50 protein-coding genes (2 of these 50 only partly in view) are annotated in these 57,671 nt (G+C 62.1%); 18 read left to right on the top strand and 32 right to left on the bottom strand.

Going from position 1 to position 57,671, the window contains the following annotated elements; genetic code table 11:
• The 4 genes in view from G4Y73_RS05355 to G4Y73_RS05340 are tightly spaced (at most 21 nt apart) and all read left to right on the top strand, a layout consistent with a single transcriptional unit that may run on beyond the window.
• A protein-coding gene (locus G4Y73_RS05355; protein WP_164230203.1) for a thiamine pyrophosphate-binding protein crosses the window boundary here: on the top strand, window positions 1-1,432 show its 3' portion. The gene continues 317 nt to the left of window position 1, outside the view; only the last 1,432 of its 1,749 coding nucleotides appear in the window; the start codon falls outside the window, past its left edge; it ends in the stop codon at window positions 1,430-1,432.
• A gap of 21 nt (window positions 1,433-1,453) precedes the next feature.
• Entirely contained in the window at window positions 1,454-2,359 is a 906-nt protein-coding gene (locus tag G4Y73_RS05350) for a bile acid:sodium symporter family protein (RefSeq protein WP_205596485.1), read from the top strand.
• The gene (locus tag G4Y73_RS05345) at window positions 2,356-3,288 is read left to right on the top strand and encodes an SDR family oxidoreductase (protein ID WP_164230201.1); all 933 of its coding nucleotides are present in this window, start codon (window positions 2,356-2,358) and stop codon (window positions 3,286-3,288) included. Before G4Y73_RS05350 ends, G4Y73_RS05345 begins: the two co-directional genes overlap by 4 nt.
• On the top strand, window positions 3,288-4,013 hold the full coding sequence (locus tag G4Y73_RS05340) for a sulfite exporter TauE/SafE family protein (RefSeq protein ID WP_205596484.1): 726 nt from the start codon (window positions 3,288-3,290) through the stop codon (window positions 4,011-4,013). Before G4Y73_RS05345 ends, G4Y73_RS05340 begins: the two co-directional genes overlap by 1 nt.
• Window positions 4,014-4,164: 151 nt before the next feature.
• Here G4Y73_RS05340 and G4Y73_RS05335 read toward each other — a convergent pair whose 3' ends face one another.
• Both G4Y73_RS05335 and G4Y73_RS05330 read right to left on the bottom strand, forming a co-directional pair.
• The gene (locus G4Y73_RS05335) at window positions 4,165-4,545 is read right to left on the bottom strand and encodes a hypothetical protein (protein ID WP_164230199.1); all 381 of its coding nucleotides are present in this window, start codon (window positions 4,543-4,545) and stop codon (window positions 4,165-4,167) included.
• A complete protein-coding gene (locus tag G4Y73_RS05330) occupies window positions 4,542-5,567 on the bottom strand; it encodes a nitroreductase family protein (RefSeq protein ID WP_164230197.1) in 1,026 nt (341 codons plus the stop codon). Before G4Y73_RS05330 ends, G4Y73_RS05335 begins: the two co-directional genes overlap by 4 nt.
• Before the next feature lie 178 nt (window positions 5,568-5,745).
• Here G4Y73_RS05330 and G4Y73_RS05325 point away from each other — a divergent pair, with 178 nt between their 5' ends.
• Window positions 5,746-6,348, top strand: coding sequence for an SCO family protein (locus tag G4Y73_RS05325; protein WP_164230195.1), 603 nt, complete (start codon window positions 5,746-5,748; stop codon window positions 6,346-6,348).
• A gap of 23 nt (window positions 6,349-6,371) precedes the next feature.
• Here the strand turns inward: G4Y73_RS05325 and G4Y73_RS05320 are convergent, their stop codons facing one another.
• The 6 genes from G4Y73_RS05320 to G4Y73_RS05295 all read right to left on the bottom strand — a co-directional run bounded on the left by G4Y73_RS05320 (window position 6,372) and on the right by G4Y73_RS05295 (window position 10,947).
• Window positions 6,372-8,096 carry a tetratricopeptide repeat protein gene (locus tag G4Y73_RS05320; protein ID WP_164230193.1) on the bottom strand — a complete coding sequence of 575 codons (1,725 nt, stop codon included), beginning with the start codon at window positions 8,094-8,096 and terminating at the stop codon, window positions 6,372-6,374.
• A 128-nt stretch (window positions 8,097-8,224) separates the two neighbouring features.
• Window positions 8,225-8,962: a di-trans,poly-cis-decaprenylcistransferase gene (locus tag G4Y73_RS05315; RefSeq protein WP_164230191.1), complete on the bottom strand. Its 738-nt coding sequence runs from the start codon at window positions 8,960-8,962 to the stop codon at window positions 8,225-8,227.
• 45 nt (window positions 8,963-9,007) lie between these two features.
• The gene (locus tag G4Y73_RS05310; protein WP_164230189.1) at window positions 9,008-9,406 is read right to left on the bottom strand and encodes a transcriptional regulator; all 399 of its coding nucleotides are present in this window, start codon (window positions 9,404-9,406) and stop codon (window positions 9,008-9,010) included.
• Window positions 9,396-10,007: a hypothetical protein gene (locus G4Y73_RS05305; protein ID WP_205596483.1), complete on the bottom strand. Its 612-nt coding sequence runs from the start codon at window positions 10,005-10,007 to the stop codon at window positions 9,396-9,398. The genes G4Y73_RS05310 and G4Y73_RS05305 overlap by 11 nt, the downstream gene beginning before the upstream one ends.
• A 45-nt stretch (window positions 10,008-10,052) precedes the next feature.
• Window positions 10,053-10,538, bottom strand: coding sequence for a GNAT family N-acetyltransferase (locus tag G4Y73_RS05300; protein WP_164230187.1), 486 nt, complete (start codon window positions 10,536-10,538; stop codon window positions 10,053-10,055).
• Between the two features lie 7 nt (window positions 10,539-10,545).
• Window positions 10,546-10,947, bottom strand: coding sequence for a hypothetical protein (locus G4Y73_RS05295; protein ID WP_164230185.1), 402 nt, complete (start codon window positions 10,945-10,947; stop codon window positions 10,546-10,548).
• A 241-nt stretch (window positions 10,948-11,188) separates the two neighbouring features.
• Between G4Y73_RS05295 and arfB the strand changes: the two genes are divergently transcribed.
• The 3 genes from arfB to G4Y73_RS05280 all read left to right on the top strand — a co-directional run bounded on the left by arfB (window position 11,189) and on the right by G4Y73_RS05280 (window position 14,955).
• Window positions 11,189-11,605, top strand: coding sequence for an alternative ribosome rescue aminoacyl-tRNA hydrolase ArfB (gene arfB / locus G4Y73_RS05290; protein ID WP_164230183.1), 417 nt, complete (start codon window positions 11,189-11,191; stop codon window positions 11,603-11,605).
• An 834-nt stretch (window positions 11,606-12,439) separates the two neighbouring features.
• Complete coding sequence (locus G4Y73_RS05285; RefSeq protein ID WP_164231212.1) at window positions 12,440-13,741, top strand: amidohydrolase family protein; 1,302 nt, start codon at window positions 12,440-12,442, stop codon at window positions 13,739-13,741.
• Entirely contained in the window at window positions 13,738-14,955 is a 1,218-nt protein-coding gene (locus tag G4Y73_RS05280) for an amidohydrolase family protein (protein ID WP_164230181.1), read from the top strand. The genes G4Y73_RS05285 and G4Y73_RS05280 overlap by 4 nt, the downstream gene beginning before the upstream one ends.
• Window positions 14,956-14,993: 38 nt before the next feature.
• On the opposite strand, the gene G4Y73_RS05275 is transcribed toward G4Y73_RS05280, so the two are convergent.
• Together G4Y73_RS05275 and G4Y73_RS05270 are read right to left on the bottom strand one after the other, a co-directional pair.
• Complete coding sequence (locus G4Y73_RS05275; RefSeq protein ID WP_164230179.1) at window positions 14,994-17,741, bottom strand: diguanylate cyclase; 2,748 nt, start codon at window positions 17,739-17,741, stop codon at window positions 14,994-14,996.
• Window positions 17,742-17,985: 244 nt separating this feature from the next.
• Window positions 17,986-18,777, bottom strand: a complete 792-nt coding sequence (locus tag G4Y73_RS05270) for a PhzF family phenazine biosynthesis protein (RefSeq protein ID WP_164230177.1) — start codon at window positions 18,775-18,777, stop codon at window positions 17,986-17,988.
• Between the two features lie 79 nt (window positions 18,778-18,856).
• Between G4Y73_RS05270 and G4Y73_RS05265 the strand changes: the two genes are divergently transcribed.
• The 5 genes from G4Y73_RS05265 to G4Y73_RS05245 all read left to right on the top strand — a co-directional run bounded on the left by G4Y73_RS05265 (window position 18,857) and on the right by G4Y73_RS05245 (window position 25,743).
• Entirely contained in the window at window positions 18,857-20,104 is a 1,248-nt protein-coding gene (locus G4Y73_RS05265; RefSeq protein ID WP_164230175.1) for a threonine/serine exporter family protein, read from the top strand.
• 85 nt (window positions 20,105-20,189) lie between these two features.
• Entirely contained in the window at window positions 20,190-22,340 is a 2,151-nt protein-coding gene (locus G4Y73_RS05260; RefSeq protein WP_164230173.1) for an ATP-binding protein, read from the top strand.
• A complete protein-coding gene (locus G4Y73_RS05255) occupies window positions 22,337-22,711 on the top strand; it encodes a response regulator (protein WP_164230171.1) in 375 nt (124 codons plus the stop codon). Before G4Y73_RS05260 ends, G4Y73_RS05255 begins: the two co-directional genes overlap by 4 nt.
• Window positions 22,708-25,461 carry an EAL domain-containing protein gene (locus G4Y73_RS05250; protein ID WP_164230169.1) on the top strand — a complete coding sequence of 918 codons (2,754 nt, stop codon included), beginning with the start codon at window positions 22,708-22,710 and terminating at the stop codon, window positions 25,459-25,461. The genes G4Y73_RS05255 and G4Y73_RS05250 overlap by 4 nt, the downstream gene beginning before the upstream one ends.
• 9 nt (window positions 25,462-25,470) lie before the next feature.
• Window positions 25,471-25,743 (top strand): polyhydroxyalkanoic acid system family protein, encoded by a 273-nt coding sequence (locus tag G4Y73_RS05245; RefSeq protein WP_164230167.1) that lies wholly within the window; start codon window positions 25,471-25,473, stop codon window positions 25,741-25,743.
• 880 nt (window positions 25,744-26,623) lie between these two features.
• On the opposite strand, the gene G4Y73_RS05240 is transcribed toward G4Y73_RS05245, so the two are convergent.
• The gene (locus G4Y73_RS05240) at window positions 26,624-27,733 is read right to left on the bottom strand and encodes a prephenate dehydrogenase/arogenate dehydrogenase family protein (RefSeq protein ID WP_164230166.1); all 1,110 of its coding nucleotides are present in this window, start codon (window positions 27,731-27,733) and stop codon (window positions 26,624-26,626) included.
• Window positions 27,734-27,736: 3 nt separating this feature from the next.
• Entirely contained in the window at window positions 27,737-28,303 is a 567-nt protein-coding gene (gene yeiP, locus G4Y73_RS05235) for an elongation factor P-like protein YeiP (RefSeq protein ID WP_164230164.1), read from the bottom strand.
• A 190-nt stretch (window positions 28,304-28,493) separates the two neighbouring features.
• Here yeiP and G4Y73_RS05230 point away from each other — a divergent pair, with 190 nt between their 5' ends.
• Window positions 28,494-30,077 (top strand): FMN-binding glutamate synthase family protein, encoded by a 1,584-nt coding sequence (locus tag G4Y73_RS05230; RefSeq protein WP_164230162.1) that lies wholly within the window; start codon window positions 28,494-28,496, stop codon window positions 30,075-30,077.
• 796 nt (window positions 30,078-30,873) lie between these two features.
• Window positions 30,874-31,926, top strand: a complete 1,053-nt coding sequence (locus G4Y73_RS05225; protein ID WP_164230160.1) for an NAD(P)-dependent alcohol dehydrogenase — start codon at window positions 30,874-30,876, stop codon at window positions 31,924-31,926.
• Between the two features lie 821 nt (window positions 31,927-32,747).
• Here G4Y73_RS05225 and G4Y73_RS05220 read toward each other — a convergent pair.
• Genes G4Y73_RS05220 through nadA form a run of 3 tightly spaced genes read right to left on the bottom strand, consistent with a single transcriptional unit; the run spans window position 32,748 to window position 35,992 of the window.
• Window positions 32,748-33,986 carry a saccharopine dehydrogenase NADP-binding domain-containing protein gene (locus tag G4Y73_RS05220; protein WP_164230158.1) on the bottom strand — a complete coding sequence of 413 codons (1,239 nt, stop codon included), beginning with the start codon at window positions 33,984-33,986 and terminating at the stop codon, window positions 32,748-32,750.
• A 51-nt stretch (window positions 33,987-34,037) separates the two neighbouring features.
• A complete protein-coding gene (nadC, locus tag G4Y73_RS05215) occupies window positions 34,038-34,889 on the bottom strand; it encodes a carboxylating nicotinate-nucleotide diphosphorylase (RefSeq protein WP_164230157.1) in 852 nt (283 codons plus the stop codon).
• Window positions 34,886-35,992, bottom strand: coding sequence for a quinolinate synthase NadA (nadA, locus tag G4Y73_RS05210; RefSeq protein ID WP_164230155.1), 1,107 nt, complete (start codon window positions 35,990-35,992; stop codon window positions 34,886-34,888). The genes nadC and nadA overlap by 4 nt, the downstream gene beginning before the upstream one ends.
• A gap of 225 nt (window positions 35,993-36,217) precedes the next feature.
• Between nadA and G4Y73_RS05205 the strand changes: the two genes are divergently transcribed.
• The 3 genes from G4Y73_RS05205 to purT all read left to right on the top strand — a co-directional run bounded on the left by G4Y73_RS05205 (window position 36,218) and on the right by purT (window position 40,549).
• Window positions 36,218-36,973 carry a hypothetical protein gene (locus G4Y73_RS05205; RefSeq protein WP_164230153.1) on the top strand — a complete coding sequence of 252 codons (756 nt, stop codon included), beginning with the start codon at window positions 36,218-36,220 and terminating at the stop codon, window positions 36,971-36,973.
• A 151-nt stretch (window positions 36,974-37,124) separates the two neighbouring features.
• Window positions 37,125-39,371: a S9 family peptidase gene (locus tag G4Y73_RS05200; RefSeq protein WP_164230151.1), complete on the top strand. Its 2,247-nt coding sequence runs from the start codon at window positions 37,125-37,127 to the stop codon at window positions 39,369-39,371.
• Complete coding sequence (purT, locus tag G4Y73_RS05195; protein WP_164230149.1) at window positions 39,368-40,549, top strand: formate-dependent phosphoribosylglycinamide formyltransferase; 1,182 nt, start codon at window positions 39,368-39,370, stop codon at window positions 40,547-40,549. The genes G4Y73_RS05200 and purT overlap by 4 nt, the downstream gene beginning before the upstream one ends.
• Window positions 40,550-41,475: 926 nt before the next feature.
• Here the strand turns inward: purT and aceK are convergent.
• The 17 genes from aceK to sucD all read right to left on the bottom strand — a co-directional run.
• Complete coding sequence (gene aceK / locus G4Y73_RS05190; protein ID WP_164230147.1) at window positions 41,476-43,215, bottom strand: bifunctional isocitrate dehydrogenase kinase/phosphatase; 1,740 nt, start codon at window positions 43,213-43,215, stop codon at window positions 41,476-41,478.
• A gap of 107 nt (window positions 43,216-43,322) precedes the next feature.
• Complete coding sequence (locus G4Y73_RS05185) at window positions 43,323-44,372, bottom strand: SMP-30/gluconolactonase/LRE family protein (protein ID WP_164230146.1); 1,050 nt, start codon at window positions 44,370-44,372, stop codon at window positions 43,323-43,325.
• A 44-nt stretch (window positions 44,373-44,416) separates the two neighbouring features.
• Window positions 44,417-45,187: a glucose 1-dehydrogenase gene (locus G4Y73_RS05180; protein ID WP_205596481.1), complete on the bottom strand. Its 771-nt coding sequence runs from the start codon at window positions 45,185-45,187 to the stop codon at window positions 44,417-44,419.
• A gap of 133 nt (window positions 45,188-45,320) precedes the next feature.
• A complete protein-coding gene (locus G4Y73_RS05175; RefSeq protein ID WP_164228388.1) occupies window positions 45,321-46,103 on the bottom strand; it encodes a hypothetical protein in 783 nt (260 codons plus the stop codon).
• A complete protein-coding gene (locus G4Y73_RS05170) occupies window positions 46,100-46,867 on the bottom strand; it encodes a hypothetical protein (protein WP_164230144.1) in 768 nt (255 codons plus the stop codon). Before G4Y73_RS05170 ends, G4Y73_RS05175 begins: the two co-directional genes overlap by 4 nt.
• Window positions 46,864-47,001 (bottom strand): hypothetical protein, encoded by a 138-nt coding sequence (locus tag G4Y73_RS05165; protein WP_164230142.1) that lies wholly within the window; start codon window positions 46,999-47,001, stop codon window positions 46,864-46,866. Before G4Y73_RS05165 ends, G4Y73_RS05170 begins: the two co-directional genes overlap by 4 nt.
• 74 nt (window positions 47,002-47,075) lie before the next feature.
• A complete protein-coding gene (locus tag G4Y73_RS05160; RefSeq protein ID WP_164230140.1) occupies window positions 47,076-47,954 on the bottom strand; it encodes a nuclear transport factor 2 family protein in 879 nt (292 codons plus the stop codon).
• A gap of 69 nt (window positions 47,955-48,023) precedes the next feature.
• Entirely contained in the window at window positions 48,024-48,401 is a 378-nt protein-coding gene (locus G4Y73_RS05155; RefSeq protein ID WP_205596480.1) for a nuclear transport factor 2 family protein, read from the bottom strand.
• 14 nt (window positions 48,402-48,415) lie between these two features.
• The gene (locus tag G4Y73_RS05150) at window positions 48,416-49,675 is read right to left on the bottom strand and encodes a DUF418 domain-containing protein (RefSeq protein ID WP_164230138.1); all 1,260 of its coding nucleotides are present in this window, start codon (window positions 49,673-49,675) and stop codon (window positions 48,416-48,418) included.
• A 39-nt stretch (window positions 49,676-49,714) separates the two neighbouring features.
• Window positions 49,715-50,296: a VOC family protein gene (locus tag G4Y73_RS05145; protein WP_164230136.1), complete on the bottom strand. Its 582-nt coding sequence runs from the start codon at window positions 50,294-50,296 to the stop codon at window positions 49,715-49,717.
• A gap of 10 nt (window positions 50,297-50,306) precedes the next feature.
• Window positions 50,307-50,681 (bottom strand): nuclear transport factor 2 family protein, encoded by a 375-nt coding sequence (locus tag G4Y73_RS05140; protein ID WP_164230134.1) that lies wholly within the window; start codon window positions 50,679-50,681, stop codon window positions 50,307-50,309.
• A 76-nt stretch (window positions 50,682-50,757) separates the two neighbouring features.
• A complete protein-coding gene (locus G4Y73_RS05135) occupies window positions 50,758-51,576 on the bottom strand; it encodes a hypothetical protein (protein ID WP_205596479.1) in 819 nt (272 codons plus the stop codon).
• Between the two features lie 170 nt (window positions 51,577-51,746).
• Window positions 51,747-52,220, bottom strand: a complete 474-nt coding sequence (locus tag G4Y73_RS05130; protein WP_164230132.1) for a hypothetical protein — start codon at window positions 52,218-52,220, stop codon at window positions 51,747-51,749.
• A 203-nt stretch (window positions 52,221-52,423) separates the two neighbouring features.
• Entirely contained in the window at window positions 52,424-53,323 is a 900-nt protein-coding gene (locus G4Y73_RS05125) for an SDR family oxidoreductase (RefSeq protein ID WP_164230130.1), read from the bottom strand.
• A 192-nt stretch (window positions 53,324-53,515) separates the two neighbouring features.
• Window positions 53,516-55,600 carry a hypothetical protein gene (locus tag G4Y73_RS05120; protein WP_164230128.1) on the bottom strand — a complete coding sequence of 695 codons (2,085 nt, stop codon included), beginning with the start codon at window positions 55,598-55,600 and terminating at the stop codon, window positions 53,516-53,518.
• 240 nt (window positions 55,601-55,840) lie between these two features.
• Entirely contained in the window at window positions 55,841-57,460 is a 1,620-nt protein-coding gene (locus G4Y73_RS05115; protein ID WP_164230127.1) for an NAD+ synthase, read from the bottom strand.
• Window positions 57,461-57,615: 155 nt separating this feature from the next.
• Window positions 57,616-57,671: the end of a succinate--CoA ligase subunit alpha gene (gene sucD, locus G4Y73_RS05110; protein ID WP_164230126.1), read on the bottom strand. Its footprint extends 817 nt past the window's final position; only the last 56 of its 873 coding nucleotides appear in the window; the start codon falls outside the window, past its right edge; the stop codon is at window positions 57,616-57,618.

Raw genomic sequence — 57,671 nt, 5'->3', positions numbered from 1 at the left:
CATGTATCCCGACCGTGGCGGCGCCTACCAGTGCTTCAACCAGGCCGGCGTGATCGGCGAGATCGGCAAGTTCTCACAGGCGGTCTCTTCCTGGGAGCGCGTTCCGGAACAGATGCGGAAGGCCTTCCGCGCCTGCTGGGACGGAAGGCCTGGCGTGGTCCACGTCGACGTGCCCGAAACGATCATGAACGGCAAGTTCAAGTCCCTGCCTGCCCTGTGGGAACCCCGCCAGTACCGCAACTCCGAGCCGACCGCACCCACGCCCGAGCAGGTCGAACAAGCCGCCGAGCTCCTGACCCGCGCCGAAGCGCCAATGATTCACGCCGGCAGCGGCGTGATCCATGCGCAAGCCTTCGACGCACTCGAGCGCGTGGCCGAGCAGCTTCACGCGCCAGTGACCACCAGCTGGGCCGCACGTGGCGTCATCGGCGAAGACTCACCACTGGCCATGCCCATGCCGCACGTCAAGCTCAACCACCAGGTGCGCAACGAAGCCGATACCGTACTGATCCTGGGCTCGCGCGTGGGCGAGACTGATTGGTGGGGCAAGCCGCCCTACTGGCGCAAGCCGGCCGAGCAGACCACCATCCAGGTTGACCTGGATGCCCGCATGCTGGGCCTCAACAAGCCCACTGACCTGGCCATCCAGGCCGATATTGGCAAGTTCCTGGATGCCCTGGCACGGGCACTGACCGATCGCAAGTCCGCGAACATGGAAGCCCGTCGCAAGCGGGTCGCCGGCTACGGCAAATCACTCGAATCCGACCGGGCCGACTGGAATAAGGCGCTGGATGACGACTCGGTGCCGATGCACCCGGCGCACGTGGCCGCCACCTGCAACGAAGTTTTCGATGCTGACTCACCCATCGTCGCCGACGGCGGCAACACCGCCATCTGGGCGATGTTCTATCACCGTGCCCGGATACCCAATCGCGTGCTGTCGACCTTCAAGTTCGGCATGCTCGGCGCCGGCGTCGCACAAGCCCTCGGTGCGGCTGTTGCCCTAACCGACAAACCGGTTTGCTGCATTATCGGCGATGGCGCCTTCGGCTTTCATCCGCAGGAAATCGAAACCGCGGTGCGCAACAAGCTGAAAGTGGTCTACGTCGTGCTCTGCGACAAGCAGTGGGGCATGGTGAAAATGAATCAGCAATTTGCACTCAAGCCGCTGAAAACCCTCATGTTCAAGTCACTCAAGCCGGAAGAAACCATCAAGGCCGACCTGGGCGAGATCGCTTTCGACAAGGTGGCCGAGGCGATGGGCGCCCACGGCGAACGGGTGGCCGACCCGGCCGATCTGAAAGGCGCACTACTCCGGGCGATCGAGTGCGACGGCTGCGCCGTTGTCCACGTCGATGTCGACCCCGTCAAGCACATGTGGGCGCCGGGACTGATGCACTTCAAGAAGATGCACGAAGAACCGAAAGGCTAGGTAAAAGGGGACCAGAACTCGGTGCGCTTCGATCCTGACAGCCTGATCCTGCTCAACGCCATCCTCGCACTGATGATGTTTGGCGTGGCGCTGAGCCTGCGCCCAGCAGACTTTAGCCGTGTGATCCGTACACCGGTCGCGCCGGCTGCCGGCCTGGTCGCGCAGTTCCTGCTGCTGCCCGCGGCGACCTGTGCGGTCACCTGGCTATTGCGACTCGAACCCGAGATCGCCCTGGGCATGATCCTGATCGCGGCCTGCCCGGGCGGCAATTTCTCCAACATCATGACCTTCATGGCGCGCGGCTCGGTGGCCGTGTCGGTGTCGATGACGGCGGTTTCAAGTGTCGCCGCCATCGTGCTGACACCGCTCAATTTTGCCTTCTACGGCTGGCTCAATCCCTACACCCGCGAGTACCTCACCCAAATCAGCATCGATCCCGGCAATATCCTGCTACTGGTCGTTCTGGTGCTGGGTATTCCACTGGTGCTGGGGATACTCACCGGCCAACACTGGCCAAAGCTCGCCGACAAGAGCGAGAAGCCACTGCGGGTGTTCTCACTTGTGGTTCTGCTGGCTTTCGCCGGAATCGCTTTCGGTATGAATTTCAATACGTTCCTGGAGGAATTTCAGACTTTTGTCTGGCTGGTGATCGGCCATAACCTGCTCGCCTTCTTCCTCGGCTTCGGCATGGCCAGCCTGTTCAAGCTCCCCGACGCGGACCGGCGCGCGGTGACCATGGAAGTCGGCATCCAGAACTCTGGCCTGGGCCTGGTCATCCTGTTTACTTTCTTCCCTACGGCCGGCGGCATGCTTCTGATCGCGGGGTTCTGGGGTGTCTGGCACCTCATAGCGGGCATCGCCCTGTCGCAGTTCTGGGCCCGACGCCCGCCGGACGAAACGCCACAACCGGTTGTCGGCATGTCATGAGCAAGCGCATTCTCATCACCGGTGCCGCCGGCTACATCGGACACCAGCTCGGCAATCGCCTGGCCCACGACTTCGAGGTTTTTGGGACCGATATACGGAAGCGCGAGGACTTGAGCTTTCCGCTGCAAGTACTTGATATCCGCTCACGTAGCCTGGCCGAAGTCATGCACACCCACGCCATAACGCACGTCGTCCACCTGGCTTCCGTGTTGCAGGGCTCCAACGACCGTCAGCACGATTTCGACATCGACGTCGGCGGTACACGCAACGTAGTCCAGGCTTGCATTCAGACGGGCGTAGTGCACCTGACCGTCACCAGCTCGGGCGCGGCCTATGGCTACCACGCCGACAATCCCGACTGGATCGACGAGGACGATCCCTTGAGGGGCAACGAAACATTCGCCTACGCCGACCACAAGCGTCGCATCGAGGAAACGCTGGCGCGCTACCGCAAGCTCCATCCCGAACTCAAGCAGCTCGTCTTGCGCCCAGGCACCGTACTGGGCAATGACACCCGTAACCAGATCACCGCCCTGTTCACCGCCCGCCGTATCCTGGTCTTGAAAGGTCATGACTCGCCCTTCGTCTTTATCTGGGACGAAGACGTGCTGAACATCCTGGAGAAAGGCATCCGCGAAAATGCCGAAGGCATCTACAACCTGGCCGGCGACGGCGCGCTGGACATGCGCGAAATCGCCCGCCGCCTGCGAAAGCCCGCGCTCACCCTGCCCGTCGGCGTCGTCAAGACCGGGCTGCGAATCGCCAAGTGGCTGGGCAAGCCAACCGGACCGGAGCAAATCGACTTCCTGCGCTACCGTCCAGTGCTGTCCAACCGCCGCCTAAAGGAAGAGTTCGGTTACACCCCGCAGAAGACCTCGGCCGAGGCCTTCGACTACTTCGCCCGGCACCTCGGGAGAGACCGTCGCTGATGCTGCCGGTGATCTGGCTGGGTATCTGCATTCTGGTTTCGTCGACTATCGAGGCCATCACCGGCTTCGGTTCAATCGTCATCGCCCTGGCCCTGGGCGCCCTCCTGCTGCCGATCTCGGCCATGTTGCCGATCCTGGTGCCACTCAATATCTTCATGACCGGCACCATCGCCTGGAAGAACCGCCACCACATCGACAAGACATTACTGCTGAAACTCGTCCTGCCCCTGATGGCCGCCGGCACCGTCGCCGGCTACCTGCTGCGCCCCTGGCTGGGTGAGAACCTGCTAAAAATGCTGCTCGGCAGCCTGATCGTGTGGTTCGCCCTGCGAGAACTCTGGCGTCTGTGGCGCCACGTCGCCAGCCATCCCCATTCGAAATGGCTCAGCCGCGTTCTCACCTTCGCCGCCGGCATCACCCACGGTTTGTTCGCGTCCGGCGGCCCGCTGCTGGTTTATGCAATGGCTGGGACGAAGCTCGACAAGGGCAGCCTCCGGGCTACGCTGGTGACCGTGTGGTTCAGTCTGAATGCCGGACTGACGCTGGTGTTCTTGTTGGACGGCACGCTGATTCCCGTGTTGCCCCGAGTGGCGATCTACCTGCCCGTCCTCGGCGTCGGCTACTTACTGGGGGACTTCCTGCACCACCGCCTGGACGAACGACGGTTTCGGCAGTTGGTGTACATGCTGCTGGTAGCTACCGGATTTGCGCTGATCGCGCGATAGGCAATAAAACACATGGCCCGATGACGCTATTACGCTTTCGCGCACGCCCCACTCGTAAGGGCTACAAAGTCGCAGGACGTTGGCAACTTTCTGAGATTTTAAGTGCCTGGTAGACCATTCGGGCTGCGACATGCTCGAGTGGATTCAGAAATCACATCCAGACATGAAAAATGGCTGGCATGACCAGAATCCAGACCAGGACCAGCAGCCACAAACGCCCTTTGAAAACGTTGTAGTCGCGGAGGAGCTTGTTCCAGGAATGGCCGACCGCGTAGTGCCCGAAGCCGAACTCGAAGGCGACGGTCGCGGTCAACCAGACCACACCCACCCACCAAGCCTGCGCCAGCGATTCCAGGGGCCACAGCCGACTCACGCCCCACACGAGCAGGCCGGTGAAGATGATGGCCGTGACCGTCGAGACCTGATGGGCAACGAGTTCGGGCAAGCGGCGGCCATAGGTGTACTGCCGAAGCATCCCGTTTGCAACGCCCACCGCGGCGAGCAGGAACCAGCAAAGAAGGTACTGGATCACCGGCTATCGCCCCCTCGAACAATGACGTCATCAACCGGCCGTCTCGGGGATCTTGGCATTTCCGGACCACGGCCGATACGGACGACCAGGTCGGGCCGGCGCTCGCCGAGACCCAGGAACTGCGCAAACTCCGATCGCAAGGCCGCGACTTCGACCGGCTGGTTGATGAAGGCGTTGCGCAGGCCGAGCGCCGTCGCCTGCAGTGCCAGGCGCTGGTAGCAGCGGCCCGCTTCGATCCAGTGTTTCTTGTCGTTCGACTCGGAGTGAATCACGGCTATGGCAGACGAACTCATGATGTGCTTGTGATCCTTGGCGTTCTGCTTGTCGGCGGAAAAACCGAAGTGCATCGCAATCCGGCCCAGCCATCGGGGCACGCTCGGGCTGCCCATCACCGGCCCGTACAGACCGTCCCCCGAGCTGGCGGCCTCGCGGCTGTTGAAGCGAATCCAGGTCACGAGCTCCCGCTTCCATTCGGAATCGTCGAACTGCGTCTTGTTACCCCGGGCGACAAATTCCGCGATTGTCTCCATTCGATCGCGATCGGTAATCAGCATGACTGACACACCCTCGCCCTGCCCGGCCTCGACGAGCTTGCTCAGCTCGTCGTCGCTCAGTGCCGATCCGTCGTACCCGGTGCGGCTACACTGACGTTCCGGAATCGCCGCAAACAAATCGGATCGCAGGGGTGCGGTTGCTTCGAACTCGAGTCTGACGCCCGATGAAGCCGCATCGTAGCTGCACCGCCCCGACAGTCCCGCAGCCCGCCCCGCGATCAAAAGATTCTCGGCGGCACAGCCGAGGCTGGCATAGAGGTGGTGATCGTCAGGATCGACCGCGGGGCAGCGCCGGTTCAGATCCGGAAGAATGCAGATGGCGTCTTCCTCTCGCTTGAACAGCCACGGCTGCGTGTTGTGACTGGATGCCGCAAGCGTTGCATAGCCGATGAGCGTCTTATCGTCTCTGGCCGCTTCACCGATGGCGCGGTGGTGCGAGGTTTCATCGGCCCGCGTGGTGTAGTTCATGTCACCCTCCCATGATGAATCAATAGCAACTTCAGTATGCGCCCGGAGAACGACAACTCGTTGACGGGAGTCAATCCGGACTTCAGCATGCCGAGCACGACAAATGCGCTACGCCGAGGCGGACAGAGCGTCAAAACACGTACAATCTACGCAGTCACAACTGCGCCAAGGTATCGCCGTGAAAACTCAACGCGCCCTGCTCTACCTTGCCGCGGCTTGCCTGCTGGTCGGTGGCTGTTCCGGGAGCGGCGAGCCGCCTACAAAGCTATTGCACGCCACCATGTTCGACGAACCGCGCGCCGTAGCCCCGTTCCACATGAGCGACCAGCACGGCCGCGACTTCACGAACGTTGAGCTGCGGGGTAATTGGAATGTTCTCTTCGTCGGCTTCACGCACTGCCCGGACGTCTGCCCCAGCACCCTGGCCTTGCTGGACTCGGTGCAGAAGCGCGCGGGTATCTCGCCTGAGCGGCTGCGCACCGTTTTCGTCAGCGTTGATCCCGAACGCGACACGCCTGAAGTCCTGGCCGAGTACCTGGCCCATTTCAATTCCGAGTGGACTGCTCTGACCGGGAAGAAAACAGAACTGGACCGCCTTTTGGACAGCCTCGAACTAGCCTACGTGCGTGTACCAACCGGGAAGGGCGAATACACCATGGATCACTCTACTGCGCTGGTGCTGATCGATCCCGGCGGCCACATGCGCGGCTATTTCACCGCACCGCTGGATGCCGATGCGCTGGCCGAAGATCTCGGCAGGGTTGCCCGGGCCGGGCGCTGAGGGCGCCGCGGCCCGAGACTGGTTCAGAAGCGCGAACTCGTCAGGTTCACGTCGGCCTGGGCCCATGCGGCCTCGAAGCGGGCTTCCACTTCTTCAGCTTCGCTGTCCCGGCCCTGGGCCCGCAATGACTCGGCCAGACCGTAGAGCGACCAGCCGTTTTCCGGATTGCGCCTGAGCTCGGCACGATAGGCTTCTTCTGCATCCTCCGCGCGCCCTGCGTCCAGCAGCACGGCACCCAGGGTATGGCGCACCGGCGCATGCCAGCCCGGCGGCTCGTCATAAGGCAGGTCGTCCTCGATATCGCGGGCCGTCTCCAGCGCGGCCACTGCCGTATCCAGGTCGCCACTGCCATAGGCGAGTTCGGCGGCCAGCGTGCGCTCGGCCACGCGCACACCGTGGATCAGCGAGTATCGCTCCCACATCATGAGGCGCTCGATGGCAGGGTCGGTGCTTGCTGCGACCAGCGCCTCGTGATGGGTACGCGCGTCGTCCTCACGGCCGCTTCGCACCGCCGCCATGCCCTGTGCGTAGTGCCACATGGCCTGCATGTACGGCAGGTCGTCGGCCGGTTTCGGTTCCGCCGCGATCTCGTCCCACAGGCCGAACCGCACCTTGGCAAGCAATGGCGTTAGCGCAAAGTTCTGCATACCCTCGAACCCCGGCGCACGCATCAGGTCCGGATCACTGGTACGCGCGTGAGTTTCCTCTGCGGCAGCCAGGGCAACCTCGCTTGCGCCTTCCATGCTGGCGGCGAACCACAGAAAGTGGTGGTTGTGCGGCACATAGCCCAGCGGATAAACACCGGGGCCAGGTCGGCAGGCGGCCAGGTAGGCGTTGTCCGCTTCCACCGCCTTCTGGTTGGCGATCACTGCATCGTGATAGCGCCCGACCCGGGCGTAGATATGCGCCGGCATGTGGACCAGATGACCCGAGCCGGGGATGAGCGTTCGCAGACGATCGGCGGCAACCACACCGCGTTCGGGCTCTTCGGACGCTTCAACGGCGTGAATGTAAAGATGCAGCGCACCGGCGTGGTTCGCATCCCGCTCGATCACGCCTTCCAGCACGGACACGATCTCGGTGATGCGACCGCGGGGCTGGCCGTCCATGGACCAGTAATCCCAGGGTTGCAGGTTCATCAGCGATTCTGCGTAGAGCGTGGCGGCATCCAGGTCGTCCGGACGCGCGGCCACCAGTTCGGCCATCGCATCAGCGTAGGCCTGGTCGAGCCCGCTGCGGTCTTCCGGCGGGTTCTCGGCATAGCGTGCCGACAAGGCCCGAATGTAGGCCTGCTGCCATTCCGGCGCATCACCGGCCACGGCCTGTGCCGCCTGCAGTCGCTCCCAGGCGGCCTCGTTGTTGGCCGGGTCCATACCCGCATTGACATGCGGCCCGAGCACCAGCGCCGAACCCCACCAGCACATGGCGCACTGCGGATCCAGTTCGGCGGCCTTCAGGAAAGAGCGTTCGGCGGCCTGGTGGTTGAAGCCGTAGGTCAGCATCAAGGCCTGGTCGAACCACTGCTGGACTTCGGGATTTGAAGCGCCGATCGACCGACTGTAATCACCCAGGCCGTCGAGCAGCGTGGCGCCGACCGGTGCCAGTTCAGGCAGATAGGCAGTGGATTCTTCGGTGTCAGTAGCTGGTGGATCGTCGGCAGGCGCGTCGGAAGGCGAGTCGGAAGGTGAACAGCTCGCGATCAGGAAAACGAGAAATGCAGCAAGGGGGAACCTTAAATACTTTTTCATGACGGCAATACTCCCTTCCCCCCAAAAGCTTTTATATACGCCTGCTTCCGGGAACTGTCAATCGCGCGTCCTGGCGTTGCAGCCCAGCCAACGTAGGAAATTCCAACCAGATTGCCAGCCGACCGAGGTCATCGAACTTGGGACGACAGCAGTGCCGAGGTCCGTGCGATATGCTCGACGTCACCAAAGCGACGCTGGCGCCGGCTGAATTCGGCGACCGCGGCGGCAAGCGAATCGCCATTGAAGTCCGGCCACGCCACCTCGGTGAAGTAAAGCTCGGCGTAGGCACTCTCCCAAAGCAGGAAGTCGCTCAGCCGCTGCTCGCCGCCGGTACGAATCATCAAATCCACGTCCGGCACGTGCCGGTTAGCGTCAGGTGCCAGCCGCCGCGCCAATTCGGCACGTGTGCCAGGGCCGTGCGCGGCCGCCCGCGCGATCGATTCCCGCGAAGAGTAGTCGATGGCCAGGCGGAGACGCAGTGCATTGCCCCCGACAGTCGCCCGCTCAGCCGACTTGATGGCGTCGCACACACGTGCAGGCAGACGGTCACGCCTGCCCAGAATCTCGACGGACACATCGTTCTCAATACAGGAGTCCAGCTCCTTGCGCAGATATTTCTCCAGCAGCCGTAGCAGTGCACGCACTTCCGGTGCCGGCCGCTTCCAGTTGTCGGAAGAGAACGCATAAAGTGTCAGCGTGTCGATTCCGTGCGCCGGGGCCGCCTCGACTACGCGCCGGACCGCCGTCGCCCCGGCACGGTGGCCGGCACTGCGCGGCAGCCCGCGCCTCTGTGCCCAGCGACCGTTGCCATCCATGATGATCGCAACGTGCAATCTGCCGGATTCACTCCTTCCACTTTGTGACATAAAGTTGCTCTCCGCAGTGGTTCGCAGCCGGTCTGGCGCGTGGGTTCAGCCCTTACGCACCCGACTGATCAACGATTCCATATGGTCGAGATATTCGTTCAGCGCTTTGCGTCCGGCCTTCGTGAGCCGGTACTCGGTATGCGGCACGCGGCCGACAAACGATTTTTCGCAGGTAACGAAGCCCGCCTCTTCGAGACGCCGGGCGTGTACGCTCAGATTGCCGTCGGTGATGTCGAGGAGGCGCTTGAGGTCGTTGAAACTCATCGATTCCGCGCCGGCCAGCACACTGACGATGGCCAGCCGCACTCGCTCGTGAATGACGCGGTTGAACTGCACCGGAATGCTCCGAGCTATGCCCTTGCTGCGCCGCGCTGGCGTCGCGCAGGTGTCGCCTTCTTGCTCGTGCACTGCTGTGTGTTTGGCTGACTGGCCCTTAGCCACCATGCCGCCTCGCAATCAACAGCCCAAACCCGATATGCAGTCCCCCGAACCCGGCCGCCAGCCAGCCGTTGGCCCACGCCGCCGGGGTCGCCAGCGCAAGCGCGCCCAGCACCATGAAACCGATGCCCATCAGCGGCACCGCACGGACCGAGAAGGTCCCGGCAGTGGTCACCGCAGCGCCGTAGGACAGCAGCCATAGACCCGGTAGCAGCTCGAGCGTGCCGTGAGCATATAACGCCGCCGTCAGGGCCACGGCCGCAGCCACCGGCGGAAGGAAACTAAGCAGAAATTTGCGTCCCGGCCCCGTGCGCAAAGGCACACCGGCTCGCTTCGCCTTCCAATACAGCGTGCCCGCCGCGATCAGGCTGGCGAAGGCCGCAGTCACCAGCCAGACAGACAGCCAGCGCTCAGGCGTCGTCTGCCAGGAAGCCAACAGCGCCGCAACCCCGCCTGTCACGCCGATTGCGACCCCACCCCAACCCGGCACCGCCGTGAACGCCCCCGCCCGCTCCATGGTGTCTCGGATGAAGCGCAAGTCGTCCATGGCGCGATCGTGCAGCGCAACGGGCGACTTTGTCGAATCACGGCGAAGTGACATGTTCATGGGCACTATATAGCCGGGGCTTAGAGTTATGTCAAGTACTTTATACTATAAAGTCTGCCTTTGGAGCCGGTAGCAAACTTCAGTCTCACTCTTCATACCATCCCTTTCCCATCCTTGAGCAGCATAGAACCGGTCCGCCCGCGTATTCACCATGGTCAGCAATGACACCTCCTCATTCCCCAAGGAGAACAACCAATTGGTTGCGAGATTTAGGAGCCCCCTTCCTATACCCTGGCCCTCGAATGCCGGCAGCACGAATAGCGCCCATATGGAAGAATCCATCTTCGCCGCGTAAGAAAAGCCCACCACCTGCCCTTGCACCTCACAGACCCAGCCGCGCCCCAGGGGGCCATGATATTGCTCGCACATCTCGGCGGTCACCTTCGAAGGATCCGAGAGTTCATTCTCCGTCACCAGAAATCGAATCTCCATAATCCTGGGAATATCGGATAGCAGCGCCTCTCTGAACACCAATCCACGTGACACAACGACTCCCTCTGCAAGCCATAACGCCGACGGCGAGTCGCTCATCACAGAGCTAAATCGCCGCAATGACCCCGAAAAGCACAATTCCAGTACCGATAAGCACGAAGGGCGTTCCTATCGATGACACCTTGTTACCAAGCGACTTCTCTGAAAAAGCATCTTCCACGCCCTGTAGCCAGTTTATGACCATACCGAGGTCGAACAAAACAATGCCACTCAACAAAAGAGTCGCCGCTACTGTCTCGACACCAGGCGACAAGTCCGAAAAACCAATTGCGACCGTCATCGCCAACAGTAACGCGCCCTGTATTATCGCTGCCAGATGTGCCGCAAACAGGTACCGGGGCGCCCTCGGAGACCGGCTGCGCGTCACGGCCATTGGAATGCCCAGCAGGAAACCGAATGACAGAACAATCATTCCGCCCACAATGAAAATTTGAGTTGCGTTATCCATGTTGCCTCCCTCCTGACAAAGTCACTCTTGCGTGCAGGATTACAGCTTCAGTTCATTCCTTCGTGAGATGCTACCAACCCAAGACTCTCAGCAAAAGCCTACCGCCCCTGGCCTTGATGTGCCCGTTGCCAGCTGCACGAGGATGCCTCCTGGCAGCTTCGATAGAGCGACATTCGCTTCCGCCATTGGCGAGATTCCGGCTCGGGGCCGCGACGACAAACTGGGGAGTTACCATGGCGACATGAGCGAACTGCGACACCTGCCTCCGGAGAATGAACTGGAGGAAAAATTCATACTGGCCGGCGGCCCGGGAGGACAACACGTCAACCGGACCGAGACGGCCGTACAGTTACGCTACAACGTGGTTGCCTCCGGCTTCCTTCCCGAACCGGTAAAGCTTCGCCTGCTGGAACTGGCCGGCCACCGCGCCGACAACGAAGGCGTAATCACGATCGAGGCCAAGAGCCATCGCAGCCAGCACCGCAACCGCGAGGAAGCGCGCGAGCGGTTAGCCGAACTGGTCGAGAAGGCATATCACAAGCCGAAGAAGCGCATTCCTACGCGGCCGAGTCGTTCAGCGAAGAAGCGCTGGAAGAAGAAGAAGCAGCGCCACAAGGAGATCAAGCGGGCGCGGAAGCCGCCTCGTATTGATGAGTAGCCTCGTGGTTTTGCTGTCACTGGGTTGTGTATTGCTAACCGCTAGGTTGGCGGCTTCGACAAGTCAAAGGCGGTTTCGCCCGGCTTGCTTCGCAAGCTCTTTGGGCGAGTAACTTTTGTCAGTCGCGACAAAAGTCACCAAAAACGCTCTTAGAAGACGCGGTTGTGCCGCAGGACCTGGTAACTTCAGGGCTTAACGGAGATACCGCTTCTGCCTTCGCGATCACTCGGTCGTCAAGCATGGTGTTTTCGATAAAGTCCGGGCGTAGCCCACACCCACACAGCACGACCTCGATCGGGGTCGGCTTCGATAAATGATGGAACAGAGACCGGAGGTGGTACGCCACTCGAAGTCGTGGTGCCAGATGCGGGCCGCTGCAGGCGTCATCGCAAGCCAGCATGTTCCGCAGCCGGGCCCAAGCAAAGCCCCAGTCACAGTCCGTGAAGCCACTCCGCTCAAAGAATCTTGAGACGTAACCGCCTGCTTTTAAGCGCGCTTTTTGGTTACTTTTTTCGCGCGGGAAAAAAGTTACCCGCCATCAGCCTGCGTAGCAGGCGGGCGGAACAGAAGTTGACTTGTCGAGGCTCGCACAGCGACCCGTGGCAACAGCCAATCCAGTGTAGACGCAGCACTTGCGAAGCAAGCCGGGCGAAACCGCCTTTGAAGTGTCGAAGCCACCACAGCGACCCGTGGCATCAGCCAACCTGGCGGCAATAACGCACAACCCAGCGGCAGCAAAGAAATGAACCCATTTGGCAGTGCCAATTGCATTGGCGCCTTGCTTCTGCCATTTTGTAGAACTTCCCCAGCGATCTGAAGGAGACAATCTTGAGGATGCTTTCACACGGGCTGGCGGCAACATTGCTGCTGGTCTCAATATCGTCTGCCGCCCTGGCCGACACGCGCGCCTTTGTCGGCGCGAAGATCATTCCTATCGATGCCGATCCGATCGACAACGGCGCCCTGGTCGTCGTCGACGGCCGAATCGATGCCGTCGGAAGTCGGGACGATATCCGCATTCCGGATGACGCCGAAGTGATTGAATTCGAATCCGATACGGTCATCATGCCCGGCATCGTCGACACCCACAGCCACGTCGGCGAAGTGTCCGGCGGCGACCGCTCGGGGCCGATCCAGCCCGAGGCACGGGCACTCGACTCGATCAACGTACGCAGCTCCGGCCTCAAGCGCGCGCTGGCCGGTGGCATTACCTCGGTCAATGTCATGCCCGGCTCCGGCCACCTCATCAGCGGCCAGACGATCTATCTCAAGCTGCGCGAGGGCCAGGCCGTCACCGACCTGGCCTACCGCCGCGACGACGGCGAGGTGCTCGGCGGCCTGAAGATGGCCAACGGCACCAATTCCATGCGCGAGCCGCCGTTTCCCGGCACGCGCGCCAAGTCGGCCGCGCTGGTGCGGGCCCAGTACATCAAGGCGCAGGAGTACGCCGAAAAGCGCGCCAGCGCCGAAGATGACAACGGCCCGGCACGCGACCTCGGCCTGGACGCATTGGTCGAAGTGCTCGAAGGAAAGCGCATGGTGCATTTTCATTCGCACCGCCACGACGACCTCATGACCGCCCTGCGCCTGAAAGAGGAATTCGGCTTCCGCATGGTGCTGCACCACACCTCCGAGGCCTACCGCGTGGCCGACGAGATTGCGGCCGCCGATGTGCCGGTCTCACTGATTCTCGTCGACAGCCCGGGCGGCAAGCTCGAGGCGAGGAACCTGCTGGCCCGATCCGCTCCGGCGTTGGAACAAGCCGGTGCGAAAGTCGCCCTGCACACCGATGACTGGGTGACCGACTCGCGCTATTTCCTGCGCATGGCGGCCATGGCCGTGCGCGCCGGCATGTCGCGTGAGGCCGCGTTGCGATCCCTGACCCAGGCGGGTGCCGACATGCTCGACATCGGCGACCGTGCCGGGTCCCTTACGCCCGGCAAGGACGCAGACTTCGTCATTCTTTCCGGCGACCCCTTGAGCGTCTACACACGCGTTCTCGAAACCTGGGTCGAAGGCGAGCGCCGCTTCGACCTCGACGACGAGGATGACCGTCGAGTGGCCGAAGGCGGCTTCAATGCCCTGAGTGACGACGATGGACACGGCCATATCCACGGCCACGGAGGTGAACAATGAAGAACCTCATCGCAACGTTGGCCCTGCTGGCCTTCAGCCTGCCGGCCGCAGCACAAGACATCGCTGTACGCGCCGGCACTCTGCATATCGCGCCGGGTGAATCCGTGACAGATGGCGTGGTCGTGATTGTCGACGGCAAGATCAGCGCCGTCGGGCCAGTCGCCGAAACCGACATTCCCGAAGACCTGATGACCATTGAGGTGCCTGTGGTCACCCCGGGCCTGATCGACGCACGCTCGACCGTCGGCCTGTCGGGCTATCTCAATCAGCCTCATGATCAGGACCAACTGGAACGCTCGGACGCTATCCAGCCGGAACTGCGTGCCATCGATGCCTACAACCCGCACGAGAAGCTGGTCGAATGGCTGCGCGAGCACGGCATCACCACCGTCCAGACCGGGCACGGGCCCGGCGAGGTCGTGGCCGGGCAGCTTCTGATTGCCCGCACCACCGGAGATACCGTCGACGAGGCAATGATAGAGCCGGTTTCAGCCCTGGCGGCTACGCTCGGCGAGGGCGCCACGCGTCACGACCGCAAGTCCCCCGGCAACCGCTCCAAGGCGGTCGCACTGTTACGCGCCAAGCTTTACCAGGCCATGGAATATCGCGACAAGCGCGAGTCAGCCGAAGAAGACAAGCAGCCGCCGCGCGATCTCGGGCTCGACGCCCTAGTCGACGTTCTCGAAGGTGAGATTCCACTGATCATCGAGGCCCACCGTCACAGCGACATCATGACCGCCATCCGCCTGGCCGATGAGTTCGGATTCCGACTGATTCTGGCCGGCGCCAGTGATGCCCACCTGCTGGTCGACGAGATTCTCGAAGCCGACGTGCCGGTCATCATCCATCCGACCATGTACCGCTCGCGCGGCAGCAGTGATTACCAGCACATCTCGTTTACCACCGCGGCGAAGCTGATGGATGCGGGTATCGAGGTAGCAATGCAGTCCGGCTTCGAGGGCTACGTCCCGAAGACGCGTGTGGTGCTGTTCGAGGCGGCTATGACCCTGCCCTACGGCGCCAGCTTCGACCAGGCGCTGGAGCTGGTCACCACCGCCCCGGCGCGCATCCTGGGGATCGATGAACGGGTCGGCAGCCTGGAAGTCGGCAAGGACGGCAACCTGGCCCTCTTCGACGGCGACCCGTTCGAGTACACCACCCACGTGCTGGGCACGGTCATCGAGGGCCGGCGGGTGAGCGAAAGACGGCGCTGAGCCACCGCCCGGCGCCGCGCTTCAGTCCGGGTGAATGATCAGGCCATTTCCTCGGCGGTCACGATGCGGCCGCGACCGCCGCGTTTGGCCTTGTACAAGGCGGCATCGGCACGGCGGATCAGTTCATCGATGCCGTAGGGGACCGAGTCGCGGCTGATTTCCGCCGACACCGTGCCGATACTGGCCGAGATGTCGACGGTCCGCTGCCGGTCGACCTCCACCGGCCGCTGGGCCAGGATGTCGAGCATGCGCCGGGCCGCCTGGAGCGCGCCCTGGCGATCGGTGAACGGCAGCACCATGGCGAACTCCTCGCCGCCGTAACGGGCCAGCGTATCGGCCTTGCGCGCGGTGGTCAGCAACCGACGCGCCGTCTCGGCCAGTACCCGGTCCCCGGCCTGATGCCCGAACCGGTCGTTGACCTCCTTGAAGTAATCCAGATCGAGAATGATCAGGGACAAGGGCGTCGGGTTCGGCGAGCGCAGCAGCAGCTCCCATTCATGCCGCAGGCGGGTCAGGAAATGACGGCGATTGAATAAGCCGGTCAGCTCGTCCGTGATGGCCAGTTGCTTGAGCTGGCGATTCTTGTCTTCCAGTTCACGGGTGCGCTGGGCCACCAGCGCCTTGAGCTGGCGGCGCTGACGGTCGATGCGCCACAGGCTCAGGCGAATACCGCCCCAACCGGTCAAGGCCAGCAGCAATACGCCACTGCTCCAGGCCAGCGGATGCCCCCACCACGGTCGTGCCGTTTCAAACCGGAAGGATGCCGGCGACTCCGACCAAACCCCGTCGTCGTTGGCGGCGATGACCTGGAACTCGTAGCGGCCGGCACTCAAGCTGCCGTAACTCACACTTTCATCCTCGGTAGGCGCCGACCAGTCCTGATCGTGCCCCAGCAGGCGGTATCGATAGCGCACGCGTTGCTCGTCTCGAAAGCTGTTGGCTGCGAAGTGAAATTGAACACCCTGATCGGCATGAGGCCGTACCTCGTCCCGGGCAAGAGGCTCCCCGTTACCGCGCCGAGTGGCGGTCACGACGACTTTGGGTGCGAGCGTATTGCTGAATTCGTCCTGTGGGTCGAAGCGGACCAGGCCCCGACTGCTGCCGAACCATAGTTTGCCGCCGGCTGCCGCGGCAGCCGTGGCGCTGCCTTCCAGATCCGGCAGTCCATCCCGATCGGTATACAGGCGCCTTTCCCCACCCTGCGGATAAAAGCGGAGCAGGCCACGATTACCGTACAACCACACGCGATCACGCTCGTCGACCAGCAGATTCCAGATGAAGTCGTCGTGGATACCCTCCGGACTCCGCAGGAACTGCTCGGCAGACAGGTCGGTACCGATCCTGAACGCGCCGTCGCCGTTGCTGGCCGCCCAGACCCGGCCGTCCGAATCAAGGCCGAGATCCCACACCGTCTGATCGGTCAACCCGGCCTCGGCGTCAAGATGGACCAGGCCACCATCGGGTTGCCTGACGACCACGCCGCCGTCGCGCAGCGCGAACCAGATGCGCCCGTCGCCATCCTCGATCATTCGCAGCACAAAGGCCTGATGCAGCTGCGCGGCTTTCGGCCGTTGCAGGCGTTCACCGTCGAATGTCCGCACGCCCCCCGCCGTTCCGATCCACAGTGTCCCATCCCGGGCCAACAGCAGGGAAGGCACGTAGGCCTTCGGCAAACCGCGGGCCCCGTCAAGCCGCCGATCAACGCGGCCACGGTCGTAGAAGAAAAGGCCGTCGTCGGTCCCGATCCAGGCCTGATCCCTGGCTAACGGGGCCAGCGAATAGATGCGCTGGCCGGACATTGCAGGATTCTCGGCCGGGTGCACCAGCCACTCTGCCGCGTGCGGATCACGCACCGCCAAGCCGGCACGCGTCCCCACCCACAAAGTGCCGTCCGGTGCTGTTGCCAGCGCCCGCACGAAAGGATGCGGCAGACCGTGACGCTCGTCGAAGCTGGCAATCGGGCCCGGCGCGAGTTTGCTCAGTCCCCCCTGGTTGCCGAACCAGACGTTGCCTTCGTGATCCACGACAATGGTATGGACAACCCCGTCCAGCAACCCGGCACGCTCATCGACCACCCTGAAGCGACCGTCGCGTTCCTCGAGTGCGCCGCGCTGCGTCCCGTACCAGATCGTCCCATCCGTGCCGCGTTCGATCGCGCTGAAGGGTGCGGCCACGAAGGCCTCGGGCACACCCGGGTATCGCTCGGTCCGACCGCCAGCCATTCGATACAAGCCACGATCGGTGGCCACGCGCAAGCCGTCTTCGCCGGCCAGCAAGGCGGTGACCTGCCGGCCGGGCAAATGTACCGGCCCGAAACCGTCCTCGGCCAGCCGGACCAGCCCCGATTCGGTTCCAACCCAGATTCGGCCTGCACGGTCGGTCGCCACACTCAGCGCCTGATCCACGGGCAGACCGTGGCCGGAAGCGAACTGTCGAACGTCACGACCGTCGAGGCGCACCAGTCCGCGCTCGGTCGCCGCCCACAGGATGTCATCACCATCGACCAGCAATTGATTGACGTAGCCGCTGGCCAGTGGTCCTTCGCGGAACGGACAATCGAAGCGCGATGTCTCGATTTCGAAATAGCACAGCCCGCGACCGGTAGCCGCCACCAGCCGATTCCCGCCGTCGACAACCAGGTCGAGGATGGTGTTGGAATTCAGGCCTTCGCGGGTGGTAAAGGTGGTGAATTCGCGGCCATCAAAGCGGCTTGCACCACCGAAAGTACCCAGCCACATGAAACCCTGCGGTCCCCGTGCCACGGCCAGCACTTGTCGTTGGGGCACGCCGTCGACCGTAGAATAGTGATGGAAATTACGCTCCTGTGCCGGCGCACTGACCAGCCACAAGCATAGACAGGAAGCGACCCACCGCAACGCTGCGGCAGCGCTCTCCCGCCTGGAACATGTCCCCATGGTCGATTCCCTTCCCATAAAACAGGGCGTTGACCCTTGCGTGCAGCATAGCGGCTTACGTCCCGGAACGCACATCACACGGATATCACGATGCCGAAACCGGCGCCATGAATCCTCACAACCGGTCGGGAATCAGGATTTCTCCCTTCAGGTAATCCACCGCTCGGCCGGAGAGCACCACCCGACCATGGCCGACCTCGCAGCCCAGGCAACCGCCTCGACGTGAAAGCTGCCTGGCGCTCAGGCACTGCTTGCCGAGACGGGCCGCCCAGTACGGTGCCAGTTCGCAATGCGCTGACCCGGTAACCGGATCCTCATTGACCGCCAGTGCGGGAAAGAAGCAGCGGCTGACGAAATCGGCCTCGTTGCCCGGTGCCGTAGCCAGCACACCACGACGATCGAGCCCGGCCAGGCGGGAAAAGTCCGGCACAAGTTCACGGATATCCGACTCGCGCTCGAACACGGCGACGTAGTCCGCGGCCGCCAGCACCTCTGCCGGAACCGCACCGAGACCCGAAAGCAGCTCATCAGGCGCATCGACGGCTTCGGGAAGACTCGCCGGAAAATCCATACGCAGGCTGCCCTCGCTTCGCCTTACCCGCAGTTCACCGCTACGGGTGTCGAAAACGATTTCCTCGCCGTCGTACCCGAGATGCTTGTACAAGACGTGGGCGCTGGCCAGGGTGGCGTGGCCGCACAGATCCACTTCCGCCGCGGGCGTGAACCAGCGCAATCGGTAGCCATCGCCCTCGGGCACGAAAAAGGCGGTTTCCGACAGATTGTTCTCATTGGCGATAGCGCACAGCAGATCATCGTCGAGCCATTCGGCCAGCGGTACGACGGCGGCCGGATTGCCCTCGAACAGCTTTTCGGCAAAGGCATCGACCTGGTAGAGCTCGAGTCTCATTGTCGGGATTCCGGGTGGGCGCCTGCCACGCATTATGCGACACTTGTTCCGGGATTCCAGCACGCCGGACAACGACGCCTTGACTGACCAGCCGGACGATATCCTGGGCGACGAGCAGCCCTACGCCTCCGACCGCTACGCCCGCCTGGTGCTCAACCTGGGCCGGGCCCTGTTGCATGTCGGCTCGCCGGCCCACCGGCTTGAGTCATCCATGCAGATCATGGCCGAACGCCTCGGCCTGCAGGCCGAGTTCTTCTCCACCCCGACTTCGCTGATCGTCTCGCTTGGGGACGGCGAGAAGCAGCAAACCTTCCTGGCGCGTTCCGATCCGGGCTCGGCCAACCTGAGCAAGCTTGCCGACCTGACGGAGGTGATGGAAGAACTGGCCGAGGGCCGGATCGATCCGGAAACGGCCGACGAACGTGTGCGCGCCATCGATGCTGCGCCACCGCTCTACAATCGCTGGCTGCAGCTGGCCGCTTTCGTGCTGATTGCCGGCGGCGTGGTGCCTCTACTCGGCGGTGGATGGCGTGAAGCCCTGCTGGCCGTACCGCTCGGTCTGGTCACCGGCCTGACCGTGGTGTGGATGAGCCGCCATGTCGAGCGTGCCCGCCTGATCAATCCCATGGTGGCGACGATCATCACCTTCCTGGGCACGCTCTGGTGCGGCTACGACGCCCAGACCGCATTGATGCCGGCCATTCTCGCCGCCATGATCCCCCTTCTGCCCGGTATGGACCTGACCACTGCGGCTCGTGAACTCTCCACCGGCCATCTGGTTTCCGGGTCGTCGCGGCTGGCCTTTGCCGTAACCATCTTCGCGCTGCTCACCTTTGGCCTGGTGCTGGGCTCGATCAGCGCCCGGGCAATCGTGGGCGAGGTCGGCCTGATCGATCCGGCACCGCAGCCGATATGGCTGCCGCTCGTCGGCGTGCCGATTGCAGCGATGGGCCTGATGATGCTGATCCAGGCGCATCTGCGCGATTGGATCTGGATTCTCGGTGTGACCTGGGTGGCCTGGATGGGGGCTGGCTTCGGCGATTGGCTCGAAGCGCCCGTGATCGGCGCTTTCATCGGGGGCCTGGCTGTGGGCCTGGCCGGCAACCTGTATGTGCAGCTCACCAGCCGGCCTTCGTCGATCCTGCACATCCCGGGGATGATCCTGCTGGTGCCCGGCTCGATCGGGCTGAGAAGTCTGGCTGTGCTGCTCGGCGACGACGTCGTCGCCGGCCTCGAAACCGCCATTCTCGCCGGGGTGATCGCCGTTGCCCTGACCACCGGAATGATCCTGGCCAGTGTCCTGATTCCGCCCAGAAATACCTTGTAGGGCAGTCAATTGCATTCATGGCGGCCACAGACCAATTGCCGTATGCTGGTCATCCGCTTCCGCTCTGGCGCAGGAGGGCGCCCAGGTGGACGATAACAAGCAGGCACGGTATCGCCGGCCCCACGTTGAAGCGGGCCGAAGGCTGCGACAGGGGGTGGTGGTCGCCCTCTCGCTACTGCTTTGCCTGCCATTCCCCGCACTGGCAGACCAATCACCGGCACTTTCGGTCACCAAGCAGTCGGTTCAAGTCGGCATCTACGCCAACAGCCCCAAGGTGGGCCTCGGCGAGGACGGCCGACCAGAAGGCATTTTCGTCGATATCATCGAAGCCATTGCCGAACGTGAAGGCTGGCAGCTGGAATACGTACCCGGCAGCTGGCAGGAGGGCCTCAATAGACTGAGCACGGGGCAAATCGACCTGATGCCCGATGTCGCGCGAACGGCCGATCGCACTCAGCTCTTTGCCTTCCATGACGAACCGGCCCTGTCGAGTTGGCACCAGGTCTACGCGTCGCCGAACAGCGGCATCCGTTCGATCATCGATCTCAATGGCCGTTCGGTCGCAGTGCTCGACGGATCAGTCCAGCAATCACAACTCGAGAACATGGTCGAGGGCTTTGGTATTGCGGTGAAATTACTGCCCTTCCGCGATTTCGGATCGGCCTTTGCCGCTGTTCATTCGGGCCAGGCAGATGCCGTGGTCACCAATCGGTTTTACGGCGAGCATCACGCCGATGACTTCGGCCTGGAAGACACGGCCGTGATCTTTGCGCCCTCGCGCCTGTTCTTTGCCGCACCCCTGACCGGACGGGTGCACCTGCTCGAGGCCATCGACCATCACCTGATCGCATTCAAACAGGACCCGGACTCACCCTACTATGCATCGCTCGAGCGCTGGACCGACAACCCGCCCTTGACCACCTGGCCGAACTGGCTGCCCGCCGCCGCGGCAGCCATCGCCATCATGCTTGGTGGCGGTTTGGCGCTGGTTTTGGTTCTGCGAAATCAGGTCCGGGCGAAAACGCACCAGGTTTACACTCAGGCGCGCGAACATACCCGGCAGCTCGAGCGGCGTGTGCACGACCGAACGCGTGAACTCAGCGAGACCTCGACATTCTTCCAGGCCCTGATCGACCAGATTCCGAGCCTGATCTACTACAAGAACAACCAACTGCACTTCACGGGCTGCAACAAGGCCTACGAGCAGGCATTCGGCATCAGGCGCGAGGAAATCGTCGGCAAGACCGTCCATGACCTGGAGTTCGTCTCAACATCTGACGGTCGAAAATTCGAACTGGAACAGAAGCGGCTGCTTGAAAGTGGTGGTCAGATTCGGCGCGAGGTCACACTGGATTTCGCCGACAGCACGCGCCACGAGATGCTCTACTCCGCAGCGCGTATTATCGGCCCCGAGGAGCAGCCACTGGGTATCGTCGGCCTGCTGGTCGACATCACCCACCAGAAGCGGGTCGAGGATCAATTGGCCGTGGCCCGGGACAAGGCCGAGGCGGCCGATCGCCTCAAGTCGGCATTTCTTGCCACCATGAGTCACGAACTCAGAACCCCACTCAATTCCATCATCGGGTTCACCGGCATTCTCCTGCAGGAATTGGCGGGCCCCCTCAACGCGGAACAAAGCAAGCAGCTCACAATGGTGCGCAACAGTTCCGAACACCTGCTGACCCTGATCAACGACATTCTCGATATCTCACGCATCGAGGCCGGGGAGATGACGCTCTCCAGCGAACCCTTCAGCTTGCTGGAGTCGGTCGACAAGGTTATCGAAATCATTCGGCCACTGGCTGAGCGAAAGAACATCACTCTCGAGATCGATCGGAGAACCGACCCGGGCGATCGTATGGGCGATCTGCGCCGGGTCGAGCAGATCCTGTTCAACCTCATCGGCAATGCGGTCAAGTTCACGGACTCGGGATCGGTGAAGATCACGATCGATACCGACGACAGCGAAGGCGAGGAATCGGTGATCATCGCCGTCCAGGACTCGGGTATCGGTATTCGGGAGCAGGACTTGCAGAGCCTGTTCCTACCTTTCCGCCAGATCGACTCGACGCTTTCAAGGAAACATGAAGGCACCGGTCTGGGCCTGGTGATCTGCAAGCGGCTGACCAGTATGATGGATGGTGAGATCCGGGTTTCCAGTCGTTGGGGTGTAGGTACCACATTCACGGTCGAACTGCCGCTCGCAGCCGCGGCTGCAACCGGGGAAGAGGCATGAAAGGGAAGATCCTGCTGATCGAAGACAACGAGCAGAACGCCTACCTGGCGTCTTACCTGTTGAGCGCGCGCGACTGGCAAATGGTCTGCGCCAGCGACGGTCAAACCGGCATCGAAATGGCTGCCAGCGAGCAACCGGACCTTATCCTGCTCGATATCCAGCTCCCCGGCATGGACGGCTACGAGGTCGCGCGCGAGTTGCGCCGGATGCCCGAAATGGCGGAGACTCCCATTGTGGCCGTGACATCCTATGCCATGCCCGGCGATCGTGAGAATTGTCTCGCCGCCGGCTGCACGGGATATATCGAAAAGCCCATCGACCCCGGCAATTTCGCCGACCGGGTCGAAGCGTACTTGGAGACCAGCGGATGAAGCGGATACTGGTCGTTGACGATCACGACGAAAACCGCTACCTGCTGCGGTCGTTGCTGAGCGCCAACGATTTCGAGGTCGAAGAGGCCGAGAATGGTGCCGTGGCGCTGGATCTCGCGCGCAAACACCCGCCAGACCTGGTTATCAGCGACCTGCTGATGCCCACGATGGACGGTTATACATTGCTGCGCGAGTGGAAAGCCGACCACCGGCTCTCGACAATTCCCTTCGTCGTCTACACGGCCACCTACACCCAGTCCGAGGACGAACGTCTGGCGCGCGATCTCGGTGCCGATGCCTTCCTGATCAAGCCAACCGAACCGGTCGTATTCCTCAAGCGCCTGGACAAGGTGCTCACTACAGCCGACAAGCGCGAGCAACAGCCGCGCAAGCCAGTCACGCAGGGTGCCGAGGCGGACCGGCGCTACAGCCAGGCCCTGGTGCGCAAGCTCGAGGAACGCAGCGCTGAGCTGGCCCAGCGTTTCGAGGAACTGCAGCTGGCCAAGGTACAGATCGAGCGGCTCAATCGGCTTTACTCAGCCCTGAGTGCCATCAATCAGCTCATCGTCCACACCAGTTCGCAACAGGAATTGCTGGACGGCGCCTGCCGGATTGTCGTCGAACGAGGCGGTTTCACGCTTGCCTGGGTCGGCCTGTTGGAAGAAGACGGCAAGACCGTGCGGCTTGCTGCCCGGCACGGCGGCGACGACGAGATCTTCAACCGGGCGGGCCCGTTCGTGGCCGAGCCGCCGTTCAGGACTCCAGGAGAAATCGCCATCGGCGAGGCCCGGAATTTCCTGAGTAACGACCTTTCTGCCGAACCCTCTATCAGCTCTATTCAGCCACTGCTCAAGGAGTACCAACTCCGTTCGGCAGCTGCGTGTCCGCTTTATGCCAATGGCCGAATCATCGGTGCGCTCTGTCTGTACGCGAGTGAAACCGGCTTTTTCGACTCGTCGCTGACCGGGCTGGTCGAGGAAGTGGTCAGCGATCTTTCCTATGCACTCGAGAACTATCACCGTGAGTCCATGCGCCAGGAGGCAGAAGCCAGCCTCAAGTCGGCCGAAGAATTCAACCGCCTGAGCCGGCGTGCCATTGAAGCATCTCCAAACGGCGTGATGATCACCTCCGCCGATCCATCCGACGATGCGCCCCTCGTCTACGTCAACAGTGCTTTTGAGCGGATCACGGGATTCAGCCGCGACGAAGTCATGGGCCGCAACCCCCGGTTTCTGTATGGCAATGATCGTGACCAGCGAGGCCTGATCACGATTCGCAATGCCATCAATAATCAGCACGAAGGTGAAGCGGTGTTGCGCTACTACCGCAAGGATGGGACGCTGTTCTGGAACGAACTGACCATCGCGCCGGTGTTCGACGACGAGGGCGTGGCGACGCACTTCGTCGGCATCATCAACGACATCACCGAACGCAAGCAATACGAAGAACAGCTCGAGCGCCAGTACAGCCAGGACACCCTTACCGGGGTGGCCAGCCGCAACCTGCTTCAGGACCGTGTCGAACAGGCAATTACCGCCGCCCGAGAAACGCAGCATCACCTCGCCCTGCTGTTCATCGATCTCGATCAGTTCAAGCGCATCAACGACAGCCTCGGCCGCAGCGCCGGCGATAGCGTACTGCGCGAGGTCGCTGAACGACTGCGCGGTACGGTTCGCGCGCGTGACACCGTGGCCCGGATCAGTGGTGACGAATTCGTAATCCTGATCAACGATATCGAGGAACGCAGCGACCTCCCGGGACGCGCCACCGCCATCCTGAGAGTGCTGGAGGCACCATTCCAGGTGGCAGGTCGCGAGATGAATATCACCGCCAGCCTGGGCATTGCCATCCACCCGGGTAACGGCGACGACTACAACACCCTTCTCAGAAATGCCGATATCGCCATGTATCGCGCCAAGCAGCTCGGCGCAAACAACTTCCGCTTCTATACAGAGGACATGAACGAGGCAGCGCTGCAGCGTGTGGATATGGAATCGACCCTGCGGCGGGCAGTCGAAGACAAGAGAATGAGGCTGCATTACCAGCCGGTAATCGAGCTTGCCACCGGCCGCGTGGTCGGCGCCGAAGCACTCCTGCGCTGGGAGCACGAAGGCAGGATGATCCCGCCCGACGAGTTCATTCCGCTGGCCGAGGAAACCGGGCTGATCATTCCGCTCGGTCGCTGGGTGCTTGACGAAGCAGCCCGCCAGTCGCGAGCGTGGCATGATGCCGGTCTCAATCTGGTCGTGGCGCTCAATCTTTCGGCGCGCCAGTTTCGTGACCCCGGCCTGAGTGAATACATCCATTCGTCACTCAAGAAGGCCGCGCTTCCTGCCTCGGCTCTGCGTCTGGAGATTACCGAGAGCGTAGTCATGGACAATGCCGAAGAAGCCGCATCTATCCTGCGTGAACTCAAGTTGCTAGGTCTGGGAATTTCCATCGACGACTTTGGCACCGGCTATTCTTCGCTGGCCTATTTGCGCCGCTTCCCGATTGACCAATTCAAGATCGACCGCAGCTTCATCCATGACCTGCACGACCACAGCGAAGCAGAGGCCATCGTGGTAGCCATCATCCGTCTGGCCCGTAGTCTCGGCCTGGGAACCGTGGGCGAGGGTGTTGAAACCCGTGCCCAACGAGACTATCTTGCCGAAGCCGGCTGCGACCTGGCACAGGGCTTTCTCTACAGCCCGGCGCTTCCGGCCGATGAGTTCGCACCCTGGATCGAGAAATTCGAAGCGGATGACTGAGCCGGTCACATGAGTATCGACATTCGAAAGACCCATAGCATGAGCCTCGAAGATGCGCAGCAAGTCGCCGATGAACTGGCTGCCGACCTGGCCGAGAAATTCAGCATCGAATATGGCTGGGATGAAGACACGATCGTTTTCGAGCGGCCCGGCGTTCACGGCGAAATCGACGTTGACGAAGAATGCGTTCACGTACGGGCCCGGCTCAACTTTCTGTTTACCTACCTGCAGCCAGCCGTCGAGAAGGAAATCAATCGTTATTTGGATGAGCACTTTCAGTAGGTCGGGTAGCATCTCTGACGGCCGAGATTGCGCCCGGCATACTTGGCAGGTGCTTGCGCTTAGACTTGTTGGCCGGGTGGCCCTTGCACAATTGTTGCCGCCGGGCGCGGTGGTGTCCTCGACAAGTCAAAGGCGGATTCGCCGCCTGCTGTGCAGGCACGGCGCTGGCTATTGCCACGGGTTGTCGTGGGGGGCCCGACAAATCAAAAGCGATTTCGCCCGCGTGCTTCGCAGGCTGATGGCGAGTAACTTTTGTCAGTCGCGACAAAAGTCACCAAAAACGCTCTTAGAAGACGCGGGTGGTCCGCAGGACCAGAAGTCTCGGAGGCTTAACGGAGATACCGCTTTTGCCTTCGCTAATGCTCGGTCGTGAAACATGGCGTTTTCGGTAAAGCTCGGGCGTAGCCCGCACCCACACAGCACGGCCTCGATCGGGGTCGGCTTCGATTAAGGTTGGGACAGATCTCAGGGCTGGAACGCCACTCGAAGTCGCAGTGCCAGATGCGGGCCGCGCCAGGCGGTATCGCAAGCCAGCATGTTCGGCAGCCGGGCCCAAGCAAAGCCCCAGTCACAGTCCGTGAAGCCACTCCGCTCAGATATTCCTGAGACGTAACCGTCATCTTTTAAGCGCATTTTTTGGGTACTTTTTTGGCGCGACAAAAAAGCACCTCGCCGCAAGAGCGCGCGAAGCGCGCCGGGCGAAACCGCCTTTGACTTGTCGAGACCACCGACCGCGGCGGTAGCATCACACTAGCTAGCATCAGCGAGTTGACGAACCAATCTGCGAAGCAGACGGGCGTAATCGCCTTTGAAGTGTCGAGTACACCACTGCGACCAGTGGCAACAGTCAATCTAGCGGCAACGAACTTGTAACCTCAACCTACTTCAAATCGGAAAGATACGCTTTGCCCCGCGCCATCAACTGCCGAAATGCCTCGGAATCATCGTTCTCGATACTCTCGATCAACAACTGAACGGCCGCGAGCAACGCCTGGCGCATGGTACCGCCATGGCGGTTGAGGGACTGGATTTCAAAGTAGAGATCGGGGTTTTCGCAGGCCACGGCCCGCGCAATGGACAATTGCCGATCGAAGGTGGTGCTCGACAGCTGCGACAGGCCCGTGGCCGACACCCCGCAATCTGCCAGGGCGGTGAAGAAGACGATGCTCAACGCGTGGGATAAACCCAGCACCGGCGCCATAAGCCGGTCGTGTTCTTCGAGCCCGATTGTGACCAGTTCAGCCAGGGTGTCGGCAAAAAGGGACTTCGCGGCAACGACAGCCTCGGCGTTGCCGACGTCCATCAGGAGAACATGCTTTTCCGAAAGCAGCTGCGTGTCGGGACCGAACATGGGGTGCACCGAACACACCCGCAGCCCGGCATCGGCAGCAGCGCGCAGGGCCGGACCCAACGGCGATTTGAGTGATCCGATATCGAAGACCAGCGCATCCGTCGATTGCTGTGCGAGCTCGGCCAGCACCTCGGCCGATATCGCAAGGGGTGCGGCGATGGCGATGACGTCCACGTCGGCCGGGGCATCGCGCCAATCGGTGAAGCGCGAACTTCCATCCGATGTCGTGGCAGGATCGGCAATCAGCACATCGAAACCCTGGCCGTCGAGGAAAGCGGCCAACCAACGGCCCATGCGACCAGAGCCACCGATCACCAATGCTCGTCGACCATCACCGTGACGCCCAAGGCGCAGCCGCTCCTGCTCCTGGCGAGTCAAAGAAGCCTCAATCAGGCGCTGGAACAGATCCTCGGCCAGTTCGGGATCCAGACCCCGGGACTCGGCCGCGCGGCGTACGCCATCGAGCACTTCGCGTTCGCGCCGGAAGTCACGCAACTGCTCGCCGTACCGCTTCTTGATGCGTCCGATATCGGAAACCAGCTGCTGGCGCCGTGTTGCCAGCTCGATCAGCGCCGTATCGACACCATCAAGCTCGTCCCGCAACGCCTTGAGTCGTGCCTTCCATTCACCTTGTTCCATGGCTCAGGCGCGGCCCATGAATTCGCCGGTTTCGGTGTTGACGCGTACGGTCTCGCCGGGCGTGATGTAGTCGGGAACCAGGATCTCCAACCCGGTCTCCAGGCTCGCCGGCTTATTCGATTTTGTGGCCGTCGCGCCCTTCATCACCGGGGCGGTATCGCTGACCTCCAGCACCACCGATTGCGGCAACTGGATGGCAACGGGCGTGTCGTCGATGATCATCACGTAGATGCCCTGCAGGCCATCTGTGATGTACCCGGCACCGTCACCGATGACATCGGCATCGATCAGATACTGGCTGAAGTCCTCGCTGTCCATGAAAACGAACTGGTTGCCGTCGCGATAGGAGAACTCGCACTGGCGTCGTACCAGGTCGGCATCCTTGAGCATGTCGTCGCCCTTGAGCGTAACCTCCTTGCGGTCCCCGCCCGGAATGGATTCCAGTTTGAAGCGGTAGAGCGTGCCGCCACCTCGGGCGGTCGGCGCCGAACGATCGATCTGCCGAACGCCAAACACCTTGCCGTCGTGCTCGATCACCTGGCCGCGCTTGATTTCACTAACCCTGGGCATGCTGTCTCCATCGCGATTGAATCGGCGCAAAGCATACTGCATCTGCCACCGGTCGGCGCGCACTTTGGTTCCCTGGGTCGACTCGATCAGTCCAATCGGCATCAACGGTCGTTTCGTTCACGCCCGGATCGAGGCGAGCTTCTGAAACCGGGGACTTCAAATCACCCCTGATTCGGGCTAGGCTTCGCCCATGGCAAGACAATCGGTATTCGTATTCCTGCTGATCGGCTTCGCGGTTGTCGGCCTGGTCGGCATGGCCTGGTCACCGGCCTGGTACCTGCAACTGATCATCGTTCCGCTGCTGGCGCTGGGGCTTCGCGACGCCATGCAGACCAAGCACACCGTGTTGCGGAATTTTCCCATCATCGGACATTTCCGCTACTTGATCGAACACTTCCGACCGGAAATCCAGCAGTACCTGATCGAAAGCAATCTCGATGCCTATCCGGTCGAACGCGAATACCGGGCGCTGATCTATCAACGCGCCAAGGGCGAACTCGAAACCAAGCCCTTCGGTACCCAGCGCGATGTCTACCGACCCGGCTATGAGTGGGCCGCCCATGTGACCACGCCGGCTCCCTTGCTGGAGGAGGAACCGCGCATCGACATCGGCGGCAAGGACTGTGGCAAGCCCTATTCATCATCACTGCTCAACGTCTCGGCGATGAGCTTCGGCTCGCTGTCGAAGAACGCCATCATGGCGCTTAACCGGGGGGCGGCCGAAGGCGGCTTCGCACACAACACCGGGGAAGGGGGTGTTTCGCGCTACCACCTCGAAGGCGGCGGTGACCTGATCTGGCAAATCGGATCGGGCTACTTCGGATGCCGCACGCCCGAGGGCCGATTCAATCCCGAACGGTTCGGCGAAACGGCAACCGGCGAGACCGTCCGGATGATCGAACTGAAACTCTCGCAAGGCGCCAAGCCCGGCGCCGGCGGCATTCTGCCCGGCCCCAAGGTGAGCCGGGAGATCGCCGAGGCGCGTGAAGTTCCAGCGGGCGAGGCCTGTATTTCTCCGGCAGCCCACAGCGCCTTTTCCACGCCCAGTGAGCTGATGGAATTTATCGGTCAGCTGCGTGATCTGTCCGGCGGCAAGCCGGTCGGCATCAAGTTCTGCATGGGTCGTATCAGCGACTTCATGGCCATGTGTCGCGCGATGCTCGATACCGGAATCCGCCCCGATTTCATCACCGTTGACGGCGGCGAGGGCGGCACCGGTGCCGCACCGCTGGAATTCACCAACTCCCTTGGCATGCCCAAGCGCGACGCGATCGTGACCGTACATGACATTCTCACGGGCACCGGCTTGCGCGACGATATCAAGATCTTCTGCAGCGGCAAGATCCTGAGTGCCTTTCACATGATCCGCGCCCTCGCACTCGGTGCCGACGGCTGCAACAGTGCGCGCGGGATGATGTTCGCCCTGGGCTGCATCCAGTCGCTGAGTTGCAACAACAACACCTGCCCGACCGGTGTCACCACCCAGAACCCGTCCCTGGTGCGTGGACTGGTGGTCGACGACAAGGCACCGCGCGTGGCCCGCTACCACCGCAAGACCATCGAGAGCCTGATCAAGATGCTCTCGGCCATGGGCCTGAGTCACACCGACGAGATCCGACCGCACCATATCTACCGCCGAGCCACCGAACTGAACGTTTCAACCTTCGCCGATCTCTACAATTTCCTCGAGCCAGGCCAGTTGCTCGATGAAACCAACGGCCAGGGGCCATTTGGTGATTCGTGGCGAACTGCCCGGTCCGATCGATGGGATTGATTCGCCCGGCCTGTTTCGCAGACACGGGATTGGCTGACGCCACGGGTCGCGGCGCGGGCCTCGACACTTCAAAGGCGGTTTCGCCCGGCTTGCTTCGCGAGCACAGGATTGGCTGATGCCACGGGTCGCTGTGGGGGCCTCGACAAGTCAACTTCTGTTTCGCCCGGCTTGCTTCGCAAGCTCTTTGGGCGAGTAACTTTTGTCAATCGCGACAAAAGTCACCAAAAACGCTCTTAGAAGACGCGGTTGTTCCGCAGGACCAGAAGGCTTCAGGGCTTAACGGAGATACTGCTCTTGCCATCGCTAACGCTCGGTCGTGAAACATGGCGTTTTCGATAAAAGCTTGGTGTAGCCCGCACCAGAACAGCACGACCTCGATCGGGGTCAGCTTCGATTAAGGGTGGGACGAGCCCCTGGCGTGGGACGACACTCGAAGTCGTTGAGCCAGATGCGGGCCGCGCCAAGCATAGTCGTGAGCCAGCATGTTCGGCAGCCGGGCAACATCAAAGCCCCAGTCACAGTTCGTGAAGCCACTCCGACCAGGTATTACTGAGACGCAACCGTCATCTTCTAAGCGCATTTTTTGGGTACTTTTTTTGGCGCGACAAAAAAGTACCTCGCCGCAAGAGCGCGCGAAGCGCGCCGGGCGAAACCGCCTTTGACGTGTCGAGGCTCGTACAGCGGCCGGTGGCATCAGCCAATCCAATGGCACAGGAATTGATACACCAGCCTGCACAGCAGGCTCACCATTTCAGCGTTATGATCAACATCCTAGTCAAATAATCGGGACCCCACCATGTCAACACGAGCCTACGGCGCAGAATCGGACACATCCGGCGTGGCCCCGCTCGAAATCGAGCGCCGCGACCTCCGTCCGGACGACGTCCGGATCGAAATCGACTACTGCGGGATCTGTCACACTGACCTGCACTTCGTGCACAACGACTGGGGGATGACCGACTACCCGGTGGTGCCCGGCCACGAAATTATCGGTCGGGTCACGGCTGTGGGCGAAGACGTGAAGCAATTCGCGGTGGGCGACCGGGTCGGCGTCGGTTGCCTGGTCGACTCATGTCGCAAGTGCCATGCTTGCGAGGAAGGCCTGGAACAGTACTGCACCGGCGGCAATGTGCTGACATACAACGGACAGGACCTTCACGATGGAAGCAAGACCTACGGCGGCTACTCCGAAGCTATCGTCGTCAGCGACCGCTTCGTTGTCCAAGTTCCAGATGCGCTGGACCCGGCCGCTGCTGCGCCACTGCTTTGCGCCGGAATTACCACCTATTCGCCGCTCAAGCACTTCGGCGTCGGCGAGGGACACCGCGTTGGTGTGATCGGCATGGGCGGGCTCGGGCACATGGGCGTGAAGCTCGCCCGGGCGCTGGGCGCGGAAGTCACCCTCTTCACCCGCTCCAGCGACAAGGCAGCAGAAGGGAAGCGCCAGGGCGCCCACCAGGTCATCGTCTCGACCGACGACGAACAGATGGCGGCCGCAGTCGGACACTTTGACTTCCTGCTCGATACCGTTCCGGTGGCACACGACCTCAACCCCTATATCGCTACCCTCAAGCACGACGGCATCCATATCCTCGTAGGCATGCCCGAACCGATTGACCCGCCGCTCGATGCCGGCCCATTGATCTTCGGACGCCGAGCCCTGGCCGGATCGCTGATCGGCGGCCTGCCCGAAACGCAGGAATGCCTGGACTTCTGTGCCGAACACGGCATCGAGTGCGATATCGAGATGCTCGACATCAAGAACATCAACGAAGCCTACGAGCGCATGCAGCGGGGCGACGTACGTTACCGGTTTGTTATCGACATGAAGAGTTTGAAGGAAGGCTGACCGGCCCAATCTGAGGCGGGGCCGCCCGCCTGCTGCGCAGGCTGTTTCATCAACTGCTCTGCCGCTGGGAAGTGTGTGGCTACCGCCGGGTTGGCGGGCCCCGACAAGTCAATGGCGGTTTCGCCCGGCGCGCTTCGCGCGCTCTTGCGGCGAGGTACTTTTTTGTCGCGCCAAAAAAGTACCCAAAAAATGCGCTTAAAAGATGACGGTTACGTCTCAGGAATATCTGAGCGGAGTGGCTTCACGGACTGTGACTGGGGCTTTGCTTGGGCCCGGCTGCCGAACATGCTGGCTTGCGACAACACTTGGTGCGGCCCGCATCTGGCACCGCGACTTCGAGTGGCGTACCACCCTGAGCGCTTGTCCCCCCTCAATCGAAGCCGGCCCCGATCGAGGTCGTCCTTTCTGGGTGCGGGCTACGCCAGGCGTTTATCGAAAACGCCATGTTTCACGACCGAGCATTAGCGAAGGCAGAAGCGGTATCTCCGTTAAGCCCTGAAGCCAACTGGTCTTGCGGCACAACCGCGTCTTGTAAGCGCACTTTTGGGTACTTTTGTTGCAAGCGACAAAAGTACCTCGCCCAAAGAGCTTGCGAAGCAAGCCGGGCGAAACAGAAGTTGACTTGTCGAGGCCCGCGCCGCGACGAGCGGCGTCAGCCAATCCAGCGCCTGCGAAGCAGCCGGGCGAAACCGCCTTTGACTTGTCGAAGCCGCCGAACCCGGTGGTAGCAACGCACAAGCCCGCGGCAGAGCAATTGATGAACCGCCTTTGAAGTGTCGAAGCCGCCACTGCGTCCAGTGCCAACAACCAAACCACCACCCTCAGGCGTCGACTACCTCAAACTTCAGACCAGCGTGTTGCTGCAGCCGATCAAGCAACCGCTCACCGAGCGCCGTCGAAGGCGTCCAGATCCCACCTGGACAATCCTCGGGGGACAAATCGCGCGCCAGGGCGACGGCCGTTTCGCCGATCATCTTCGAAGTCGAGCCGTAGCCGGGATCTCGGTCGCCGCTGACCGACACACGCAGCGACCGGTCGTCGCCCTCATTGCGCCCGTCGATCACGATCTTGAAGAATCCGGCCTCGCGCTGTTCGGGCGAAGGCCCCTCGCCCGGCTTCGGCAGCGCGATCTTCTTCAGTAGTGCCCGGGTCGGACCCAACGCCGAGCCCAGGGCGAAAGCGCCCATGGCCAGGGAAACGGAAATGGCCTTCATGCGACCGGAGAAGCCGCGACCGGTCATAACGGCCTCGTCGTAACGAAACTCCCGGCCATAGGCGAACCCGGACAACGCGTTGGCCTTCAGCACCACGCGCGTATTGATGGCAGCCATGATGAACGGCGCAGTCCACACCCCGAAGACCGCGTCGTAATCAGCCGATGACACGTAGGGCTGGCGCTCGCCCTTGCGCGCGTCGGGTGGGCACAGGGCATAGGGGTTCTTGAGGATACGAGCGATATCCTTGTCGCGACGCGCCTGCTCGACGATATTGAGCATCGAGGCATAAGTGCCGCCGCTCAGGCCGCCCTTGGCCGCCTTGACCCGCATCCGTACGCGCTCCAGCGGACCGCCAAAACGCTCCCGGGCCTGCTTCTGCAGAAACCACACGCCCATGTCCGAGGGAATTGAGTCGAAACCGCAGCAATGCACGATGCGCGCGCCGCTTTCGTGTGCGGCCTCGGCATGTTCGTCGAGCATCCGGCGCATCCAGGGCACTTCGCCGGAGAGATCGCAGTAGTCGGTACCCGATGCGGCGCAGGCCGCCACCAGGTCCGATCCGTGCAGGGCATAAGGTCCGACCGTGGTGCAGACCACTCGGGTTCGCTTCACCATGGCGTCGAGCGACTCCCGATCATGACTGTCGGCGACGATCAGCGGCAGGTCGGCGGCCGACTCGCCCAGGCCGTGGCGGATCTGTTCGAGCCGTTCCCGGCTGCGCCCGGCCAGGGCCCAGCGCAAGCCACCATTCGCGCCGTGCCGACGCAGCAGATGTTCAGCCACGAGACGCCCGGTAAAGCCGGTAGCTCCCATCAGGACAACATCGAATTCGCGCTCGCTCATGTTCTGCCCGTCATCATGAATTCAGGGACGAAGATAGCACGCCGCCTTGTTTCAGACGTGTTCGTCAAGACCCAGATCGAGACAGGGCGCCGAATGGGTCAGCGCGCCGATAGAGATGACGTCGATACCGGTGGCAGCGACCCGGTCAACGCTCTCCAGGGAGACCTTCCCCGAAGCTTCGAGCACAACGCCACGCCCCCGGCTCTTCAGGACCGCCTGCCTGAGCTCGGCATGACTGAAATTGTCCAGCAGAATACTGTCGACACCGGCATCGAGCACCTCATCGAGCTGGTCGAGAGAATCGATTTCGGCGGCCACACGCAGCATGTGGCCGGCAAAGGCCCGGGCGCGGCGCACCGCCTCGCCCACGCTGCCGACTACAGCCACATGGTTGTCCTTGATCAGGATGGCGTCATCCAGCCCGAAACGGTGGCGCGCGCCGCCGCCGGCGACAACGGCCTGCAACTCCAGCGCACGCAGCCCGGGCGTGGTCTTGCGCGTGTGAGCGATACGTGCACCGGTACCAGCCACGGCATCCACATATCGGCGAGTCAGCGTCGCAATACCGCTCAAGCGTCCCAGGAAGTTGAGCACCGTTCGCTCGGCCGTGAGAATTCCGGCCGCCGGGCCAGTCAAATCGGCCAACACCGCTCCGGTCTCGAACCAACCACCGTCGACTTCATGCCACTCGATCTCGATATCCGGATCCACTTGCGCGAAGACTTCGTTTGCAGCCTGAACGCCTGAAAGCACCCCGGCCTGTCGCGCAACCAGGCGAAAACGCCCACACGCCGCCTCCGGAACCGTGGCGCAGGTGGTGACATCGCCTCGGCCGCCGAGATCCTCTGCCAACGCGCGACGCACGATGTCGGAAACCACGTTGCCGGGCAGCGACTCGTTCATGCTGTCGACACGCTGACGTATTCGGCGCGGCGCTCGGGCCTGGACGTATCGAAGCCTGGCGGCTGGGCACCGCGCGGGAGATCAAGCATCGCACGCAGGCTGGCCCGCGCACGATCGGCAATATCTGTGGAAACATGGATCTCGTAGCGCAGATCACGCAGTGTCCGATAGATCTTCTCCAGCGTGATGCGCTTCATGTGCGGACACAGGTTGCAGGGGCGGATGAACTGCGTGCCCGGATTGGCCACGGCCACGTTGTCGCTCATCGAGCACTCGGTAATCAGGATCGCCTTTTTGGGCCGATACTCGCTCACCCAGGCCGACATGGCACCGGTCGAGCCGGCGAAGTCGGCTGCCCCGAGTACCTCGGGCGGGCATTCAGGATGGGTGATGATCATCGCGTCCGGGTGCTCGGCGCGCAACTGCTCGATCTCGGCGCGCGTGAATTTCTCGTGTACCTCGCAATCGCCTTTCCAAGTCAGGATACGGATGTCCGTCTGGCTGGCGACGTTCTTCGCCAGGTATTCGTCGGGGATCATGATGACAGTGTCACTGCCCCACTGCGCGGCGATGGCCTCGACCACGCCCACGGCGTTGGAAGAGGTGCAGCAGATATCGGACTCTGCCTTGACCTCGGCAGAGGTGTTCACGTAGGTCACGATCGGATAATCGGGATAGGCGGCCCGGATGCGCCGCACGTCCTCTCCGGTGATCGAGGCAGCCAGCGAGCAGCCGGCTTCCAGGTCGGGAATCAGGACCGTCTTCTCCGGCGACAGGATCTTGGCCGTTTCGGCCATGAAGTGCACGCCGGCCTGGACGATGATGTCCTGCTCGGCTTCGGCCGCCACCTGGGCCAACCTGAGCGAGTCGCCAGTGATGTCGCCGACGCAGTTGAAAATTTCCGGCGTCATGTAATTGTGCGCCAGGACGACGGCATTGCGCTCGACCTTGAGCCGGTTAATGGCGTCGACCAGCGGCGCGTACATCGGCCATTCAACCGCCGGGACAACGTCGCGCACCCGCTCGTAAAGTGCGTCTGTTCGGTCTCGAACGCCCTGGTCAAAGACGAGATGGGCGGGTGTTTGCGGGTTGTTGCTTTGCATGCTTTTGGGGTATCCACCAATCAAGACGACGGCATGTTAACCGCCTGGCTTCACACATGTGGGGTGGCCAGCATCAATTTTCCACGACCGAGCGCCCGGACAGGCGCTCCCTCGCACACATCCCCATGGCGAAAGCCCCTATTTTTGTGATATGTTTCACATTTCATTGATCATTATTCAATGCGATTGACATTTTCACTTGGGAGTTCAGCCATGAAATCGACCATGACCAAACTGACTCTGACGCTGAGCGCCTGTGTCCTCCTGGGGGGAGGCACAGCCGCGCTTGCACAGGAAGAAAACGACAGCTACATGCTTCAAATCACCGAAGTCGGTGTCAAGATCGGACACGACTCCGCTTTCCGCGAGGCCGTCAAGGACTACCATGCCTGTCTGGAGGAACACGAAGACGCTGGCACCTGGAGTACCTGGAGCAACGTCGGGGGTGAAGGCCGCCAGTATCACTTTGTCTCCCGAATGGACAACTGGGCCGAAATGGATTCTCCCTGGGAGGCGGGAAAAGCTTGCTGGCCGGAGCACGAAGAGCACCTCACGCCGCATGTCGAATCGGTCTCCACCCACTACGCCCGCCATATGGCCGACTGGAGCGGGGAGGCCGAAGGCTACACGGTCGTGCGCCTGCATCATTTCCGCGTCGACGACAACAGCGACTTCCGCGATGCCGTGAGTGCCATTACCGGCATCATGAAGGAAGCTGAATATGAACACCTGGGTACCTGGTACCAGAATATTGGCAACGACTCTACGGAACCCGACTACTTCGTCGTCGCGCACTATGACAACTTCGCGGCCTTGGACGAAGATCGTGCCGGACCCTACGACACGGTCGTGAAAGCCGCCGGCGAAGAGCGTGCCGACGAATTGTGGGAACAGTTCGGAGACGCCCTGCGCGACGACTGGGAATACTTCACGGACATGCTGCGTCGCGAGGACGAGCTCAGCCGTCTCGAAGAAGACTGAACGACTGCGCCCAGGACAGCACATGGCGATCATTCGAACGGCCCGGACTTCCGGGCCGTTTTTTTGTCGGGAAGCGGGGTGAATTTGCCATTCCAGACCCGGAGGCACACAATATCGGGCTGACCCGAACCGGCACTGTCCTGATACTGCCATGCACCGACGCATCTTCCTGACGACCTTCGTGCTACTGGCCGCTTGTCAATCGCTCGAAGCGGCGGAGCTGACCCTGGAGCGCATCTTCGCCAGCCCCGATCTCGCCGGCCCGACGCTTCGCCAGCCCGAACTGTCCCCGGCCGGTGATCGGGTGACGTTCCTCAAGGGCCGCGAGGACGACCGCAACCTGCTCGACCTGTGGGAGTTTCACGTCGAGGACGGACAATCGCGCGTGCTGGTCGCCGCCGACGCGGTCATGGCAGATGAAGTCGAGTTATCGGCCGCCGAACAGGCCCGGCGCGAGCGCGAACGCATCGCCGATCTTCGCGGCATCGTCGACTATCGCTGGTCGGGCGACGGCCGCTTCCTGCTGTTCCCCATCGGCGGCAACATCTACTTGCTCGACATGCAGGCCGAGGCGCGCGAAGTCCGCCAGTTGACCGACTCGGAAGCCTTCGACACCGACCCGCAGATCGCCCCCGACGGCCGGCACGTGGCCTTCGTGCGCGAGCGTGAGCTGTGGCTGGCCGAAATCGAATCGGGCGAAGCCCGTCCCCTGACCGACAGCGCCACCGAAACGACCGCCAGCGGCGTGGCTGAATTCATCGCCCAGGAAGAGATGGGGCGCTCGACCGGCTTCTGGTGGTCACCGACTGGCGAGCACATCGCCTTCCTTGAAATCGACGAATCCCCGGTCGAAGTGACGCGCCGCTACGAAGTCGAAGCCGATGCGATCCGCATGGTCGAGCAGCGCTACCCCTATGCCGGCACCGACAATGTCACCTACCGGCTCGGCGTGGTCGACATCACATCGGGCGAGATCGAGTGGATGGCGCTGGGCGAGGAATCCGACATCTACATTCCGCGCGTAAACTGGCTACCCAATGGTGACCAACTCGCGATCCAGCGCCAGAGCCGTAACCAGCAGACCCTGGAGCTGGTGGTCGCCAACATCGACAGTGGCGAAGCCCGCACTCTGCTGACTGAAACCAGCGAGACCTGGATCAATCTGCACGACGACCTGCACTTCCTCGACGACATGCCGGCGTTCATCTGGTCGTCCGAGCGCGACGGATTCCGCCACCTCTATCTTTACGACTACGAAGGCGGGCTGATCCGCCGCCTCACCGACGGCGATTGGCAGGTCGACGAACTGATCGGCGTCGATGAAGAGTTGGGCATGGTCTATTTCACCGCGTCGGAAGCGGCGACCACCGAAAAGCACCTCTACCGTCAGTCGCTGATCACCCGGTCGCCGGAAGCGGTCAACCGGATTTCGCGACGTTCCGGCTGGCACGAGATCAGCATGGATCGACAGGCCCGAGTGTACGTCGACACCTTCTCGAACAGCAGCCAGCCGCCGCAGCTTTCCCTGCACGGCATTGACGGTGAACGCCTGGCCTGGCTGGTGGAGAACCGCATTACCGAGGATCATCCCTACGGTCCCTGGTACGAAGACCATCGGCCGACCGAATTCGGCACAATCGTTGCGCCACAGGGGCACGAACTCCACTATCGCCTGCTGCGCCCGGCCGAATTCGATCCGGACCGGCAATATCCGGTCTTCATCCACGTCTACGGCGGTCCCACCCATCGCATGGTCACCGACAGCTGGTCACGGCGCATGCTTGTCGACCAGTACATGGCCCGGCGCGGCTACCTGGTCTTTTCCCTCGACAATCGCGGCGTCGAGCGCCAGGGCAAGGCCTTCCAGGACGCGGCTTATCTCAAGCTTGGCCAGGTCGAGATGGTGGACCAGATGGTGGGGGTCGACTGGCTGCGGTCACAGGACTTCGTCGATCCCGAACGCATCGGCATGTTCGGCTGGAGCTACGGCGGCTACATGAGCCTGTTGGCCCTGGGCCAGTATCCTGGTGAATTCGCAGCCGCGGTCTCGGTTGCCCCGGTCACAGACTGGTCGCTGTACGACACGCACTACACCGAACGCTACCTGGGCCGGCCGCAGGATCACCCGGAAGCCTACGAGAATGGCAATGTACTGACCTACGCCGATGCGATGGCCGACCCCCTGCTGCTGATCCACGGCATGGCCGATGACAACGTGCTGTTCACGCATTCGACCAAGCTGATGCATGCCTTGCAGGAGCGCGCCTTTCCCTTCGAGCTGATGACCTATCCCGGCGAAAAACACGCCATTGCCGGGGACGGCCCACGCCTGCACGTCTACCGTACGATCGCCGAGTTTCTCGACCGACATTTGCTCGACGGGCAGGCGGCGGAATGACCACCATCGGTACCCCACAGTCGGCCACCGCCACCCGGGTCATGCTGCTCGGCAGCGGAGAATTGGGCAAGGAGGTGGCCATCGAGCTGCAGCGCCTGGGCTGTGAGGTCATCGCCGTCGATCGCTATGATCGTGCGCCGGCCATGGCCGTGTCCCACCGCCGCCACGTCATCGACATGCTCGATCCGCAGGCCGTGCTCAGCATCGTGGAACTGGACCGGCCGCATCTGATCGTGCCCGAGATCGAGGCAATCGCCACCGACGCCTTGCTGCTGCTCGAGACCGAAGGCTACAACGTCATCCCCACCGCCCGCGCTGCACACCTGACCATGAACCGCGAGGGCATCCGACGCCTGGCGGCCGAAGAACTGGAGTTACCCACTTCGCCTTACCGTTTCGCCGAAACGCGCGAAGAGTTCGAGCAAGCCGTGGCCGAAATCGGCCTGCCCTGCGTCGTCAAGCCGATCATGTCCTCCTCCGGCAAGGGCCAGAGCCTGCTTCGCACGAAAGACGACATCGACCTGGCCTGGGCCTACGCCCAGTCCGGCGGCCGCAGCGGAGAAGGCGAGGTCATCGTTGAGGGCTTCGTCGATTTCGACTACGAAATCACCCTTCTGACCGTACGACACGCCGGCGGCACGCTGTTCTGCGAGCCCATCGGCCATACCCAGGAAGACGGCGACTATCGCGAATCCTGGCAGCCGCAGCCGATGAGTGAAACCGCGCGCCTGGAGTCCGAACGGATCGCCGGCGCCGTCACCGACGCACTCGGCGGCCGTGGTGTGTTCGGGGTGGAGCTGTTCATCAAGGGCGACCGGGTGTGGTTCAGCGAGGTCTCGCCGCGCCCGCACGACACCGGCCTGGTCACCCTAGTTTCCCAGGACCTGTCAGAGTTCGCCCTGCATGCCCGCGCCATCCTGGACCTGCCGATTCCGCACATCGTCCAGCGCGGCCCGAGCGCCTCGGCCGCCGTGCTGGTCGAAGGAAACTCGAAGCAGGTTGCCTTCGACAATCTCGACCGAGCGCTTGCCAGCCCGGAAACCGATCTGCGCCTGTTCGGCAAGCCGGAAGTGCGCGGACGCCGACGCATGGGTGTGACCCTGGCCAGGGGCGAAAGCATCGAGGATGCGCGGCGCAAGGCGAGGAAGGCGCGCGACGCCATTGGTGTCAGGCTCTGACGAAAGCGTTTCGTCCGGCTCGCTTCGCAAGCTGGGCACTGGATTGGCTGATGCCACTTGTCGCAGTGGTGGCCTCGACACTTCAAAGGCGATTTCGTCCGCCTGCTTCGCAGGCTGGTTCGTCAACTCGCTGACACTAGCTAGTGTATTGCTACCGCCGCGATCGGCGGCCTCGACAAGTCAAAGGCGGTTCCGCCCGCCTGCTTCGCAGGCTGATGACGCGTGGTTCGTCAGCTTCGCTGCCGCTGGCTTGTACGCTGTTACCGCCGGGCTGGCGGGCCTCGACAAGTCAAAGGCGATTTCGCCCGCCTGCTTCGCAGGCTGATGGCGAGTAACTTTTGTCAGTCGCGACAAAAGTCACCAAAAACGCTCTTAGAAGACGCGGTGAGTCCGCAAGACCAGAGGTCTCCTGGGCTTAACGGAGATACTGCTTGTGCCTTCGCTAATGCTCGGTCGTGAAACATGGTGATTTCGATAAGGCATTGGCGTAGCCCGCACCCAGACAGCACGACCTCGATCGGGGTTGGCTTCGATTGAGGGTGGCGCAGACCTCCGAAGTAGGACGCCACTCGAAGTCGAAGCGCCAGATGCGGGCCACTTCAGGCGTTATCGCAAGCCAGCATGTTCCGCAGCCAGGCTCAAGCAAAGCCCCAGTCATAGTCCGTGAAGCCACTCCGCTTGAAGGCTTCTGAGTCCTAACCGCCTGCTTTTCAGCGCGTTTTTTGGCTACTTTTTTCGCGCGGGAAAAAAGTTGCCCGCCATCAGCCTGCGAAGCAGGCGGGCGGAACCGCCTTTGACTTGTCGAGGCCCGCGCCGCGACCAGTGGCACCAGCCAATCCTGCGCCTGCGCAGCAGGCGGTAGCAACACACAAGCCAGCGGCAGCGAGTTGAAAAACCACCCTGTAAAGCAGGCCAGCGCTACGGGCTCAAGACAACCGCGCCTCCTCTCCATAAGGCGGCACATCCAGCGCCTCTCCCGAGGCGATGCGCTCCTGAATACCCTGCCACCATCCGGCTTCGAACAGCTCGCCATGGACGTCCTCGAGCACCTCCAGATTCTCTCGCTTGAGCGCCATGAAACGGCGGAACTCTTCCGGAAAGATATCGTTGTCGGCGACGTGGAACCAGGTCTCGTCGCTGTAGATATCGATGTCGTCTCGGGCTTTGGGCATCTTTCGAAAGCGACAGTCGCTCAGCAGCGTCAGTTCATCGTAGTCGTAGAACACCACCCGCCCGGAGCGCGTCACCCCGAAGTTTTTGGGCAGCAGGTCGCCGGCGAAAATATTGGACCGCGCCAGATCCTTGAGCGCCTGACCCATGTCGATCATGGCCTGGCGTGCCGCGCCCTCCTCCACCTCCGACAGGTAAAGGTCAAGCGGCCGAACCCGGCGCTCGACGTAGCAGTGGCGAATAACCAGGTCGTCACCTTCGAGGTAGACCACGCGCGAGCATTCCTCGAGCAATTCCTCGAGAAGTGCTTGATCGAACCGGTCGCGAGAGAAGCGAAGCGACTTGAACTCCTGCACGTCCAGCAGCCGTCCGACCCGATCGTGGCGATAGACCAGCTGATAGCGCTCGATGACCTGATGGCGCTTGATCGTCTTCTCTGGCGCAAATGTGTCGCGAAGGAGCTTGAAGACCAGCGGGTAGGACGGCAGGGTGAAAACTGCCATGACCATGCCTCGCTTGCCTTCGGCCACCTCGAAATGCTCGTCGGGTCGTTCGCTCAGGTGGCGGTAGAAGGCACGGTAGCGTTCGGTCTTTCCCTGCTTGGCCCGCCCCAGCACCGAGTAAAGTTCGTCGACCGGCTTGTCGGGCAACAGGGTGCGCAGAAACACGACTGCGTCGGCCACGGTCGGCAGGTCGGCCAGAAAGTAACTGTACGTAAAGCCGAACAGGACGCTGAGCTGCAGGCGCCGGGTCAGTAGCGCATCGGCAGCGATCGCGTTGTCGCGCCGGCACAAGGCGATGACGCAGGGCACGTGTCGTTGGCGGCCGATCGCACGGCCGACCAGGTAGGCGCGTCCCTCGCGATAGAAAACGGTTTCCAGCAGCTCCATGGATACCAGTTCGTCCTCGCCGAATTCCGCAACCAGACGATCGGCCAGTCGAGCAGCGTCGCGTTGCTCATGCTCCCAGGGCAACGAGAAAGCATACTCTTCAAGGATGCGCATGAAGGTATCGGCGGCGTGCTCGCCGACGATCCAGGTTCGCTTGGCCACAGGATGCGTGATGCGATCGCTGGGCTGGAGATCGAACGCGATGAACTCGATCGCAGAATCCACGCCACGGGTCTTGAACAGGCGTCTCGTGATGGTATTGAAGAAGGTCTTGTAGAGCTCTGCATCGAGCTTGCGCGAGATCAGGTCGGCGTAGACGACTCGCATGTCGCGCCAGATGCTGCGCGAGAACAGCCGATTGGCCAGCAGCCCTTCCAGGCGTGAGATGGTCTCGTGGACGATCTGATCGTAGAGCTCAAGGCGGGCAACGACATCGCTTCGCATGCCCGACCTGTCACCCTGCTCGAACCGACGCCTACCGCGGCGAGTAATATCGGAAAAGCTGGCGTTGTAGTCGTCGAAGCCGGCCACGACCAGGCTGCTGGCCTCTCCAACCAGCCCGCGATGGCGGCTCGAGCCCCTTGGCGCATCAACCGTAACTTTCATCCCCCTATTGTAATCGGTGCGCGACTTCCAACGGATTGCCGCGGTCCGGCGACTCCCGTATCTGTTCTTGAAACGAGGTGCCTTCTTTGATTGTCTCCCGTTCTATTTCAGGGCTCGAGCTTCACCAGTGCGTCGCCGAGACCGGTCAGGTAGATCGGACCGCCATCAGTTGTCAGGATCATGCCGGTGACAAGCCCGGGCAAAGGCGACCACATGTCCGGGCCGAACAGTTCAAGGCGCGCTTCGCCGCTTGCAGCCCGGCGCTGCCACTCGACCATGAGGCGATCGTGTTCTTCCGTTTGCGGGTGGAAAGCCGTCGACCATTCACCGGATTCTGGGTCTACGACCAGCAGGGCGTTGGCGATCGGTGAGGCGACCCACAGGCGACCGGATGCATCCAGTTCAATGTTGTCCGGTGTCGGGACTTCGGCGATTACGCGGCGGTTCGAGAGTCTGCCGGTGGGTGCCGACAATCGGTAGCCAATGATGCGATCAGCCATCGTTTCCGCTACGTACAGGTACCCGCGCTTTTCGTCAATCGCCAGCCCATTGGCGAAGTCAAACCCGGAATCCATGCGCCGGAGCTCGGGAAAGGGCTCGTGATCATTGGTTGGCGAGAGGCGAAAGAGCGCGCCGTCCAGGGGTTTCTCATCAACCGCCGCGAACATCCTGGCCTCCGAATTGGGACCGTTGTTTTCGGTCGACTGGGTAAACCAGACCGCGCCGCTGCGGTCGCGCCGCGCTGAATTCACGCCGAATTCGTGCTGATGAATCCGAACCACCTGCTCGGTTTGACTGTTGACGCGGTAAACAGCTCCGGTCAGCACATCGGCCACCAGCACGTGGATGCCGTCCGGCTCCGTGGCCACGCCGTTTGGCCCGGCGGCTCGAGCCGGGGGCTCGTGCACGTAGCCAGCCGATGCGAAATCACCGAACGGCCGCTTCGTGCCATCCGGATCCAGCGCAACCAGCCCATGGATCTGGTCGGCAATCAGCAGCGTGCCGTCGGCCAGCATCACACCGTCTTCGGGGCGTACCAGGGAGCGATCGGCCGGGAACAGCGCGGCCTGTTCGTAGGATTGTGTTAGCTCGCCAGTGTCAGCCTGGACCGAATAGGCCATGGCGAGGGCGAATAGAGCAAGACAGGTTCGGTGCATGGGGGTGCTCCTCATAGGATTGCTTGGTGCTTTGGCCTCGGTCATCAAACCGTCAGCGTCAAGCCACCGTCAGGGGTCAGCGTGGTGCCGGTGATATAGCTGGCTTCATCCGAGCACAGAAAGATGATGGCCTGGGCGATCTCCTGCGGCCGACCGGCGCGCTTGAGATGCACGCTGGGCAGCACACCCTGGTCGTAGACCTCGTCGCCCAGTGCTTCGCGCGCCCGGTGATGCATGGGCGTATCGATGATCCCGGGACAGACCAGGTTGACGCGGATGCCTTGCGACGCCAGTTCTGCCGACACGCTCGTGGTCAGGCCGATCAGACCGTGCTTGGAGGTGCAATAGGCCGAGCCGGTCGGGAAGCCCAGGAAAGAGTTGACCGAACCGACGTTGACGATGGAACCCTTGGCGCCGATCGCAAGCATCGCCCGGGCCTGGTGTTTCATGCACAGGAACGTGCCCTTGAGATTGATTCCCAGCACCTGATCCCACTCGTCTTCGTCCAGATCCGTGATCCCGGCCCACTGCCCCTCGATGCCCGCGTTGTTCACGGCGTAGTCGAGCCGACCGAAGGTGTCGACGGTGTGCGAGACCATTCGTTCGACGTCGGCCGACACCGACACATCGGTCTTGATCGCAATCGCGTTGCCACCCCGGGCTTCGATATCCGCCACCAGCGAATCAAGCTCGGCCTGTCGTCGCGCCGCCACCGCAACGCGCACTCCCTTTGCGGCGAAAAGCTCGGCGGTGGCCCGGCCGATGCCGCTGCTGGCACCGGTGATCAGGGCCACTTGATCTTTCATATCCGACATTGGACTGCTCCTTTTCCGATGGCCGGGTTGGCCATGTCATTTCGTCCTTGCATGCCGCCACGTTCGTTCAGGGATGGCTGCCGCGCCGCGAACCCGTTCTGCTCTTTGGCATGCTCGGTGACTCGGCGGAGGTTCATGGACGCTTGCTTGCATTTGTCGCAACGCCGCTCGCGGCGATCATTTGCTTCAATGCGGTAGCGCCCGCGACCCGGTCGTTTGCAATCAGTTGCGCGACATGCATGGTCGATATCCAGTAGCGCAACTCCTGCATCAGCCCGACATTTCCCGCCAGCTCGTCAACGATTTCATGGGCTCTTTCCTGCTCGACTGGCGACGGGCAATCGAACATCCGCTGAAATCCCGATGCGTTCGACTCATAGCATGAATCCCAGATATAGGTCTGGATGTCCATCGGAATGATGCCGCGCACATGCTCCCGATAGGCCGGCCGCTCGACCACCGTCGCAGCAGCGCCAAAGTTGTAATAACTGGCCAGCGCGTTTCGGATTTCGAGATTTCGAATCAATTCGAGATCGCCGGCACTGCGCAGCTCGTCGTAGGTGGCCTGCGCGGTAATAAACTCGGCCACCTGACTGGCCTGGAAATAGGCAAGCAGCACCGTCCAGTGTGATGTGCCGTCTGCGGTTCCCGTCTGCGCGTAACGGAGCCCCGTTCCGCCATAGCGCGAAACTTCGCCCCAGAAGTTCTGGCGGTCCGCCAGTGTGTCCAGATCTGCATCGAGATCAAGACTGATCCGCTCGAGATACGCGAGCGCCCTTCCCTCGTCGACACGCGCATCGTTCCAGTTCGAAACTTGAATCCCGATGAATACGCCGACCACGACGATGACGAAGTCGAGGCCGACGGCGAACCAGTTCTGGGTCCTAACGTGCTCGGTGATGCGGCGGAGGATCATCGGCTCGCCTCGAGTTCCTGCTCGATCATGTCGACCAGCGCGCGGCCGGCGCTGACTTGGTCGGCGAAGACGACCATCCACAGCTCATTCATCCCGGCCCAGTAGTAGAGATCGCCCAGCAGATCCCGCGCGGTGCGTACCCGCGTCATGACGTCGCGGGCAGCACCGTTGCTGATCCCGACCCTGCAGACAGTGTCGAGGATCTCAATCTCGCCGCTTTCGAGAGTGAAACAGTCGCTCCAGAGTCGGCGCTGGTGCTCCAGCGGGATCAGGCGCCGGACCCGGGTGCGGTAATGGGCGGCGGTATCGAGGGTCTTTTCCAGACCGTCGGCGTAGCTGTAGTAAGACTGGATCGCGCGTTTCATGGGGATGGAACCGGGCAACCCCTGCCGCTGCATCTCCGTTGCCACGATGTCGGAGAGATTTCCGCCCCACAACTGGGACGAGAAGAAAAGATCTCGCAACAGTTCGGCGCAGTCGTCACCGCAGGGAGCCTCGCGCTCGAGAAATGCCGCGACGCGCTCTGCAGAGGCCACAACCGTGCGCGTGTAATCGACCCGGTATTCGAGCCGCTCGTTGTTGGTCACGATCTCGTTGCGAAGTTGCTGCAAGTATTCCATCTCGCGCTGTGCAGCACCCCGCGCCTCGTTCCAGTTGGCAACCTCGATCCCGATGAAGACTCCGAGTACCACGATCACGACCTCCAGCACGACCGTGAACCAGTCCTGGTGGCGGAAGGCAGAGGCGATACGACGGAGAATCAAGAACTGCCCTCCAGTTCGGCGTTTATCCTGGCGATCATGGCTGAGATCCCGAAGATCAGGCCCAGCACCACGCCCAGATTCGCCCCGAACGTCAGCCATCGGTTCAGCCTGTCAATCCGGTGCGGTTTTTCCATCCAGGGAACCTCTGAGTTACTCTGACAAGCTGCTTGTTCTCGCCTACGTACGACGAGGACCAAAACGATTCGGGTTATGGCGCCGGCGCCTGCTTGAGCTCGACACGGATGAGCCGGATTTCGGTGTCTTCGCTGAGATTGACCGGCGAGTGCGGTGCTTCCGGACCCTTCCACATGGTCAGCGGCAGCTCGAGCGGCGGGGCCTCGCGGGAGTCGAAGATCACGTTGCCCTCGGCGTCGCGGTCCAGGAAGTGGCCCGCCTGCTGGATGTGAAGCACGCTGGGCCAGCGGTGCGAATGGAGCGGCTCTACCTCGCCCGGCCCCAGGGTGACCTCAAGCACGCGCACGTGGTCGTTATCCAGCAACACCTCGTGGTTGTCCGGGGCAGCAATCACCGCGTCGAGCTCGGCCGGCCAAGAGGCCGGATCACCAGTCGCGTATTTCAGCTGTCCGCTCGACGCGACCTCGTCGGAATCACCGACCGCGTCGGGCGCCCGGTTCATGGCCGCAACCAGCGCCGCCGTGTCGGTGTACTGCTGGAACACGGCGAGCTGGCCATCCGACACGGTCCAGGAATGGACGAACGGAATATCCAGGCGCTCGCCGGTGGCCTTGTAGACCTCGTCGTAGCGACCGAAGACGACCACCCGGTCACCGTCGACCACGTATTCGTTCGGCGTGACCGTGATCGACTCCCACTCGGCCGCCAGCCGTGAGAACAGGCCGGACATGACGGCTTCCGGCCCCTCGTAGGGATTGAGATCGGCGTAGGGATTGCCCTCGGCCTCGTTCCAGATGATGTCGGGGGCCATGAGGCCGGCGAACCGGTCCATGTCGCCCTGGGCGAAGGCCTCGTAGGCCGCTTCGACGATAGCCCGTGGCTCGTCCGCCGCAAGGGCGTGGGTGGGCAGGTGTGCGGCGACGGCCGCGAGTGCAAAGCAAAGGGTTTTCATGGGTATTGCTCCAGGTGGTTCGAGGTGCTGAGGCAGGGGAGCAACAGCGAAGTCATGGGCGATGGGCGCTTACTCCGGATGCAGGTAGAACACCTTGCTCATGATCTGCCATTGGTCCTCGATCTTGACCAGCGTGAAGAAATCGGTGAAACGGTGGCCGGTCCAGTTGTCGAGTTCGATTCGAACGCTGGCGGCACTGCCTTCGACGTCGATCCGGCGATCCCCGACTTCGAGGTCGGCCGCCGGCCCGTTCTCGGTATGCCAGTCGTAGAACATCGCGATTGGTCCGGCGAACAGATCGGGGCCGACGTATCCGCAGATCGTCGCCAATTCATGGAAGATGGGGCGCAACGTCTCCACGCTGCCGGTACGGCCGCCTTCGATGTAGGTCTGCATCAGCGTCTCGATCCGGTGGATATCGTCCTCAGGGCTTGGCTTGCTCATCATTCGTTCTCTCTGGTTCAGGTGGGTTGTGTTTGGACCGCTGTGCGGATAAAGCGCGGCCGCTTGCCGTAGGTCAGGGTGCGCCACAGCCATTCGGCAGGGCCGAAGGCAAAGAACTTCATCCAGAAATGGCTGAACAGGATCTGCGCGGTGAAGAAAGTCACCACCAGCGGCACGAAGGTCGAAGCGCCGGCCTTGCCCGCCAGTCCGAGTCCGGGTCCGACCGACGTCAGGATCAGGATGATGGCCACGCTTTGGGTCAGGTAATTGGTCAGTGCCATCTGGCCGACCGGCGCAAACGGTTGTACCAGCCAGCTCAACCAGCCGCCGTGAAACAGCAGCACGATCGCACAGATGTAGCCGGCCGCGATCATGGGCGTGGCCACGGCATGCAGAATAATCCGCAGCAGCTCGATCTGGCCGAACAGTGCGGTTTCGGGCACATCTTCGGTGAACAGATGCACGCTCTCCAGCAGCAGGCCGACAATCAGCAGTGGCCAGAGCCAGCGGCGAAACATGGGCAGGTTGTCCGACGCGTTCTGAATCCAGCCCCGGCGTGCGACCCAGGCGCCCATGTAGAACCGGCCGAGGGCGTAGAAGATCCAGCCGAACAGTCCGCCGGTCAGGGCCCACCGCAGGTAGTCCTGATTCACCAGGGCGATAAAAGTGAAAAAGTCACCGGACTGCGCAGCCGCCTGGCGGGCCAGGATCCCGGCCTCGGCGGCAGCAGGATCGTCGAACAGCGCCGTGATCCCGCTGATCTCGAAAACCCAGGTCACGAACGGCCGGGCGAACAGCAGCAGCGTCATGCCGATCCACAGCAGCGCCCGATCCGGCAGCTTTCTGGAAAAGAACAGGATGAAGGCGGCGATGCCGTAGATGTGCAGAATATCCCAGCCGAAAAGGCACAGCAGGTGGATCCAGCCGAGAATCAGCAGGATGCCGGCACGTCGCAGATAGATCGACCGGAAAGGCGCCCCGCGCGCCTGAAGGCGCTCCATCTGCACCCAGAAACCCAGCCCGAACAGGAAAGCGAACAGCGTGTTGGCCTTGTTGTAAACGAATAGCTGCAACCAGAACTGAAACCGCTCGTCGAGCACTGCCGACGGCAGCGCGGCCAGTTGCTCGGCGGTAATCAGCACATCAACGCCGCCGAACTCGTAGAGGTTCATCAGCATGACGCCGAGAAGCGCAAAGCCGCGCAAAACGTCCATCACGAGGTAGCGGTCCGCTTTCTGCGTCGGGGCGGTGACAGGACTGTCGAGCGTCAGGGACATGGGCTGGGTCTCATTGGGTGTCTTCTCGGTTGGTTCGGATCAAAGCAACGCGCTGACGGCGCCCCGGATCGGCGAGACCGGCTCATGCACGGTTCGTACCCGGAAGTCGTCCAGGGAGCCGCCTTCTCGCACGGCCGCCAGCCACTCTTCGGGATCGAATTCCACGCCGACCGGGTTGACCTCGAACGGCGGTCCGGAAATATAGGCATTGCATTCCTCGGCCGTATCGAAGGCGTCAACCTGGAACTCCATCTGGTTGCCGTCGGGGTCGGCGTAATACATCGAGATCGTCAGCCCGTGGTGGACGCACCAGTAGGGTTCGATGCCGTTGGCCTTGCAGTGCTCGTAGTTGGCGAAGAGACTCTCCAGGGACGGGTACGTCCAGGCCAGGTGGTCGACGCCGACCCAGTTTTTCGTTTCAGGCTCCGAACCGTCCGGGTCGATCACGGACAGGTCGAGGAGCGCGAAACGATGGTGTTCGTCGTCGAAGGTCAGAAAGCTCATCGCCGGGTTCTGGTGTTGAATCCGGGCACCGAATACGGCGCTGTACCACGCCAACATTTCTGCAAAGCGTCGCGTGCGGTAGACCACGTGGGCCAGGGCTTTGGGGGTAGTCGTCATAATGGCCTCCTCATTCATAAAAAAAGCGTTCCTCGACGATCCGGCCGTCGCGCACGGTGAAGACGGCGATCTCGCTATGTGGTGTGCGTTGGCCGGCGTGGGCGATCAGCATGTCGACAAACAGCGCGAAGTGATCGCCGGTCACGAACGGTCCGTCGATACTCAGGTCCTCGATGCCGTGGGTCGAACACCAGCGCAGGTTCTTCTTGCGCAGCGCCTCGATGCCGCGGCATTCGGCACCGGTACCGTCGGGCAATGCGCGCGGCTCGACGCTCACGATGTCCTCGGCCCAGTACTTCTCGCCGGCGGCGCGGAATTCACCGGCCAGCCACAGTCCCGTGAAATCGGCCGCGACTTCGGCCGTGGTGGGCGTGGGTTCGCTCATCAAACTGGTCGTGCGCCCAGACCGAATTCGTTGGTTACCATCACGGCGCGCAGATTGCTCATCGGCACATTCGGGCTCAAAGACCCACCAGTCGTGGTGCGGTGGCCTGCCACCAGTCGGTGTTCCAGAGAAGGTAGATCAGCACGGAGGAAGGCAGGAAGCCCGCCAGCCAGAGACTGTAGGCCTTGTGTACCTTCCGCGTGCGCAGCACATCCCAGATGAACATCGGGGCCACCGCGAGCAGGATGTACAGGAACGAGGACAGCGGGGTCTCCGGCAACGTGTGCGGCAGCCAGCCAATACGATCGAAGGCAGCCGGCAGAGGAAGCGCCACGGCAAGAAATATCAGTCGTTTGTGCATGCCGGGGTCGGACTTGCGCAGATACAGGGCGATGCCGATGTAGATCGCGAACAGGATGCCGACCTGAATCTGCAGCAACATGATGTTTCTGACGAAGACCATGACCTGCTGCAGCTCGGCCTGAGCTTCCGGCGGAGCCGCCTGCATCACGCCCCAGACCTGGTGGTGAATGATCGGCACCAGAAGGCAACCCACCACCACGATAGCGGGGGCGATCACGATGCCAGCCATGCCAAGCTTCTGGTGATGTTGCTGCCTGCCCGTTGCCACCAATAGGGCCTGGACCAGGAGCAGCACAAGGAATGTACCCATCAGCACGGCGTGCGCATGCAGCATGAATGGGAAGGGTGGCCTCATGCCGACCTCGACGGCGGCGATTTTCTCCAGGGAAGTAGGGATGAATCCGGTGAGCGTGATTGCGATGAACCACGCCGCCATCAGCACGAAGATCCATCTATCCATGAAACGGGTCAACGAGCTAGCCGACGCGCGGACGGATGTCCGGTAATCCAGACCTGAGACCGTCGTGCTCATGGCTCCTCTCCGGTGAACGGACACGAAGCCAGCTGACTGCCTACCGTCCTGCTTTCGACTGCGCACACAAGACCTGAGCGGTGCATGGCAGTTCTCCTTCTAAGCTGTGTCGAAGGGAGTCCAGCCACGCTGCAAGGGACACCGCCCCTGCAGCGCAGTGGACGGCCTGATTACTTGATCGTGATTTCCCGGGTCAGGTATTCGCCCTGGATTTCACGGATTTCGTTGTACAGCTCGAGAACTTTCTTGTTGCTGGCATCCTGGTTTTCCTCGCCCCAGGCTTCCATAAAGGCGTTATAACGTTCACGGTTCGGCGCCATCATGTCCGTACTTGGGAATTTGATGACCAACAAGAGATCGAACGCATCAGGCGCGACAGCCTGATTGGCATGGATTGAGTAATACTCGACGTGGCCGAGAGACTTCGCGATTTCATTGGCTGCAACCCAGGTCGACTTCAGGCCTTCCAGATAGATATCCTGAGTACCCGGATCGAGCTTGACCATGGTGAGCGACCAGACAGCGTCTGAGACTTCATAGTCTTCCCAGACTTCCAGTTGGGCGGCTGCCGGCGCGGCAAGGCACAGGCCAAGCAGCAGCGAGAGCGAGACTGCGCACGTACGTAGGAGATTGGACTGTTTCATGGTGTTTCCTCTTTTGGTTTTGGTAGTAGTGAGGTTTGATACCGCTTGATAGCGGCGTCTTCGGTTTGCGGACATAGCGCCCTTCTGCACAAGATGATCATTTGCTGTGTAAGAGGGCGTTTTCATGCCGCGACTGCCCGCCGCAGCTTCGGCGTCGTGCCGTACGTCAGCGTCATTCGCCCGGCCGCAGCATTGGTGCAATTTCAGTCATGACGCCCTGCCAGCGTGGCGAATTCGGTCAGGCCGAACGCCTCCAGCACCGCGGCATCGAAAGGCTCGACCGCCGCATTGCGCTCGCGCACGCCGACATCCACGCCGGCCACGGTCCTGAACGGCCGACTGCCGGCCGGAGCGTCGATCAGCGCGACCATCTGCTCGACCACCAAGGCCGGTTCGGTCGGCGTGTCCGGATCGCTGAACATGCCATCGAAGCCCTGCATCAAATCTTCGAAGGTCTCGCGTGCAACGGCGGGATACATGTCGATGCGGCCGTCGGCGTCGGTCGGTCGCGGGCTGGTCGTGAACAGTTCCGTGGCAAACGGACCGGGCTCGACAACTACCACGTCAATACCGCAGCGGGCCAGTTCGCAGCGAAGCGCCATCGAATAGCCCTCGAGCGCCCATTTGCTGGCGTGATAGACGCCGAAGAACGGCACGCCGAAGCGGCCGGCAATCGAGCTCAGGTTGACGATCAGGCCCTGACCGCGCTGACGCATAGCCGGCAGGAACGCCCGGTTCATACGCTGGATGCCGACCACGTTGACGTCGAGCTGGGTCGTCAGCTCCTCGGCAGTGAAGGCCTCGGTGAAGCCGACGTACATCACGCCTGCGTTGTTGACCACGACATCCGGCGCGCCGGATTCGGCGAGGATCGCTTTGGCTGCGGCGTTTACCGACCCGGTTGAGGCGACATCCAGCTCAAGCACGCGCAGATCGATATCTTCGGTTTCAGCTGCATTGTTCAATTCTTCGGCAGCGACCGCGTTCTTGCCCTGCGTTGCGCGCATAGTCGCGTAAACCCGGTCGCCCCGCCGGGCCAGTTGCAAGGCCAGCTGCTTGCCGAATCCGGAACTGCACCCGGTAATCACGATTGTTTTGGTCATGCGGTCTTCACTCTCCTGGACGACTCTCGATGGTTGACGCGCCGTCGCTTTTCCACCCGACTGAGGTGCGAGGCGGATCAGATTTGAGATGTGAGATTGCGCTGGTTTCTTGTGCGGATCAATGACGCAGCCGTCAATTATTCGTCATTTCTGCGTCAATGGGTTGGAGCGCCGCGCGCTCCGGGCGGGTTGTCAGCGGGAATCCGGCGCCGCCAGCAGGTCCGGCCAGCCGTACTTTTCCCAGGCGGCCACCAGGCCAACTTTCTCGGCGAACGCCATGAAATCGGGATGCAGGCGGACCTGGCGGATGGGTTCGATATCGGCCCAGAGCGACATCAGGCAGTACATGTTGGCCGGGGTGATCTGGGTGCCGAGGGTCTTGAAGACCATCTTGCTGTAGCCCATCCAGATGGCCGGGGCAACGATGCTGGTGTCGCAGGGATCCGGCAGGGTTGCGTGGAGATAGTCGAGCAGGGTGCAGTACAGCCTCCGGTGAACCGCTCGTCCGCTGCAAACACCCCTGGCCGCAACCCGCCAGTAGGTATTCAGGGCCGGACCCGAGAGCGGCCGGGTGCCGGCCGGTGGAAAGATCACGGTATTCATCAACAATCGCGTCTGCCAGTACTGCTCCACCGCGAGCTTGCGGTCGCCCGATGCCGCCGTGGCCACCGCCAGCCACATCGAGGGCAGGCCAAGATCGACCATGCGCTGGCCGGCTGCGACGGCTTGATCGAGGTTGCCGAGATTGAGCTGAGCGACAGAAAGCATCGCGAAATTGCGGCCGTTGACCGGGTCCTGGTCAATCGCGGCCTCGATGTAGGGCAGCGCCTCGCGGGTTCGGCCGATGTAGAGCAGGAACGAACCCAGGCGCAACGCAACATCCGGATTGTCGGGCTCGAGCCGATAGGCCTCGTGCGCCAGATCGAGCGCACCGACCGGATCGTTCTGGGTCCAGCGGTGAATGCCCAGCATGGCGCGCGCGTGGCCCTGGGCCGGATCCAGTTCGATCGCCCTGGCCGCACACTCCGCCATGCGGGCCGACTTCTCGAGCCGGTCAAGACATGGGGTATAGACCACGGTGTAGACATGTGCCTCGGCCAGCGCCGTCCAACACGCAGCGAACTCCGGATCGATCGCCAGCGAGGCCTCCAGCAGTTCCACGGCCTTGGCCAGTACGCCGTCGCCGATCGCGCGCGCGGTCAGGGCACGGCCCTGGAGATAGAGTTCGTAGGCCGCCTTGTTCGGCGTCGTCCGGCGCGGCCCCGGCAACCCGATCTCCAGTTCGAGCGCGCTGGCAAGCTCACGGCTCACGGTCCGGGCAATGTCTTCCTGCAAGCCGAATATGTTGTCTGTGTTCCCGCGATAACCATGCGACCAGCGCTCGAAGCCGCTATCTCCGTCGACCAGGCTTACGTGAACACGAAGCTCGTCGCCGTGGCGTTGAACCGAGCCCTGGACCAGGTGTGAGACATGAAGCGCGTTGGCAATCTCCGGCAGCGGCCGCTCGGAGTTCCGGATATTCAGCGACGATCCGCGACCGGCAATCAGCAATTGCGGCGACTGGCCCAGGGTAGTGATCAGCTCGTCGGAAAGACCCTGAGCGAAATGACCCAGTTCATCGGCTGCATCAATCGACTTGAACGGCAGCACCGCAATCCTGATTGTTGGATCGGAATTGCTGGCCCGGGTTGCCGGATCCCGCAGCCGCCAGGCATCCAGAAGCCTTGCGTGTTCGCGCTCATCTCCGCGTTTCTGCCAATCCGAAACTGCGTCCTCGACGGCGCGTTTCAGGCGTTGCTCGACCTGTGCGCGGCGAACGTCCAGCCACTGCTGGAAAGATTCGCCAAAATCCAGTCGACCGAGCAGCGGCCGGCCGCCGATTTCCAGCAGCAGTTCGCTGGCCTGCGGGTTCGGGCCTTCGGCGAGGGCCGATTCCAGTTCGGCCAGGTCGGATCTCACTGCGGCCGCGTTGACGGCAACACGATCGCGGGTGACGTCGAAAAAATCGGGCACGATCGGCGACAACTGTTTCTTCAACCCCAGCAGTGTCTGCCTCAGGCTGGCCCGGGCCTGCGCCCTGAAGCCCCCTCGCCACAACAATTCGCACACCCGGTCACGTTCGATGGCAACACCCGGCTCCAGACACAGAATCGCCAGCAGGGCCCGCGCTCGCTTCCCGGTCACGACGATTTCCTCGCCGTCGGGGCCGGTCAGCTTGAATGCGCCAAATAGCGTGGCATGGAGTCCAGAACAGGCAGCCCTGCGCTTATCCGGCATATTCGTCCAGACTGCCATCGTCGCTAGAATGAGCTGGTCGCACGCCGGTCAACGCCCCCCGGACAAGCCTGAAGCCGTCGCGCTCATCGCGGCCCGGCCCTTTTCCTGCACACACTCGAATACCCGGCGCGGGATCCGACAGCCGCAAAGATGGTCGTTCGGTCTTGCTTTTCAGGCATCGAAGCAGCGAACTTCTGTGAACTGCTTCACATATTACCCCGGCATTAATGTGGATTGCATTCAGCCGCTGTCGCGCCAGCCTGACGTGATGGGATAGCGGCGGTCGCGGCCAAAGGCCTTGCGGGTGATGCGCGGGCCGGGCGCACCCTGGCGGCGCTTGAATTCCGATGCCAATACCATGCCGGCCACGCGCCGCACCACCGCCTCGTCGGCATCCACCGCTGCGATGTCGGCGATCGACTGATCTTCTTCCACATAGCGGGTGATGATGTCGTCGAGCACGTCGTAGGGCGGCAGCTTGTCCTGGTCGGTCTGGCCGGGTGCCAGTTCGGCCGAGGGCGGGCGATCGATCACGCCCTGAGGGATGGCCTCGGAGACCGTGTTGCGCCAGTTCGCCAGCTCGTAGACGACCGTTTTGAGCACGTCCTTGATCGGACTGTAACCGCCGCACATGTCGCCGTAGATGGTCGAGTATCCGACCGCCAGTTCACTCTTGTTGCTGGTGGCCAGAGGAAGGTGGCCGAATTTGTTCGACAGGGCCATGACGACGTTGCCCCGCGCCCTCGCCTGCAGGTTCTCTTCGGCGAAATTCTCGCGCGTCCCCTCGAACACTTCGGCCAGCTGCTTGAGCTGGGCCTGGTAGATCGGCTCGATGGAGATGTTTTCGTAGCGCAGGCCGAGCAGTTCGATCTGTTCGCTGGCCAGAATCAGCGACAGCTCGGATGTATGCCGGGAAGGCATCATGACCGCCAGCACCTGCTCGGGACCCAGCGCATCAGCGGCAATGGTGGCGGTCAACGCCGAATCGATGCCGCCGGACAGCCCCAGCACCACGGACTGGAAGCCATTCTTGTGGGTATAGTCGCGCAAGCCGCGTTTGAGCACCTCCCAGATCGCCGGCAATCGCCCGGTTTCTCCGGCCGGCCAGTGCCGGTAATCCAGGTGGCCGCTATCGGCATCGAAATCCAGGCAAAGCAGCGCTTCGGCGCACAGCGGCGCCGGCACCGACAGCTCGCCGTGCCCATCAATCGCCATGGAGTGCCCGTCAAAAACCAGTTCGTCCTGGCCACCGACGCAGTTGAGGTAGATCAGCGGCAAGCCGACTTCGCCGTGACGGTCGGAGAGGATTGCGGCGCGGTCCTCGTGCTTGCCTTCGTAGTATGGCGAGGCGTTGGGTGAGACGATGATCTGTGCACCAGCGTCCCTGGCCGCCCGAGCCGCCTCAGGGGTCCACATGTCTTCACAAATGATCACGCCGACCTTGACCCCGGCGACCTCGACCACCAGCGGCGAATCACCCGGGATGAAGTAGCGACGCTCGTCGAAAACGGCGTAGTTGGGCAAGTCCCACTTGTCGTAGGTGCCGATGACTTTGCCGTCGCGTATCCAGGAGACAGCATTGAAGCGCTTGTCGCGATCGGCGCGTGGATGGCCGACAACCACATCGATGCCCTGAACCTGCTCGGCAATTTCGGTCAGAGCGGCATCGCTGCTCTTCATGAAACCGGGCCTGAGCACCAGGTCCTCGGGCGGATAACCGGTCAACGCCAGTTCGGGAAAGACGATCAGGTCAGCGCCGAGTTCGTCGCGGGCCCGGGCGACATGCGCCAGGATACGATCCCGGTTGCCTGAGATGTGGCCTACCTGAAAGTCATCCTGCGCAAGCGCGATGCGAAGCATAAGTGCAAGCCGTCAGTAAAGGAGCCGGTGAACCACGGAAAACACGGCATCCACGGAAGACAATGAATCAACCTTTCAGTGCCTTCCGTGCTTTCCGTGGTTCCACTCAATATGGCAGAAAATGGCAGCTTGTCAGGCCACCAGTAGCACCCAGTCTACTTGAGGCGTCCGGCGATGGCTTCACCAAGCTCGGTCGGGGAACGCACCGTGG

This window comes from Wenzhouxiangella sp. XN201 (genome assembly GCF_011008905.1).
Taxonomy (GTDB): Bacteria; Pseudomonadota; Gammaproteobacteria; order Xanthomonadales; family Wenzhouxiangellaceae; genus Wenzhouxiangella.
The sequence above is the reverse complement of the archived record's forward strand: the minus strand, read 5'-3'. Positions and strand labels throughout refer to the sequence as shown.

Coding starts and splice junctions, on each gene's coding strand:
- G4Y73_RS05145 (WP_164230136.1), bottom strand. CDS start 50,296: ATGACGACTACCCCCAAAGCCCTGGCCCACGTGGTCTACCGCACGCGA.
- G4Y73_RS05200 (WP_164230151.1), top strand. CDS start 37,125: ATGCACCGACGCATCTTCCTGACGACCTTCGTGCTACTGGCCGCTTGT.
- nadA (WP_164230155.1), bottom strand. CDS start 35,992: ATGCAAAGCAACAACCCGCAAACACCCGCCCATCTCGTCTTTGACCAG.
- G4Y73_RS05240 (WP_164230166.1), bottom strand. CDS start 27,733: ATGGAACAAGGTGAATGGAAGGCACGACTCAAGGCGTTGCGGGACGAG.
- G4Y73_RS05120 (WP_164230128.1), bottom strand. CDS start 55,600: ATGCCGGATAAGCGCAGGGCTGCCTGTTCTGGACTCCATGCCACGCTA.
- G4Y73_RS05160 (WP_164230140.1), bottom strand. CDS start 47,954: ATGAAAACCCTTTGCTTTGCACTCGCGGCCGTCGCCGCACACCTGCCC.
- G4Y73_RS05280 (WP_164230181.1), top strand. CDS start 13,738: ATGAAGAACCTCATCGCAACGTTGGCCCTGCTGGCCTTCAGCCTGCCG.
- arfB (WP_164230183.1), top strand. CDS start 11,189: ATGAGCGAACTGCGACACCTGCCTCCGGAGAATGAACTGGAGGAAAAA.
- G4Y73_RS05320 (WP_164230193.1), bottom strand. CDS start 8,096: ATGAAAAAGTATTTAAGGTTCCCCCTTGCTGCATTTCTCGTTTTCCTG.
- G4Y73_RS05230 (WP_164230162.1), top strand. CDS start 28,494: ATGGCAAGACAATCGGTATTCGTATTCCTGCTGATCGGCTTCGCGGTT.
- G4Y73_RS05130 (WP_164230132.1), bottom strand. CDS start 52,220: ATGAAACAGTCCAATCTCCTACGTACGTGCGCAGTCTCGCTCTCGCTG.
- aceK (WP_164230147.1), bottom strand. CDS start 43,215: ATGAAAGTTACGGTTGATGCGCCAAGGGGCTCGAGCCGCCATCGCGGG.
- yeiP (WP_164230164.1), bottom strand. CDS start 28,303: ATGCCCAGGGTTAGTGAAATCAAGCGCGGCCAGGTGATCGAGCACGAC.
- G4Y73_RS05125 (WP_164230130.1), bottom strand. CDS start 53,323: ATGACCAAAACAATCGTGATTACCGGGTGCAGTTCCGGATTCGGCAAG.
- G4Y73_RS05115 (WP_164230127.1), bottom strand. CDS start 57,460: ATGCTTCGCATCGCGCTTGCGCAGGATGACTTTCAGGTAGGCCACATC.
- G4Y73_RS05340 (WP_205596484.1), top strand. CDS start 3,288: ATGCTGCCGGTGATCTGGCTGGGTATCTGCATTCTGGTTTCGTCGACT.
- G4Y73_RS05315 (WP_164230191.1), bottom strand. CDS start 8,962: ATGTCACAAAGTGGAAGGAGTGAATCCGGCAGATTGCACGTTGCGATC.
- G4Y73_RS05270 (WP_164230177.1), bottom strand. CDS start 18,777: ATGAGACTCGAGCTCTACCAGGTCGATGCCTTTGCCGAAAAGCTGTTC.
- G4Y73_RS05175 (WP_164228388.1), bottom strand. CDS start 46,103: ATGATCCTCCGCCGCATCACCGAGCACGTTAGGACCCAGAACTGGTTC.
- G4Y73_RS05310 (WP_164230189.1), bottom strand. CDS start 9,406: ATGGTGGCTAAGGGCCAGTCAGCCAAACACACAGCAGTGCACGAGCAA.
- G4Y73_RS05185 (WP_164230146.1), bottom strand. CDS start 44,372: ATGCACCGAACCTGTCTTGCTCTATTCGCCCTCGCCATGGCCTATTCG.
- G4Y73_RS05140 (WP_164230134.1), bottom strand. CDS start 50,681: ATGAGCGAACCCACGCCCACCACGGCCGAAGTCGCGGCCGATTTCACG.
- G4Y73_RS05180 (WP_205596481.1), bottom strand. CDS start 45,187: ATGTCGGATATGAAAGATCAAGTGGCCCTGATCACCGGTGCCAGCAGC.
- G4Y73_RS05255 (WP_164230171.1), top strand. CDS start 22,337: ATGAAAGGGAAGATCCTGCTGATCGAAGACAACGAGCAGAACGCCTAC.
- G4Y73_RS05220 (WP_164230158.1), bottom strand. CDS start 33,986: ATGAGCGAGCGCGAATTCGATGTTGTCCTGATGGGAGCTACCGGCTTT.
- G4Y73_RS05300 (WP_164230187.1), bottom strand. CDS start 10,538: ATGAGCGACTCGCCGTCGGCGTTATGGCTTGCAGAGGGAGTCGTTGTG.
- G4Y73_RS05150 (WP_164230138.1), bottom strand. CDS start 49,675: ATGTCCCTGACGCTCGACAGTCCTGTCACCGCCCCGACGCAGAAAGCG.
- nadC (WP_164230157.1), bottom strand. CDS start 34,889: ATGAACGAGTCGCTGCCCGGCAACGTGGTTTCCGACATCGTGCGTCGC.
- G4Y73_RS05345 (WP_164230201.1), top strand. CDS start 2,356: ATGAGCAAGCGCATTCTCATCACCGGTGCCGCCGGCTACATCGGACAC.
- G4Y73_RS05225 (WP_164230160.1), top strand. CDS start 30,874: ATGTCAACACGAGCCTACGGCGCAGAATCGGACACATCCGGCGTGGCC.
- G4Y73_RS05295 (WP_164230185.1), bottom strand. CDS start 10,947: ATGGATAACGCAACTCAAATTTTCATTGTGGGCGGAATGATTGTTCTG.
- G4Y73_RS05250 (WP_164230169.1), top strand. CDS start 22,708: ATGAAGCGGATACTGGTCGTTGACGATCACGACGAAAACCGCTACCTG.
- G4Y73_RS05285 (WP_164231212.1), top strand. CDS start 12,440: ATGCTTTCACACGGGCTGGCGGCAACATTGCTGCTGGTCTCAATATCG.
- G4Y73_RS05305 (WP_205596483.1), bottom strand. CDS start 10,007: ATGAACATGTCACTTCGCCGTGATTCGACAAAGTCGCCCGTTGCGCTG.
- G4Y73_RS05155 (WP_205596480.1), bottom strand. CDS start 48,401: ATGATGAGCAAGCCAAGCCCTGAGGACGATATCCACCGGATCGAGACG.
- G4Y73_RS05245 (WP_164230167.1), top strand. CDS start 25,471: ATGAGTATCGACATTCGAAAGACCCATAGCATGAGCCTCGAAGATGCG.
- G4Y73_RS05165 (WP_164230142.1), bottom strand. CDS start 47,001: ATGGAAAAACCGCACCGGATTGACAGGCTGAACCGATGGCTGACGTTC.
- G4Y73_RS05135 (WP_205596479.1), bottom strand. CDS start 51,576: ATGAGCACGACGGTCTCAGGTCTGGATTACCGGACATCCGTCCGCGCG.
- purT (WP_164230149.1), top strand. CDS start 39,368: ATGACCACCATCGGTACCCCACAGTCGGCCACCGCCACCCGGGTCATG.
- G4Y73_RS05205 (WP_164230153.1), top strand. CDS start 36,218: ATGACCAAACTGACTCTGACGCTGAGCGCCTGTGTCCTCCTGGGGGGA.
- G4Y73_RS05330 (WP_164230197.1), bottom strand. CDS start 5,567: ATGAACTACACCACGCGGGCCGATGAAACCTCGCACCACCGCGCCATC.